The organism is Falsirhodobacter xinxiangensis, from assembly GCF_004959935.1.
GTDB classification, from domain to species: Bacteria; Pseudomonadota; Alphaproteobacteria; order Rhodobacterales; family Rhodobacteraceae; genus Falsirhodobacter; species Falsirhodobacter xinxiangensis.
On the sequence record NZ_SMYN01000002.1, the window covers coordinates 280784 to 336026 of the forward strand.

At 64.0% G+C, this 55243-nt stretch carries 57 protein-coding genes and 1 tRNA gene (2 of these 58 cut by a window edge); 22 read left to right on the top strand and 36 right to left on the bottom strand.

Going from position 1 to position 55243, the window contains the following annotated elements:
* Positions 1 to 2287, bottom strand: the 5' portion of a protein-coding gene (locus E2K76_RS03475) for a bifunctional [glutamine synthetase] adenylyltransferase/[glutamine synthetase]-adenylyl-L-tyrosine phosphorylase (RefSeq protein ID WP_136682870.1). It extends 482 nt beyond the left edge of the window; only the first 2287 of its 2769 coding nucleotides appear in the window; the start codon lies at positions 2285 to 2287; its stop codon lies beyond the left edge, outside the window.
* 142 nt (positions 2288 to 2429) lie between these two features.
* Between E2K76_RS03475 and E2K76_RS03480 the strand changes: the two genes are divergently transcribed.
* From E2K76_RS03480 to E2K76_RS03490, 3 genes are all read left to right on the top strand, one after another.
* Positions 2430 to 2855, top strand: a complete 426-nt coding sequence (locus E2K76_RS03480; protein ID WP_136682871.1) for a DUF2852 domain-containing protein — start codon at positions 2430 to 2432, stop codon at positions 2853 to 2855.
* A gap of 51 nt (positions 2856 to 2906) precedes the next feature.
* Entirely contained in the window at positions 2907 to 3362 is a 456-nt protein-coding gene (locus tag E2K76_RS03485; RefSeq protein ID WP_136683003.1) for an RDD family protein, read from the top strand.
* Between the two features lie 97 nt (positions 3363 to 3459).
* Positions 3460 to 4284: an arginyltransferase gene (locus tag E2K76_RS03490; RefSeq protein ID WP_136682872.1), complete on the top strand. Its 825-nt coding sequence runs from the start codon at positions 3460 to 3462 to the stop codon at positions 4282 to 4284.
* Here the strand turns inward: E2K76_RS03490 and E2K76_RS03495 are convergent.
* Positions 4261 to 4731 (bottom strand): autoinducer binding domain-containing protein, encoded by a 471-nt coding sequence (locus tag E2K76_RS03495; protein WP_136682873.1) that lies wholly within the window; start codon positions 4729 to 4731, stop codon positions 4261 to 4263. The two genes, E2K76_RS03490 and E2K76_RS03495, sit on opposite strands and share 24 nt — an antisense overlap.
* Positions 4732 to 4847: 116 nt before the next feature.
* Here E2K76_RS03495 and E2K76_RS03500 point away from each other — a divergent pair, with 116 nt between their 5' ends.
* Positions 4848 to 5456 (top strand): helix-turn-helix transcriptional regulator, encoded by a 609-nt coding sequence (locus E2K76_RS03500; RefSeq protein WP_136682874.1) that lies wholly within the window; start codon positions 4848 to 4850, stop codon positions 5454 to 5456.
* A gap of 218 nt (positions 5457 to 5674) precedes the next feature.
* Entirely contained in the window at positions 5675 to 6751 is a 1077-nt protein-coding gene (locus E2K76_RS03505) for a DUF475 domain-containing protein (protein WP_136682875.1), read from the top strand.
* Positions 6752 to 6781: 30 nt separating this feature from the next.
* Here the strand turns inward: E2K76_RS03505 and E2K76_RS03510 are convergent, their stop codons facing one another.
* The 3 genes from E2K76_RS03510 to E2K76_RS03520 form a co-directional block, all read right to left on the bottom strand.
* Positions 6782 to 7066: a hypothetical protein gene (locus E2K76_RS03510; RefSeq protein ID WP_136682876.1), complete on the bottom strand. Its 285-nt coding sequence runs from the start codon at positions 7064 to 7066 to the stop codon at positions 6782 to 6784.
* Between the two features lie 114 nt (positions 7067 to 7180).
* Entirely contained in the window at positions 7181 to 7729 is a 549-nt protein-coding gene (locus E2K76_RS03515; protein ID WP_136682877.1) for a peptidylprolyl isomerase, read from the bottom strand.
* Positions 7722 to 8228, bottom strand: coding sequence for a peptidylprolyl isomerase (locus E2K76_RS03520; RefSeq protein WP_136682878.1), 507 nt, complete (start codon positions 8226 to 8228; stop codon positions 7722 to 7724). Before E2K76_RS03520 ends, E2K76_RS03515 begins: the two co-directional genes overlap by 8 nt.
* Before the next feature lie 121 nt (positions 8229 to 8349).
* Here E2K76_RS03520 and E2K76_RS03525 point away from each other — a divergent pair, with 121 nt between their 5' ends.
* The 6 genes from E2K76_RS03525 to E2K76_RS03550 all read left to right on the top strand — a co-directional run bounded on the left by E2K76_RS03525 (position 8350) and on the right by E2K76_RS03550 (position 14765).
* A complete protein-coding gene (locus E2K76_RS03525; RefSeq protein WP_136682879.1) occupies positions 8350 to 9543 on the top strand; it encodes a phosphoglycerate kinase in 1194 nt (397 codons plus the stop codon).
* A gap of 95 nt (positions 9544 to 9638) precedes the next feature.
* Entirely contained in the window at positions 9639 to 10568 is a 930-nt protein-coding gene (locus E2K76_RS03530; protein WP_136682880.1) for a class I fructose-bisphosphate aldolase, read from the top strand.
* 108 nt (positions 10569 to 10676) lie between these two features.
* Entirely contained in the window at positions 10677 to 10973 is a 297-nt protein-coding gene (locus E2K76_RS03535) for an FtsB family cell division protein (RefSeq protein ID WP_246032872.1), read from the top strand.
* 119 nt (positions 10974 to 11092) lie between these two features.
* The gene (gene pdhA, locus E2K76_RS03540) at positions 11093 to 12082 is read left to right on the top strand and encodes a pyruvate dehydrogenase (acetyl-transferring) E1 component subunit alpha (RefSeq protein ID WP_136682881.1); all 990 of its coding nucleotides are present in this window, start codon (positions 11093 to 11095) and stop codon (positions 12080 to 12082) included.
* A gap of 12 nt (positions 12083 to 12094) precedes the next feature.
* The gene (locus E2K76_RS03545; protein ID WP_136682882.1) at positions 12095 to 13468 is read left to right on the top strand and encodes a pyruvate dehydrogenase complex E1 component subunit beta; all 1374 of its coding nucleotides are present in this window, start codon (positions 12095 to 12097) and stop codon (positions 13466 to 13468) included.
* A gap of 10 nt (positions 13469 to 13478) precedes the next feature.
* Entirely contained in the window at positions 13479 to 14765 is a 1287-nt protein-coding gene (locus tag E2K76_RS03550; protein WP_136682883.1) for a pyruvate dehydrogenase complex dihydrolipoamide acetyltransferase, read from the top strand.
* 29 nt (positions 14766 to 14794) lie between these two features.
* On the opposite strand, the gene cysE is transcribed toward E2K76_RS03550, so the two are convergent.
* The 7 genes from cysE to E2K76_RS03585 form a co-directional block, all read right to left on the bottom strand.
* Complete coding sequence (cysE, locus tag E2K76_RS03555) at positions 14795 to 15598, bottom strand: serine O-acetyltransferase (RefSeq protein WP_136682884.1); 804 nt, start codon at positions 15596 to 15598, stop codon at positions 14795 to 14797.
* 70 nt (positions 15599 to 15668) lie between these two features.
* On the bottom strand, positions 15669 to 16361 hold the full coding sequence (phoB, locus tag E2K76_RS03560; protein WP_136682885.1) for a phosphate regulon transcriptional regulator PhoB: 693 nt from the start codon (positions 16359 to 16361) through the stop codon (positions 15669 to 15671).
* Complete coding sequence (phoU, locus tag E2K76_RS03565) at positions 16358 to 17071, bottom strand: phosphate signaling complex protein PhoU (protein ID WP_136682886.1); 714 nt, start codon at positions 17069 to 17071, stop codon at positions 16358 to 16360. The genes phoB and phoU overlap by 4 nt, the downstream gene beginning before the upstream one ends.
* Before the next feature lie 11 nt (positions 17072 to 17082).
* A complete protein-coding gene (pstB, locus tag E2K76_RS03570) occupies positions 17083 to 17880 on the bottom strand; it encodes a phosphate ABC transporter ATP-binding protein PstB (protein WP_136682887.1) in 798 nt (265 codons plus the stop codon).
* Positions 17881 to 17891: 11 nt separating this feature from the next.
* Complete coding sequence (gene pstA / locus E2K76_RS03575; protein WP_136682888.1) at positions 17892 to 19217, bottom strand: phosphate ABC transporter permease PstA; 1326 nt, start codon at positions 19215 to 19217, stop codon at positions 17892 to 17894.
* Positions 19214 to 20674, bottom strand: coding sequence for a phosphate ABC transporter permease subunit PstC (pstC, locus tag E2K76_RS03580; protein WP_136682889.1), 1461 nt, complete (start codon positions 20672 to 20674; stop codon positions 19214 to 19216). The genes pstA and pstC overlap by 4 nt, the downstream gene beginning before the upstream one ends.
* Before the next feature lie 95 nt (positions 20675 to 20769).
* Positions 20770 to 21795 (bottom strand): substrate-binding domain-containing protein, encoded by a 1026-nt coding sequence (locus tag E2K76_RS03585; protein ID WP_136682890.1) that lies wholly within the window; start codon positions 21793 to 21795, stop codon positions 20770 to 20772.
* Positions 21796 to 22143: 348 nt separating this feature from the next.
* Here E2K76_RS03585 and E2K76_RS03590 point away from each other — a divergent pair, with 348 nt between their 5' ends.
* The 3 genes from E2K76_RS03590 to E2K76_RS03600 all read left to right on the top strand — a co-directional run bounded on the left by E2K76_RS03590 (position 22144) and on the right by E2K76_RS03600 (position 26856).
* Positions 22144 to 23763, top strand: a complete 1620-nt coding sequence (locus E2K76_RS03590; protein WP_136683005.1) for a glucan biosynthesis protein — start codon at positions 22144 to 22146, stop codon at positions 23761 to 23763.
* 161 nt (positions 23764 to 23924) lie between these two features.
* Complete coding sequence (gene mdoH / locus E2K76_RS03595; RefSeq protein ID WP_136682891.1) at positions 23925 to 25718, top strand: glucans biosynthesis glucosyltransferase MdoH; 1794 nt, start codon at positions 23925 to 23927, stop codon at positions 25716 to 25718.
* The gene (locus tag E2K76_RS03600; RefSeq protein ID WP_136682892.1) at positions 25711 to 26856 is read left to right on the top strand and encodes an OpgC family protein; all 1146 of its coding nucleotides are present in this window, start codon (positions 25711 to 25713) and stop codon (positions 26854 to 26856) included. The genes mdoH and E2K76_RS03600 overlap by 8 nt, the downstream gene beginning before the upstream one ends.
* On the opposite strand, the gene E2K76_RS03605 is transcribed toward E2K76_RS03600, so the two are convergent.
* The 3 genes from E2K76_RS03605 to E2K76_RS03615 form a co-directional block, all read right to left on the bottom strand.
* Positions 26853 to 27182 carry a DUF779 domain-containing protein gene (locus E2K76_RS03605; RefSeq protein ID WP_136682893.1) on the bottom strand — a complete coding sequence of 110 codons (330 nt, stop codon included), beginning with the start codon at positions 27180 to 27182 and terminating at the stop codon, positions 26853 to 26855. The genes E2K76_RS03600 and E2K76_RS03605 overlap by 4 nt on opposite strands.
* Positions 27182 to 28699, bottom strand: a complete 1518-nt coding sequence (gene adh, locus E2K76_RS03610; RefSeq protein WP_136682894.1) for an aldehyde dehydrogenase — start codon at positions 28697 to 28699, stop codon at positions 27182 to 27184. The genes E2K76_RS03605 and adh overlap by 1 nt, the downstream gene beginning before the upstream one ends.
* A gap of 117 nt (positions 28700 to 28816) precedes the next feature.
* On the bottom strand, positions 28817 to 29752 hold the full coding sequence (locus E2K76_RS03615) for a GAF domain-containing protein (protein ID WP_136682895.1): 936 nt from the start codon (positions 29750 to 29752) through the stop codon (positions 28817 to 28819).
* 164 nt (positions 29753 to 29916) lie between these two features.
* Here E2K76_RS03615 and modA point away from each other — a divergent pair, with 164 nt between their 5' ends.
* From modA to modC, 3 genes are read left to right on the top strand one after another with little or no spacing between them, the layout of a single operon-like run.
* Positions 29917 to 30654, top strand: coding sequence for a molybdate ABC transporter substrate-binding protein (modA, locus tag E2K76_RS03620; protein WP_246032873.1), 738 nt, complete (start codon positions 29917 to 29919; stop codon positions 30652 to 30654).
* Complete coding sequence (gene modB / locus E2K76_RS03625) at positions 30651 to 31331, top strand: molybdate ABC transporter permease subunit (RefSeq protein ID WP_136682896.1); 681 nt, start codon at positions 30651 to 30653, stop codon at positions 31329 to 31331. Before modA ends, modB begins: the two co-directional genes overlap by 4 nt.
* Positions 31328 to 32419 (top strand): molybdenum ABC transporter ATP-binding protein, encoded by a 1092-nt coding sequence (gene modC, locus E2K76_RS03630; protein ID WP_136682897.1) that lies wholly within the window; start codon positions 31328 to 31330, stop codon positions 32417 to 32419. The genes modB and modC overlap by 4 nt, the downstream gene beginning before the upstream one ends.
* Here the strand turns inward: modC and mnhG are convergent.
* The 7 genes from mnhG to E2K76_RS03665 all read right to left on the bottom strand — a co-directional run bounded on the left by mnhG (position 32365) and on the right by E2K76_RS03665 (position 39316).
* Positions 32365 to 32706: a monovalent cation/H(+) antiporter subunit G gene (gene mnhG, locus E2K76_RS03635; protein WP_136682898.1), complete on the bottom strand. Its 342-nt coding sequence runs from the start codon at positions 32704 to 32706 to the stop codon at positions 32365 to 32367. The two genes, modC and mnhG, sit on opposite strands and share 55 nt — an antisense overlap.
* Positions 32703 to 32984: a K+/H+ antiporter subunit F gene (locus E2K76_RS03640; protein WP_136682899.1), complete on the bottom strand. Its 282-nt coding sequence runs from the start codon at positions 32982 to 32984 to the stop codon at positions 32703 to 32705. Before E2K76_RS03640 ends, mnhG begins: the two co-directional genes overlap by 4 nt.
* The gene (locus E2K76_RS03645) at positions 32981 to 33469 is read right to left on the bottom strand and encodes a Na+/H+ antiporter subunit E (protein WP_136682900.1); all 489 of its coding nucleotides are present in this window, start codon (positions 33467 to 33469) and stop codon (positions 32981 to 32983) included. The genes E2K76_RS03640 and E2K76_RS03645 overlap by 4 nt, the downstream gene beginning before the upstream one ends.
* Positions 33466 to 35220, bottom strand: coding sequence for a monovalent cation/H+ antiporter subunit D (locus tag E2K76_RS03650; RefSeq protein WP_246032874.1), 1755 nt, complete (start codon positions 35218 to 35220; stop codon positions 33466 to 33468). The genes E2K76_RS03645 and E2K76_RS03650 overlap by 4 nt, the downstream gene beginning before the upstream one ends.
* The gene (locus tag E2K76_RS03655; protein ID WP_136682901.1) at positions 35217 to 35558 is read right to left on the bottom strand and encodes a Na+/H+ antiporter subunit C; all 342 of its coding nucleotides are present in this window, start codon (positions 35556 to 35558) and stop codon (positions 35217 to 35219) included. The genes E2K76_RS03650 and E2K76_RS03655 overlap by 4 nt, the downstream gene beginning before the upstream one ends.
* Positions 35558 to 38467, bottom strand: coding sequence for a monovalent cation/H+ antiporter subunit A (locus E2K76_RS03660; RefSeq protein WP_136682902.1), 2910 nt, complete (start codon positions 38465 to 38467; stop codon positions 35558 to 35560). Before E2K76_RS03660 ends, E2K76_RS03655 begins: the two co-directional genes overlap by 1 nt.
* A 120-nt stretch (positions 38468 to 38587) precedes the next feature.
* Positions 38588 to 39316 (bottom strand): RNA methyltransferase, encoded by a 729-nt coding sequence (locus E2K76_RS03665; protein ID WP_136682903.1) that lies wholly within the window; start codon positions 39314 to 39316, stop codon positions 38588 to 38590.
* A 105-nt stretch (positions 39317 to 39421) separates the two neighbouring features.
* Between E2K76_RS03665 and E2K76_RS03670 the strand changes: the two genes are divergently transcribed.
* Positions 39422 to 40033, top strand: coding sequence for a thiamine phosphate synthase (locus tag E2K76_RS03670; RefSeq protein WP_136682904.1), 612 nt, complete (start codon positions 39422 to 39424; stop codon positions 40031 to 40033).
* A 55-nt stretch (positions 40034 to 40088) separates the two neighbouring features.
* Here E2K76_RS03670 and E2K76_RS03675 read toward each other — a convergent pair whose 3' ends face one another.
* The 3 genes from E2K76_RS03675 to E2K76_RS03685 all read right to left on the bottom strand — a co-directional run bounded on the left by E2K76_RS03675 (position 40089) and on the right by E2K76_RS03685 (position 41940).
* Entirely contained in the window at positions 40089 to 40907 is an 819-nt protein-coding gene (locus E2K76_RS03675; RefSeq protein ID WP_136682905.1) for a lysophospholipid acyltransferase family protein, read from the bottom strand.
* A 1-nt stretch (position 40908) separates the two neighbouring features.
* Complete coding sequence (locus E2K76_RS03680; protein WP_136682906.1) at positions 40909 to 41688, bottom strand: GNAT family N-acetyltransferase; 780 nt, start codon at positions 41686 to 41688, stop codon at positions 40909 to 40911.
* A gap of 78 nt (positions 41689 to 41766) precedes the next feature.
* A complete protein-coding gene (locus tag E2K76_RS03685; RefSeq protein WP_136682907.1) occupies positions 41767 to 41940 on the bottom strand; it encodes a DUF3553 domain-containing protein in 174 nt (57 codons plus the stop codon).
* Between the two features lie 22 nt (positions 41941 to 41962).
* On the opposite strand from E2K76_RS03685, the gene E2K76_RS03690 reads away from it, so the two are divergent.
* Positions 41963 to 42550, top strand: a complete 588-nt coding sequence (locus E2K76_RS03690; protein ID WP_136682908.1) for a histidine phosphotransferase family protein — start codon at positions 41963 to 41965, stop codon at positions 42548 to 42550.
* Here E2K76_RS03690 and E2K76_RS03695 read toward each other — a convergent pair.
* From E2K76_RS03695 to E2K76_RS03725, 7 genes are all read right to left on the bottom strand, one after another.
* The gene (locus tag E2K76_RS03695) at positions 42547 to 43806 is read right to left on the bottom strand and encodes a glutamate-5-semialdehyde dehydrogenase (RefSeq protein ID WP_136682909.1); all 1260 of its coding nucleotides are present in this window, start codon (positions 43804 to 43806) and stop codon (positions 42547 to 42549) included. The two genes, E2K76_RS03690 and E2K76_RS03695, sit on opposite strands and share 4 nt — an antisense overlap.
* A gap of 13 nt (positions 43807 to 43819) precedes the next feature.
* Positions 43820 to 44935 (bottom strand): glutamate 5-kinase, encoded by a 1116-nt coding sequence (proB, locus tag E2K76_RS03700; protein WP_136682910.1) that lies wholly within the window; start codon positions 44933 to 44935, stop codon positions 43820 to 43822.
* On the bottom strand, positions 44923 to 45948 hold the full coding sequence (gene obgE, locus E2K76_RS03705; protein ID WP_136682911.1) for a GTPase ObgE: 1026 nt from the start codon (positions 45946 to 45948) through the stop codon (positions 44923 to 44925). Before obgE ends, proB begins: the two co-directional genes overlap by 13 nt.
* A 51-nt stretch (positions 45949 to 45999) precedes the next feature.
* A complete protein-coding gene (locus E2K76_RS03710; RefSeq protein WP_136682912.1) occupies positions 46000 to 46545 on the bottom strand; it encodes a GNAT family N-acetyltransferase in 546 nt (181 codons plus the stop codon).
* Positions 46546 to 46662: 117 nt separating this feature from the next.
* The gene (rpmA, locus tag E2K76_RS03715) at positions 46663 to 46932 is read right to left on the bottom strand and encodes a 50S ribosomal protein L27 (RefSeq protein WP_136682913.1); all 270 of its coding nucleotides are present in this window, start codon (positions 46930 to 46932) and stop codon (positions 46663 to 46665) included.
* A gap of 6 nt (positions 46933 to 46938) precedes the next feature.
* Positions 46939 to 47328, bottom strand: a complete 390-nt coding sequence (gene rplU, locus E2K76_RS03720) for a 50S ribosomal protein L21 (protein ID WP_136682914.1) — start codon at positions 47326 to 47328, stop codon at positions 46939 to 46941.
* A 168-nt stretch (positions 47329 to 47496) separates the two neighbouring features.
* Complete coding sequence (locus tag E2K76_RS03725) at positions 47497 to 48315, bottom strand: hypothetical protein (protein ID WP_136682915.1); 819 nt, start codon at positions 48313 to 48315, stop codon at positions 47497 to 47499.
* A gap of 171 nt (positions 48316 to 48486) precedes the next feature.
* Here E2K76_RS03725 and E2K76_RS03730 point away from each other — a divergent pair.
* Positions 48487 to 48576: transfer RNA gene (locus tag E2K76_RS03730), tRNA-Ser, on the top strand.
* Between the two features lie 45 nt (positions 48577 to 48621).
* Here the strand turns inward: E2K76_RS03730 and E2K76_RS03735 are convergent.
* Entirely contained in the window at positions 48622 to 51162 is a 2541-nt protein-coding gene (locus E2K76_RS03735) for a hybrid sensor histidine kinase/response regulator (protein WP_136682916.1), read from the bottom strand.
* A gap of 143 nt (positions 51163 to 51305) precedes the next feature.
* Here E2K76_RS03735 and E2K76_RS03740 point away from each other — a divergent pair, with 143 nt between their 5' ends.
* Positions 51306 to 51818 (top strand): MgtC/SapB family protein, encoded by a 513-nt coding sequence (locus tag E2K76_RS03740; RefSeq protein ID WP_220432166.1) that lies wholly within the window; start codon positions 51306 to 51308, stop codon positions 51816 to 51818.
* Between the two features lie 60 nt (positions 51819 to 51878).
* Complete coding sequence (locus E2K76_RS03745) at positions 51879 to 52226, top strand: RidA family protein (protein ID WP_136682917.1); 348 nt, start codon at positions 51879 to 51881, stop codon at positions 52224 to 52226.
* On the opposite strand, the gene pgi is transcribed toward E2K76_RS03745, so the two are convergent.
* The 3 genes in view from pgi to zwf are tightly spaced (at most 12 nt apart) and all read right to left on the bottom strand, a layout consistent with a single transcriptional unit that may run on beyond the window.
* Positions 52223 to 53806, bottom strand: coding sequence for a glucose-6-phosphate isomerase (gene pgi, locus E2K76_RS03750; protein ID WP_136682918.1), 1584 nt, complete (start codon positions 53804 to 53806; stop codon positions 52223 to 52225). The genes E2K76_RS03745 and pgi overlap by 4 nt on opposite strands.
* A 12-nt stretch (positions 53807 to 53818) precedes the next feature.
* A complete protein-coding gene (gene pgl, locus E2K76_RS03755) occupies positions 53819 to 54490 on the bottom strand; it encodes a 6-phosphogluconolactonase (RefSeq protein ID WP_136682919.1) in 672 nt (223 codons plus the stop codon).
* A protein-coding gene (gene zwf, locus E2K76_RS03760; RefSeq protein WP_136682920.1) for a glucose-6-phosphate dehydrogenase crosses the window boundary here: on the bottom strand, positions 54487 to 55243 show its 3' portion. 698 nt of this gene lie beyond the right edge of the window; only the last 757 of its 1455 coding nucleotides appear in the window; its start codon lies off the right edge, out of view — the gene reads right to left on this strand; it ends in the stop codon at positions 54487 to 54489. The genes pgl and zwf overlap by 4 nt, the downstream gene beginning before the upstream one ends.

A 55243-nucleotide genomic window follows, 5' to 3' on the forward strand; every position in this document is an offset into this window, starting at 1 on the left:
GGCGCAGCGCCTCGACCTCGGCCATCAGCGACGGGTCCCCGGCGATGGGACGTGCGCGGGTCAGGGCCAGATGCTCCCACGTCCACGCCTCCTCCATCTGATAGGTGCGGAAGGCGGCGATTCCCGTCGCAACCGGACCCTGCCGCCCTGATGGGCGCAGCCGCATGTCCACTTCGTAAAGCCGCCCCTCGGACATGGGGGCGGTGACGGCAGTCAGAAATGCCTGCGTCAGCCGCGCGAAATACGTGCGCGTCGCGAGCGGCTTCGGCCCGTTGCTCTCCTCGACCCCATCCGCGTCATAGATCACGATAAGATCGAGGTCCGATGCCGAAGTCAGCCGCGCGGCACCAAGGCTGCCCATCGCCACAAGCGCCGCCCCGCGCCCCGGCTGCGGCCCATGCTTGCGCCCAAACTCCTCCACCGACACGGGCCAGAGCGCACAAAGCGCGGCTTCGGCGAGATCGGCATACTCCTTGCCGGACTCGAATGCGTCGGTCAGCCCGCGCAGATGATGCACCCCAATGCGGAAATGCCATTCCTTCATCCAGCGCCGCGCGGCGTCCAGCTTGCCCTCGTAATCGCCGACCGCGTCCAGTCGCTTTGCCAGTTCCGCCCGCAGCAGCGGCGCGCCGGGCCATGCAGCAAAGAAACTGCCCCCCAGCACCGCATCCAGAACCGACGCGTTGCGCGAAAGATAGACGGACAGGCGCGGCGACACCGCGGCGATGTCCACGATCAGATCCACCAGTTGCGGATTCGAGTCGAACAGCGAGAAGATCTGTACCCCTGCCGGAAGCCCGCGAAGGAAGCCGTCGAAGCTCATCAACGCCTCGTCCATGTGACCCGCCTCCTGCATCCGGCGCAGAAGCTGCGGGCGGATGCGGCGAAAGATCGCCTGCGCCCGGTCCGACCGCAAAGCGGGATAGGCGGCCCAGCCGTCCACGATGGAGGATTGCCGTTCCGTCAACTCCGGCGCCTTCTCGACCTCGGGCGGCGCGAAGAAGCCTTCGGTCAGCTCCGCCGTCCGTTCAAGCCGCGCCAGAAGGTCCACGCGGAACGCCTCCGGATCTTGGCCCGCCAGATGCGCGACGCGGTCGATCGCCTCGGGGGAAACGGGCATCTTGTGCGTCTGCTGGTCGGCGATCATCTGAAGACGGTGTTCCACCTCACGATGCGCGCGATACAGGGCGGTCAGTTCCTCTGCGATGCCAGCGGGAATCCACCCCTGCCGCGCCAGCGCCGCCAGCCCCCCCACGGTGGTGCGATCCCGCAGCGACGGATCGCGCCCACCGGCGATCAACTGGCGCGTCTGGGTGAAAAACTCGATCTCGCGGATGCCGCCCTGACCTAGCTTCATGTCGTGGCCTTCGATCACCAGCGGACCGTGCAGCCCCCGATGTTCGCGGATGCGCAGGCGCATGTCATGCGCGTCCTGTATCGCGGCAAAGTCCAGATGCTTGCGCCAGACGAAGGGCGTCAGCGTGCTCAGGAACCGCTCGCCCGCCGCAATATCGCCGCCACAGGGCCGCGCCTTGATATAGGCGGCGCGTTCCCACGTCCGCCCCACGCTTTCATAGTAACTTTCCGCCGCCGCCATCGAAATGCAGACCGGCGTGACCGAGGCATCGGGACGAAGCCGCAGATCGCTTCGAAAGACATAACCCTCGGCCGTGTTATCCGACAGGATCGCGGTCATCTTGCGGGTGACACGCACGAAGGCCTGCCGGGCCTCCTGCCAGTCGGCGCCGTATCGGGTCTCGTCGAACAGGCAGATCAGGTCGATGTCGGACGAGTAGTTCAGCTCTCGCGCGCCCATCTTCCCCATGGCGATGGCAACCATGCCGCCCGCATTCGTCGCATCGGGCAGCTTGCCGCGCCGCACTTCGTCCTCGACCAGCCGCCGGATCGACAGATCCACCGCACGGTCGGCCAAGGCGGTCAGCGCGCCCGTCACCTCCTCCAGCGACCAGACACCGGCAAGATCGGCCAGCGCAGCCAAAAGCGCGACACGGCGTTTGGCCTGCCGCAGCATCGACGGCAGTTCAGCCAGTGCGGCGTCGCGCGAAAGCTCGGCCGCAAGCGCGGCTTCGGGATCGTCGAAGGCGGTCGCCAGCCAATCCCGCTCCTTCAGCGCAAGATCGCGAAGATAGGGGCTGGAGCCGGAGACAGCCCCCATCAGCCGTGCCGCCTGCGCGCCAAGATCGGAAAACTGCGCCGTGATTTCCGCAGCTTGGGCAGGGTCATGGGCGATGGGCAGGCGCGTGATGCGCGAGGCAAGGTTCGTCATTCGCGCAGTTTGGCGTTGCCTGCGTGGGCGGTCAATCGGGCCCAAATGTAAATAACCTTCACATGCCCCCTTGAAGCGCGGGAGCGGAATAACGATCTGGAGCATGTGAAACCAATTCACATCCAACCGGGAGACCGCCTGAATGAACAGCTATTCACCCGCAGCCGCCCGTTCCGGCGGCATCCTTACCTGGCCACGGCAGATCGAAGCCTGGCTCGATGCGCGGGGCAAACCCGCGTGGATCGCCGCGATGATCCTTGGGTTCATCTTCGTCTGGCCCGTCGGGCTTGCCATCCTCGCCTACATGATCTGGAGCAAACGCATGTTCAACCGGAGCTGTGGCCGCCGCGCCACCACCGTCTTCACCGCCGCGAAATCCAGCGGCAACTCGGCCTTCGACGCCTACAAGGCCGACACGCTGCGCCGTCTGGAAGAAGAGCAGAACGCGTTCGAATCCTTCCTTCAGCGCCTGCGCGAGGCCAAGGACAAGCAGGAGTTCGACGCCTTCATGGAAGATCGCGCGCGCACGAAAACGCCGGTCGCCGTTGAAGACGACGCCCGCAACTGACATCTTCGGGGCGGCGCCCAAGCCGCCCCGTTTCCATACCGAGGGACAATGATGACCTACGCCACGATGATGGACGCCCTGCCCGACCCCGACCGCCACGCCGAATTCTATGACGGCGTCACGACCAAACGCGGGCTGGCTTGGCTGGTCGATCTTCTCCTGATCTTTGCGATCACGGTGATCATCATTCCCTTCACCGCCTTTACGGCGCTGTTCTTTTATCCGCTCCTTTATCTTACGGTCAGCTTCTGCTATCGCTGGGTGGCGTTGACGCGCAAATCCGCAACGCCGGGGATGCGCCTGTTCGGGATCGAGTTCCTGAACGCCCGCGGCGAACGGCTGGGCGGGATCGAGTCGCTGCTGCACGTCATCGGCTATACCTTCTCCATCGGCACATTGCTGGTTCAGGTGCTGTCGGTGTCGCTGATGCTGACGACACGGCGCGGACAGGGTCTGACGGACCTCGTTCTGGGGACGGTCGCGATCAATCGTGCGGCACGGCACTGAATTCAACCTTCGCTTGACAAAAATGCGAAGCGGGCGGAGCTTGGCTGACCTGTAGGCAGTTGCTACATTCACCGGCAGGATCAGAAGCGATCAGGTCATGCGTCATACACTTCCCATTGCGCCCCAGTTCTATGTGACGGCACCGCAGGCCTGCCCCTATCTGGACGGGCGGATGGAGCGTAAGCTATTCACCGCGCTTCAGGGTGAACACGCGCAGACGTTGAACGACGCGCTGTCCAAGCAGGGGTTCCGCCGGTCGCAGAACGTTCTTTATCGCCCCTCCTGCGCCGAATGCTCGGCCTGCCTTTCGGCCCGCATCCGGGTCGCCGATTTCGAGCCGTCGCGCACGCAGCGGCGCATCCTGAAGAAGAACGACGGGCTGAAGCGGAACGCGACCTCGCCTTGGGCGACCGAGGATCAGTATGCGCTGTTCCGCCGCTATCTCGATGCGCGCCACGCGGATGGCGGGATGGCCGACATGGACATCTTCGAATTCGCCGCGATGATCGAAGAAACGCCGATCCGCAGCCGCGTCATCGAATATACCCGCGAGATCGGCGGCGGAGAGCGCGATCTGAGCGCGGTTTGCCTGACCGACATCTTCGACGACGGGCTGAGCATGGTCTACTCGTTCTACGACCCCGCCCTGCGCGATCACAGCCTTGGCGCGTTCCTGATCCTGGACCACGTTCGGATCGCGCGCGAGGCTGGGCTGCCCTATGTCTATCTGGGCTATTGGGTGCCCGGCAGCCGCAAGATGGGCTACAAGGCGAACTACTCGGCGCTGGAAATCTACAAGGGCGGCGCCTGGCAGGAGCTCGGCGATGCCGAGGCCCACAGCTCCGAACTGCATCCCCTGTCCGTCGATCCGATCGCCGAGCAGGTCGCGAAGATCAGCCTACCGGAGGCTCGCCGCGGTTAGGCTGCGAAGGGTCGCAAGATCCTCGCCCGGCTCGCGCGTCAGATCGTGAATCTCGGTCACGAGGCCGATCATCTGGTCGATCTCGTCCCCTGTGAACTCGTCTCCCGACCGCGTCAGCCCGGCAAGCGTCCGCGATGCGGGCGTTCCGAGCGAAAAGGCGACGCCATGCTCGATCCCGTGCTGGCGGGCATGGACCATGACATCCTCATGATCCTCGTCCGGGATGTCGTTCCACCGGATGAACCCGGTTTCCCGCAGCCCCCACCGAACCACCGGGTCGGACAGCATGAAGCCTCGTTCGGTATAGAAGCGAATCCATTCGTCCGGGTAAGTCTGATAGAGTAGGGTTGGACTGGTGAAGCGGATATGGATCGCCAGTGCATAGCCCGTATCACAAATCAGCGACAGTTTTCGCAGCCGGTGTGTAACCTCTTCAACCTTAGACATTTGTCAGCAATACCTATTAACCCAATACGTTCATCATCTGTCTTCCGACACGCTTTGATGAGCTATACGACTCGCAAAGCTAAGCAATAGTGAATAGCAAGCAGGTTGTGAGATCGATGCCCAAATCAGCCAACCAGCTTGACGAAGCCGCCCGACTGTCGCCGGTGGGCTTCTATATTGCACTGCATGTCGGTTTTTCGTTTCCGCAAGAGGAGGTGAATCGCCTGCCTCTGCCATGGGTCGAATACTACACGATTCACGGTCTGGGCGTTCACGATCCGGTCATGCGCTGGTTCTACTCCTCGCCCGGCAGCATCATCCGGTGGTCCGCGATCGACATCGCCGATCCGCGCGGCGTGATGGCCGCCGCGCACGAGCATGGGCTGATCCACGGGGCGGCCGCCACGATCACCGGACTGGCCGGACGGCGCAGCTATGCCAACTTCTTTCGCGACGATCGTCCTTTCACCGATGACGAGCTGGAGCAGCTGTTCACGATCCTGTCCCACCTTCACGACGGCGATCTGGAAGATGTTTCCCTGACCCCCGCAGAAGTAGAGGCTCTGCGAATGCAATCCGAGGGCAAACGCCTGAAGCAGATCGCGTGGGAGCTGGGAATATCCGTCTCTGCCGTGAAGGCGCGGCTGGCAAGCGCGAAGCGCAAGCTTGGCGCGCAGACGGCATCGCAGGCAGCAGTTCTGGCAACGGCGCGGCGCATCTTCTGATCGGCTCGCGGAAAATTGTTGCCGTGTGACAAAACGCGCTATAGATAACGACAGCGCCCGAAAGGGCGATACGGTGACCGGGCCCCTCTGGCGTCAGTAATGCGGCAACTCACGTGATGTCGGCACCGAAGCGTTCGCGCCGCATGGACGTTTATATTAATGACCCAATTTGACGCAAAGCGGGCCTCTGCCCGTCATGCCGCTATCCGGGGGTTCGCATGACCACTGCACCGCAAAAATCGACGCTGTCCTATCTGACCTGGGCCTTCGTCTCCACCGTCATCGGTCTTGGCCTCGGCGCCTGGCTGGGATGGGAGACGACCGGGACGATCGGCGGCACGTTGACCATCTTCTTCATCGTCGCCGTTCTTGCGGTGCTTGAAATCTCGTTGTCCTTCGACAACGCGATCGTCAACGCCAACAAGCTGAAGGACATGACGCCGGTCTGGCAGCGCCGCTTCCTGACCTGGGGTATCCTGATCGCCGTCTTCGGCATGCGGATCGTGTTCCCCGTCCTGATCGTGGTCGTGGCGGCCAATGTCGGCCCTTGGGAAGCCATGGTCATGGCTGCGTCGCAGCCGGACGAATATTCGCGCATCATGCATGACGCCCACCTGCCCATCGCGGCTTTCGGTGGCGCCTTCCTGATGATGGTCGCACTGAAATTCTTCTTCGACCACGAGAAGGATATCCACTGGGTCGCATCCATCGAGAACTGGGCAGCGCGCTATTCTTCGATCCGCGGGATCGAGATTGCGGTCGTCCTCTGCATCATGCTCGCCTTCTCGCGCTTCCTGCCGCCGGAATACGCGCAGACGTTCATGAACTCGGCGATCTGGGGCCTGCTGACCTTCCTTCTGGTCGAAGTGCTGGGCGGTATCCTCGACAAGAACGAGGAAGCCATGTCGGGCGCGGCCAAGGGCGGTCTGGGCGCGTTCCTGTATCTTGAGGTGCTGGACGCATCCTTCTCGTTCGACGGCGTGATCGGGGCCTTCGCGCTGACGCACAACCTGTTCATCATCGCCATCGGTCTGGGCGTCGGCGCGATGTATGTGCGTTCGATGACCATCATGCTGGTCGAACGCGGCACGCTGACGCAATACCGCTATCTGGAGCACGGCGCCTTCTATGCCATCCTGATCCTGTCGGTCATCATGTTCCTGCAATGTCTGCCGGGCGTGGCGATCCCCGAGGTCATCACCGGCCTTGGCGGTGCGACGTTGATCGGGATCGCGCTCTGGTCTTCGATACGTTGGAACAAGGCGAACCCGGGCGTGGACGTCCACTCGCACTAATCAAAAGGCCCGCCTCTCGGCGGGCCTTTTTCATTTCAGGGCAGAGGTCACGATCCCCGCCCTATCCGCGGCACGTTGCCAGCTTCCTCGCAACCAAGCCTCGTGGCAGGCCCAGGCGGTCATCGGATCTGTCGCCATGCCAAGGCGGCGCAGGTGCCCAGCATAATCCTCGGCTGCGCTGGCACCCGCTTCGGCAATGGCACGCGCGATCTGCTGCTGGCGGCGTGCACCGGCAAGCTGCGCCGCACAGACCGTTTCCAGCCAATTTCCCGCAACGCGTGTTGCCGATGTCTTGTCGGGCTTTGACGCAATCATGTGATGCCTCCCCTCCTCACAATCTGCACGGGTTATCTTGTGCCCGAATCGTTCGCCGTCCAAACGAAAGTATGAGGGTGCGGCAAAAAGGGCCGGGTTTCCCCGGCCCTTCGCTTATTTGTCGACCGTGACCCGAACCATCCGGTCCGGGGTCGCGGGCGGCTCGCCCTTGGCGATGGCGTCAACCACCTCCATCCCGGAGACGACCTGCCCGACGACGGTGTATTGCCCGTTCAGGAAATCGCCCGGCGCGAACATGATGAAGAACTGGCTATTGGCCGAATCCGGGCTCTGAGCCCGCGCCATGCCGACGGTCCCACGCTGGAACGGAATGTCCGAGAACTCGGCCGGCAGGTCGGGACGCGACGATCCACCCATGCCCGACTGCGCGGATACGGCACCCTTGCCGAATTCGACATCGCCCGTCTGGGCCATGAACCCATCGATGACGCGGTGGAACACCACGTCGTCATAGGCGCCATCCTCGGCCAGCGCGACGATCTGGGCGACGTGCTGCGGGGCGACGTCGGGCAGCAGGTCGATCACGACCGTGCCTTTCGCCGCGCCGCCGACTTCGATCACCAGATTCGGCCCCGGGCCGTCCTCTTGCGCGAAGACGGGCGCTGCCGCCAGCACCAGGGCTGCCGCAAGCAGCTTACGCATCGGCAGCAACCCGCACCTTGATCATGCGGTCCGGCGTGGTCGGCGGTTCGCCGCGCACGATGGCATCCACGAAATCCATGCCCGAGATGACGCGGCCATAGACCGTGTATTGCCCGTTCAGGAAGTGGTTGTCGCGGAAGTTGATGAAGAACTGGCTGTTGGCCGAGTTCGGGTTGGCCGAACGCGCGGCGCCCAGCGTGCCACGGTCATGCGGCAGTTTCGAAAATTCCGCCGGCAGGTCCGGCAGGTCCGAACCGCCCGTTCCGGCACGGCGGATGTCGAAGTTCTGCTCGGCATTGCCGTTCGCCACGTCGCCGGTCTGGGCCATGAAGCCTTCGATCACGCGGTGGAAGACCACGTTGTCATAGGCACCGGCGCGGGCCAGTTCCTTCATCCGCTCCGAATGTTTCGGCGCGACATCCGGCAGCAGCTGGATGACGACGTCGCCATCCTTCAGCGTGACGATGATCGTGTTTTCGGGATCGGTAATATCGGCCATCGGGGCCTCCTTCGTGCCATTGACGGGCGGGAGCCTAAACGCGCGGGCCGGGAAGGGAAAGCCCGGTTGACGCCGCGCGCCGGATCGGGTGCAAATCGTCCAAACGGTTTCGGAGACGCAGATGGGCTGGAAAACACTCGACGATCTGGATTTGCAAGGCAAGGTTGTATTGCTGCGCGTGGACGTGAACGTCCCGATGGAGGACGGGATCGTCACCGACGCGACCCGCATCGAAAAGATCGTCCCCACGATCGAAGATGTGCTGGAAAAAGGCGGCAAGCCCGTGCTTCTGGCCCATTTCGGCCGCCCCAAGGGCAAGGTCGTGCCGGAGATGAGCCTTGAGCACATCCTGCCCGCGCTGGAAAAGGCCCTGCCGGGCCGCCACGTCCTGTTCGCCGATGACAGCATCGGCGAAGCTGCGAGCCATGTCATCAAGGGCGCCCGTCCAGACAGCGTTGTGCTGTTGGAGAACACCCGTTTCCATGCGGGCGAGGAAAAGAACGACCCCGAACTTGCGAAGGCCTTCGCCGCGCTGGGCGACATCTATGTCAACGACGCGTTCTCGGCGGCCCACCGCGCCCATGCCTCGACCGAAGGGATCGCGCGTCTGCTGCCCTCGGCGGCGGGGCGGCTGATGGAGGCGGAACTTCGCGCATTGGACGCGGCACTTGGCAAGCCGGAGCGTCCAGTGGTCGCGGTCGTCGGCGGGGCCAAGGTTTCGACGAAGCTGGACCTGCTTGGCAACCTCGTGACCAAAGTGGACCATCTGGTGATCGGCGGCGGGATGGCGAATACCTTCCTCGTCGCCCAGGGGATCGAGGTCGGCAAGTCGCTGGCCGAACGCGACATGGCAGATACGGCGCGCGCGATCATCGAGAAAGCCAAAGCCGCCGGCTGCACCATCCACCTGCCCGTCGATGTGGTCGTGGCGCGGGAATTCCGCGCGGGCGCCGCGAACGAGACGGTGGCGGCGGACGCCTGCCCCGCCGATGCGATGATCCTTGATGCCGGGCCGCAGACCGTGGCCGCGCTGGCGAAAGTCTTTGCCGAGGCGAAGACGCTGATCTGGAACGGCCCCCTCGGCGCGTTCGAGATCGAGCCTTTCGACGCCGCGACCAACGCCGCCGCGAAACAGGCCGCCGACCTGACCCGCGAGGGCAAGCTCGTATCGGTTGCGGGTGGCGGCGATACGGTGGCTGCGCTGAACAAGGCCGGGGCCGCGCAGGACTTCACCTATATCTCCACCGCGGGGGGCGCCTTCCTCGAATGGATGGAAGGAAAGGACCTTCCCGGCGTGATCGCGCTCAACAACTAACTTTCTGGGGGGCCGTTAGCGCGAACGTCATTGCGGCGTCACGAACGGCCCTCTAACCCTTTTCACCAGTCACTTTTTTCCCAAAGGAAGCCGATATGCGTGCCAGCAGGACAGTCCAGAAGATCCTCGCCAATTACGAGGGCGAAACCCCCGGCGTGAAGGCGAACCTCGCCCGCATGCTGATGGAAGGGAAGCTGGGCGGCACCGGCAAGATGATCATCCTGCCCGTGGACCAAGGTTTCGAACACGGCCCCGCGCGCAGCTTCGCGCCGAATCCGGCGGGCTACGACCCCCACTACCATTACCAACTGGCGATCGACGCAGGGCTGTCAGCCTATGCCGCGCCGCTTGGCCCGCTGGAGGCTGGCGCCGACACGTTCGCGGGCCAGATCCCGACGATCCTGAAGGTGAACTCGGCCAACAGCCTGATGTCGGACACCGCGGGCAAGAACCAGGCGATCACCGCGTCGGTCGATGATGCGCTGCGTCTGGGCTGCTCGGCGATCGGCTTCACCATCTATCCGGGTTCGGACATGGCGTTGGACATGTTCGAAGAAATCGTCGAGATGCGCAAAGAGGCTGCGGCCAAGGGCGTTGCGACCGTCATCTGGTCCTATCCCCGCGGCGAGGCGATCACCAAGGACGGTGAAACCGGCATCGACGTGGCGGCCTATGCTGCGCATATCGCGGCCCTGCTGGGCGCGCATATCATCAAGATCAAGCTTTCGACCGATCACCTGATGCTGCCCGAGGCCAAGAAGGTCTACGAGAAAGAACAGATCGACATCTCCGATCTGGCCGCGCGGGTTCGCCACTGCGTCCAGTCGTCCTTCAACGGTCGCCGCATCATCGTCTTCTCGGGCGGTGCGGCGAAGGGTGCGGACGCGGTCTATGACGACGCCCGCGCGATTCTGGCAGGCGGCGGCAACGGCTCGATCATCGGTCGGAACTCGTTCCAGCGTTCGCGCGAGGATGCGCTGGCCATGCTGCAAAAGCTGGTCGACATCTATAAAGGCAAGGCCTGACAACACACGGTTTCCCGGCATCCGTGCCGGGAAACCGTTTTGCTTCGGATGCCCCCTGTGGCATGATCCTGTCCGAAGCCCCCGCGATGAGGGGCGATGAGGCAGACAATGAACCACTCCCGTCCCGCGCTTGGCGCGATGATCTACATGTTGCTCCTTGCGGTGCTTGGGCTTTATTTTGCCTTCGCCGCCATTCAGGGCGACTATGGCGTGTTCCGGCAGGTCCAGATCAACGCCGAGGCCGATACGTTGCGGGCCGAGCGTGACCGCCTGACCGCCGAACTCGCCGAGATCGAGAACAAGACCCGTCGCATGTCCGACGACTACCTCGACCTTGATCTTCTGGATCAACAGGCGCGCGAGATCCTCGGTTATATCCGCACAGACGAGATCGTCATCCGCTGAAACCGCGCTAGGTTCCGCCCGGGAACAAGCCCGATCATTTTTGCGCTACACTCGCGCGCCATGATCGGTTATGGATAGTTTAAGGCTAAACTATTTCCGCTTCGACGGGAGGACACGCGATGGCCATCAGAAAACCGGCCGAAAATTCAAACGTCTCGAAGGATGAGCTGCTTGCGTATTATCGCGACATGCTCCTGATCCGCAGATTCGAGGAGAAGGCAGGGCAGCTTTACGGCATGGGCCTGATCGGTGGCTTCTGCCACCTTTACATCGGGCAGGAAGCGGTCGTCGTCGGCCTCGAAGCCGCGGCGAAGGAAGGCGACAAGCGCGTCACCTCCTATCGCGACCACGGTCACATGCTGGCTTGCGGCATGACCGCCAATGGCGTCATGGCAGAGCTTACGGGTCGGACCGGCGGCTATTCCAAAGGCAAAGGCGGCTCCATGCACATGTTCTCGAAAGAGAAACATTTCTATGGTGGCCACGGGATCGTCGGTGCGCAGGTGCCGATCGGTGCGGGTCTCTCCTTCGCTGACAAGTATCTGGGCAATGACAACGTGACCTTCGCCTATTTCGGCGATGGCGCCGCCAACCAAGGCCAGGTCTACGAGACCTATAACATGGCGCAGCTGTGGAACCTGCCGGTGGTTTTCGTGATCGAAAACAACCAGTATGCGATGGGCACCTCGGTGAAACGCTCGACCAAATCGCCCTCCCTTTGGGAACGCGGTGCCGCTTATGGCATCAAGGGCGAGAAGGTGGACGGCATGGACGTGCTGGCCGTCAAGGCCGCAGGCGAAAAGGCCGTCGCGGCCTGCCGTGCGGGCGAAGGCCCCTATATCCTCGAGATGGACACCTATCGCTACCGCGGCCACTCGATGTCCGACCCTGCGAAATACCGCTCGCGCGACGAGGTCGAGAAGATGCGGTCCGAGAAGGATGCCATCGAACATGTCCGCGACCTTCTGCTGACCGGCGGCCACGCCTCCGACGAGGATCTGAAGGCCATCGACAAGGACATCAAGGCGATCGTCAACGAATCCGCCGAATTCGCAAAAGACAGCCCGGAGCCCGATCTTTCGGAACTCTGGACCGATATCTACGCGTAAGGGAGGCGTATCATGGCAACTCAAGTCCTTATGCCGGCCCTGTCGCCGACCATGGAAGAAGGCACCCTTGCCAAATGGCTGGTGAAAGAGGGTGACACCGTCAAATCCGGCCAGATCATGGCCGAGATCGAGACCGACAAGGCCACGATGGAATTCGAGGCTGTGGACGAAGGCATCATCGGCAAACTGCTGATCGCCGAGGGCACCTCGGGAGTGAAGGTCAACACCCCCATCGCCGTTCTGGTCGAAGAAGGCGAAAGCGCCGACGACGTGCAGGCAGAAGCCCCGAAAGCCAAGGAAGAAGCTCCGGCGACGCCGCATATGGACGTCCCCGCCGCGACCGTTCCCGGCGCACCGATGGCTGGCAAGCGCGACACGTCGCCCGACTGGCCCGAAGGCACGGAAATGAAGACCATGACCGTGCGGGAAGCCCTGCGCGAAGCCATGGCCGAGGAAATGCGCGGCAATGACCGTGTGTTTCTGATGGGCGAGGAAGTGGGCGAATACCAAGGCGCCTACAAGATCTCCCAAGGTCTGCTGGACGAATTCGGCCCGAAGCGCGTCGTCGATACCCCGATCACCGAGCATGGTTTCGCCGGTATCGCGGTCGGCGCAGCCTTTGGCGGTCTGAACCCGATCGTGGAGTTCATGACCTTCAACTTCGCCATGCAGGCCATCGACCAGATCATCAACTCGGCAGCCAAGACGCTTTACATGTCCGGCGGCCAGATGGGTTGCCCGATCGTGTTCCGTGGTCCGAACGGTGCCGCTGCCCGCGTGGGCGCGCAGCACTCGCAGGATTACGCCGCTTGGTATGCGCAGATTCCGGGTCTGAAGGTCGTCATGCCTTACTCGGCCGCCGACGCGAAGGGCCTTCTGAAACAAGCGATCCGCGATCCGAACCCGGTCATCTTCCTTGAAAACGAGATCATGTATGGTCGCTCGTTCGAGGTTCCGGTGCTGGACGATTTCACGATCCCCTTCGGCAAGGCCCGCATCTGGCGCGAAGGTAAGGATGTGACGATCGTGTCCTTCGGCATCGGCATGACCTATGCGCTGGAAGCGGCGGACAAACTGGCCGAAGAAGGCATCGAGGCCGAGGTGATCGACCTGCGCACCCTGCGTCCGATCGACTACGAAACCGTTCTGGAATCGGTCAAAAAGACCAACCGCTGCGTCACGGTCGAAGAAGGCTTCCCGGTGGGCTCCATCGGCAACCACATCTCGGCCACGATCATGCAGCAAGCCTTCGACTATCTGGACGCGCCGGTGATCAACCTTGCCGGCAAGGACGTCCCGATGCCCTATGCGGCGAACCTTGAAAAGCTGGCGCTGGTCACCACCGCCGAGGTGATCGAGGCCGTCAAATCCGTCTGCTATCGTTAAGGAGGGAAGAATGGCGATTGAAATCCTGATGCCCGCGCTCTCCCCCACGATGGAGGAAGGCACGCTGGCCAAATGGCTGGTCAAAGAGGGCGACGAGGTCAAATCCGGCCAAGTCATGGCCGAGATCGAAACCGACAAGGCCACGATGGAATTCGAGGCCGTGGATGAAGGCATCATCGGCAAGATCCTGATCGCCGAGGGCACCTCGGGCGTGAAGGTGAACACCGCCATCGCCATCCTTGTCGAAGAAGGCGAGGAAGTCGGAGCCACGCCTTCCCCCGCGCCGCAGAAACAGGACGCGGCCGAAGAAAAAGCCGGCCGCGAAGAAAAGCCAGAGCCGAAGGCCGAAGCTGCGAAACCCGCACCGAAAGCCGATGGCAACCGTGTCTTCGCCTCGCCGCTGGCCCGCCGGATCGCGGCGGACAAGGGGCTGGACCTTTCTGCCGTGAAGGGAACCGGCCCGCATGGCCGCATCGTGAAGGCGGATGTCGAAGCTGCAAAGCCGGGCGCCCCGAAAAGCGAAGCGCCCAAGGCCGAGGCACCGAAAGCTGCCGCGGCGCCGACCGGCGCTTCGTCGGACGCCGTCAAGAAGATGTTCGACGGACGCGAGTTCGAGGAAGTCACCCTCGACGGTATGCGCAAGACGATCGCTGCACGTCTGACCGAGGCCAAGCAGACCATCCCGCATTTCTATCTGCGCCGCGAAGTGCAGTTGGATGCCCTGATGAAGTTCCGCGCCACGCTGAACAAACAGGTCGAGGATCGCGGCATCAAGCTGTCGGTCAACGACTTCATCATCAAGGCTTGCGCGCTGGCCCTGCAACAGGTTCCCGCCGCCAATGCCGTCTGGGCGGGCGACCGTATCCTGAAGCTGAAGCCCTCGGACGTGGCGGTTGCCGTCGCGATCGAAGGTGGTCTGTTCACGCCCGTCCTGAAGGATGCCGACAAGAAGTCGCTGTCCTCTCTTTCGGCCGAGATGAAGGACCTCGCAACCCGTGCCCGCTCGCGCAAACTGGCGCCGCATGAGTATCAGGGTGGCAGCTTCGCGATCTCCAACCTCGGGATGATGGGGGTGGAGAATTTCGACGCGGTCATCAACCCGCCGCATGGTGCGATCCTTGCGGTCGGTGCAGGGATCAAGAAGCCGGTCGTCGGCAAAGACGGCGAGCTGACGGTCGCGACAGTGATGTCGATGACGTTGTCGGTCGATCACCGCGTCATCGACGGTGCGCTCGGGGCGGAACTGCTGGCCGCGATCGTGGCCAATCTGGAAAATCCGCTGGCGATGCTGGCGTAAAAGAAAAGCCGGGCGAAAGCCCGGCTTTTTCATTTGGCGATGATCTGGTCCATGCTGGCCGCAGGTTGCGGGCATCCGGCGGCACCTATGATCTTTGCGGGAACGCCAGCCACGGTCGTGCAAGGCGGCACATCCTGCAAGACAACAGATCCAGCGGCAATCCGGCTGCAATGGCCGATAGTGATCGCACCAAGCACCTTCGCACCCGCCCCGATCAGCACGCCATCCTCGATTTTCGGGTGACGGTCCCCATCCTGCTTGCCCGTTCCGCCAAGCGTCACCGAATGCAGCATCGAGACATTGTCGCCCACGACCGCAGTTTCGCCAATGACAATGGAATGGGCATGGTCGATCATGATGCCGCGCCCGATCCGAGCAGCAGGATGGATGTCGACGCCGAACACTTCGGAAACGCGCATCTGCACAAGATAGGCGAGGTCGCGACGGCTTTCCCGCCACAACCAGTGCCCGATCCGATAGGCCTGAAGTGCTTGATAGCCCTTGAAAAAAAGAACCGGTTGAAGATAGCGGTGGCAGGCCGGATCGCGTTCGAAGACGGCCGTCACGTCGGCACGGGCCGACTGCCCCAACTCCGGGTCCTGCACATAGGCTTCATCGGCAAGCTCTCGCAGGATCTGCTCGCTGATTTCGCGCGAAGCTAGCTTTTGCGAGAAGCGATACGCCAAGGCCCGTTCGAAGCTGCCGTGATGAAGAAGGCTCGCATGAAGAAGCCCGCCGATCAGCGGCTCCTCGCGGCTCGCCTCTTCTGCCTCTTCGCAGATTCGCCGCCAGACAGGATCGACGGTTGAAAGGCGCAGCTTCGTTTCGGGCACGGGCGATCCTCCGGCAAGTGGAAGGATAACCTAACATGTATCCTTCCCGGAGGCGACCCTTCCAAAAGGGTCAGCCCAAAGCGTATCCTGCGCCCCTGACCGTGCGCAGCGGATCGTCCCCGCCGAACTGGCAAAGCGCCTTGCGAAGCCGCCCGATATGGACATCCACGGTCCGCGTATCGACATAGATATCGCGGCCCCAGACCCGATCCAGAAGCTGTTCGCGGCTGAACACCCTGCCCGGTTTTTCCATGAAGGTAGTCAGCAGGCGGAATTCGGTCGGGCCCAGTTTCAGCACCTTGTCCGCGCGATAGACGCGGTGGCTTTCGCTGTCCAGACGGATGTCGTCCCATTCCAGCACCACGCCCACCGTGGCGGGACGCGAGCGGCGAAGCTGCGTACGCACCCGCGCCATCAACTCGACCAGCGAATAGGGCTTCACCACATAATCATCCGCGCCGGTTTCAAGCCCGCGAACCCGATCAACCTCCTCGGACCGGGCCGAGAGCATGATGATGGGCAGCGCCCTCGTGTCCGGGCGCGTCTTCAGCTGACGGCATACCTCGATCCCGGACACGTTCGGCATCATCCAGTCCAGCACGACCACGTCGGGGGAAACCTCGTCCACAAGGACCAGTGCTTCCTCGCCGTTGCCCGCCTGTACGACCCGGAAGCCTTCGGCCTCCAGGTTATAGGACAGGACTTCGCGCTGCGCGGGTTCGTCTTCGACCAGGAGAACGACCGGCTGCTCGGACGATGTCATGAACCCGCCCCGACGAAGGAGGTAGTGTCGCCCTTCGGACGCGCTTCTTCGGGCGCGGCGCCGGTCACGAGGTAGATGACCTGCTCGGCAATCGTGGTGGCGTGATCGCCGATACGCTCGATGTTCTTGGCGATGAAATGCAGATGCATGCAGGCCGTGATGTTGCGCGGGTCTTCCATCATATGGGTCAGGAATTCGCGGAACAGCGCGTTATACATCTGGTCCACCTCGGCATCGCGCTGACGCACTTCGTTGGCCAGACGCTCGTCGCGGTGGATATAGGCGTCCAGCGAGTCCTTCAGCAGCAGTTCGACCGTTTTCGCCATGCGGCGGATCGCGCTGCTTGCCCCCGGAATCGCGGGCATATGCGAAAGAACCGTTGCACGTTTCGCGAGGTTCTTCGCGAAATCGCCGCACCGCTCCAGGCTGGACGCGATCTTCATCACGGTCAGCACGGTGCGAAGGTCGGTCGCGGTCGGCGCGCGCAGGGCGATCAGGCGCGCGCATTCGACGTTCACCTGATCTTCCAGCGCGTCGATGGCCTTGTCGGCGCGGCGAACCGCTTCGGCCAGTTCGTCGTCGCGGGTTTCAAGCGCCTTGGCGGCGTCCAGAATGGCGGCTTCGACCAGCCCCCCCATCTTCATGATCATCGCCTGGATGGCTTCCAGGTCGCGATCGAAGGACGATACGATATGTTGTTCGCTTACCATGATGCCCTCCGTCAGCCGATCCGGCCGCTGATGTAGCTTTCGGTGCGCGGATCGCGCGGATTGGTGAAGATCTGCCCCGTCTCTCCAAACTCGACCAGGTTGCCGAGGTGGAAGAACGCCGTCTTCTGGCTGACACGGGCCGCCTGTTGCATCGAGTGCGTCACGATGACGACCGCGAATTGGCCGCGAAGCTCGTCGATCAGCTCCTCGACCTGTGCGGTCGCGATCGGGTCCAGCGCCGAGCAAGGCTCGTCCATCAGCAGAACCTCGGGCGAGGTCGCCACTGCGCGGGCAATGCAAAGGCGCTGTTGCTGGCCGCCCGAAAGGCCGGTGCCGGGCGCGTGGAGGCGGTCTTTCACCTCGTTCCACAGCGCCGCCTTCTTCAGCGAAGTCTCGACCACGTTGTCGAGTTCCGCTTTCGAGCGGGTCAGGCCGTGGATCTTGGGACCATAGGCTACGTTGTCATAGATCGACTTCGGGAACGGGTTCGGCTTCTGGAACACCATGCCGACCTTGGCGCGCAGTTGCACCGGATCGACCTTGGGATCGTAGATGTCTTCGCCATCAAGCTTGATCGAACCCGAGACTTTCGCCGCGGCGATCGTGTCGTTCATGCGGTTCAAACAGCGCAGGAAGGTGGATTTGCCACAGCCCGACGGGCCGATGAAGGCCGTCACGTTGCCGTTCAGGATATCGACATCGACATCCTTCAGCGCATGGCTGGTGCCGTAATGGACCTGGACGCCGCGCGCTGCGATCTTGGTTTCGCTGGTGGACACGTCTCTCTCCGCGATTCTCATATCGTTCATGTTGTTGCTCCTCACCAGCGGCGTTCAAAGCGGCGACGCAGGATGATTGCGATCGCGTTCATGCAGATAAGGAACACGAGGAGCACGATGATCGCCCCCGATGCGCGTTCCACGAAAGCAGGGTCCGAGCGCTGAGTCCAGTTGTAGACCTGAACCGGAAGTGCCGAGGACGGGTCGAACAGCCCACCCGGATAGTCGCGCACGAATGCAACCATGCCGATCAGCAGCAGCGGTGCCGTCTCGCCCAGCGCCTGAGCAAGGCCGATGATCGTGCCCGTCAGGATGCCCGGCATGGCCAGCGGCAAGACGTGATGGAACACGGTCTGCATCCGGCTGGCGCCGATGCCCAACGCCGCGTCGCGGATCGACGGCGGAACCGCCTTCAATGCCGCGCGGGTCGAGATGATGATCGTCGGGACGGTCATCAGTGTCAGGACCAGACCACCGACGATGGGTGCGGATTGGGGCAGATGGGCAAAGTTGATGAACATCGCAAGGCCGAGGATACCGAATACGATCGACGGCACGGCGGCGAGGTTCGAGATGTTCACCTCGATCACGTCTGTCCAGCGGTTCTTCGGCGCGAATTCCTCAAGGTAGATGGAGGCGGCGACGCCAATCGGAACCGAAAGGCAAAGCACCACGGCCATCATGTACAGCGAACCGAGGATCGCGACGCCCAAACCGGCAGCCTCGGGGCGCTGGTCCGATGCGTCAGGCATCGTCACGAAGCCCCAGTTGAAGCCCGACGACATCATGCCTGCATCGCGCATCGCGGTGGCAAGCTGAAGACGTTCGGGCGTGACGTTGCTGTCGCGCTCGGCGCTCTGCATGGTCACCCGCCCCTTGAAGAAGCCGTCGATCCGACCATGGGCCAGAAGACGCGTCTCCACGGTGGTCCCGATCAGTTCGGGATTGGCCAGCACCATCGAGCGAAGCTGCGCCGGAGCTTCCTGCGACAAGATGCCCGAAATGTCGTTGTCGGCTATGCCCTCGGGGGCAACGCCCGCCTCGCGCACTGCGGCGACGACACCAGCCTTCAGCACGTTGCCATAGCCGATGGTGGTGACCTTGGCCATTTCGGCCGGATCGCGGCTCCCCGACGGGTCGAGCGTTTCGGCCGGCAAAGCGATCGGAACGGTCACGAAGGTCTGCCGAAAGGCAGACGAGCCGTTGCCGAAGATCGAGACCAGCAGCGTGACGAGGGCAGCCATCGCGACGCCGATGGCGATCATGCCATAGGCTCGGAAGCGCGCCTCGGCGGCATTGCGGCGCTTTGTGCGCGCGTCGGCGACCAGAAGCGAGCCGCGTTCGCGATGAGAGCTGATGTCGCTCATTCGTATTGCTCCCGGTATTTGCGCACGATGTAGAGCGCGAAGATGTTGAGGCCGAGCGTGATGACGAACAGCGTCAGGCCAAGCGCGAAGGCGACCAGTGTCTCGGGCGAATTGAAGTCCGTGTCTCCCGTCAGCTGCGAGACGATCTTCACGGTGATCGTCGTCATCGCTTCGAACGGGTTCAGACCCAGCCGGGCCGCAGCCCCTGCCCCAAGCACCACGATCATCGTCTCGCCGATGGCGCGGGATGCGGCAAGCAGAACGGCCCCGACGATGCCCGGAAGCGCGGCGGGCAACACGACCTGCCGGATCGTTTCCGACTTGGTGGCGCCAAGACCCAGCGATCCGTCACGCAGCGATTGGGGAACCGAGTTGATGATGTCGTCCGACAGCGAGGACACGAACGGGATGATCATGATGCCCATGACCAGACCCGCGGTCATGACCGAAGTGCCCGACGATCCCAGCCCCATCGGCTGAGCGAAGTAATCGCGCAGCAGCGGCCCGACGGTGACCAGCGCGAACAGACCATAGACGATGGTCGGAATCCCGGCCAGCACCTCGATCAGCGGTTTTGCGAAGGACCGCACGCGGTTCGACGCATATTCCGACAGGTAGATCGCGGCGAACAGGCCGATGGGAACCGCCACCAACAGCGCAATGAAGCTGATGTAGAGCGTGCCCCACAGCAGCGGGATGATGCCCAGCTGGCTGTTGCCGTGGAAGACCGGCGACCACGTGGTTCCAAAGAAGAACGACTGCCACGGATACTGGCTGAAGAAGTTCATCGTTTCGAACACCATCGAGAAGACGATGCTGATCGTGGTGAAGATGGCGATCGCAGACGCGAAGATCAGAAAGCCCATCACCGTCTTTTCGACCGCGTTGCGGGCCCAGAAATCCGGACGCACCTGCTTCAGCGCGATCGCGGCCCCCGCGAGAGCCACGCCAAGCACCAGCACCGTCATCGTCAGGCTCATGGTCGAGGCCAGCGCACGGAAGTTCTGTGCAGCCTCCAGCGTCTCGGGCGTCACGTTGCCGCCCAGCGCCACGCCCGCCTCGCCCAGACGGGCGCGCAGGGTCGAGGGGTCGTTCGTGAAGGCTTCCATCTCGTCGGGCGTGATCGCACCGGAGGAGATCGCCGCCTGCAACCCGTCGGCAACAGAGCGGACGTCGCGCATCGCAAGCTGTTGCGCAGTCGCGGTCGCGGTCGCCTCGGCGGGCAACTGCGCGGCGATGCGGTTTTCGATGAAAAGTGGCTGGAAGATCAGCCAGACCAGCATCAGCAGCAGCGCCGGAAGCGCGGTCATGATGAAGGCATGCCAACCATAGTAGGAAGGCAGGGAGTGCATACGGCGCACGTCCCCCTGCGCGGAAGCAAGCGCCGAACGGCGGGCAAGCACGTAAGCAATCGCGGCGGCGGCAAGGACGATCAGCGCTATCCAGAGGACGGGCATTTCAACTCTCGTCTGTGAAAGCGCCCTGCCGGTTTATTCCGGCAGGGCGAACAAGACCTTGGCGGGGGTAGTCAGTGCCGCCCCCGCCGGGGCCATTACATGGTTTCTTCAGCAGCGACAGCAGCTTGCGTCGCAGCCAGTTCCGGGTCGGACACGAGGCCGTAAGCAGCCAGCGGGCCGTTCGGGCCGGCCATATCGTCGGACACGAAGAATTCGACGAACTCTTTCAGGCCCGGGATGACGCCGATATGCGCCTTTTTCACATAGAACTGGAGCGGGCGCGAAACCGGGTATTCACCCGAAGCGATCGACTCGGTCGACGGAACGACGCCCGACATGGTCGCGACGCGCAGGGTGTTGGTGTTGTTCTCGTAGAACGACAGGCCGAACACGCCGATACCGTTCTTGTCCGACTGGATGCGGGCCAGCGTCTCGGTGTAGTCGCCGTCGATGTCGACCGACTTGCCGTCGGTGCGGATCGCGCCGCACTGCTCTTCGGCGGTGTCCTCGTCCGACAGCGCGGTCAGAGCTTCCAGAGCACCCGATTCTTCACAGCCAGCAGCCATGACTTTTTCGCCGAAGACTTCGCGGGTGCCGTGCTTGGTGCCCGGGATGAAGGCCAGGATCGGCTGGTTCGGCAGATCCGGGTTCACTTCGTTCCAGGTGGTGTAAGGGTTGGCAACCAGTGCGCCGTCGACGACGACCTGAGCGGCCAGCGCCTTGTACCAATCGGCGGGGGTGAAGGCGAATTCGTTGCCGTTCACGTCCGAAGCGAAGACAATCCCGTCATAGCCGATCTGGACGGCCATGATGTCGGTCACGCCGTTCGCGGCGCAGGTTTCGATCTCGCTGTCGCGGATCAGGCGCGAGGAGTTTGCAATGTCCGGGGTGTTCTCGCCGATGCCCTGGCAGAACTGCTGCAGACCGGCCGAGGAGCCGCCCGACTGGATGACCGGGGTCGGGAAGTCGAAGTTTTCGCCGAAGGCTTCCGCGACGATGGTCGAGTAGGGAAGAACGGTCGACGAACCGGCGACCTGGACTTGGTTGCGGGCTTGTGCGTGTGCGCCGGTGGCAGCAACGGCCAGCGCCAGCACCGATGCGGAAAGTTTCATGACGGACATCTCGATACTCCTGAGTTTTCGAGCCTTGGGGCCACGACGGCCTTGGGCGCCGGATTAGGCGCCTCCTGCAACCATTATGTAAAAACCACATGACAGTTTTATGAAACACGCCGAATTTTCTCGCCTCACGCGTGTCACATACGGGGCGGCAAGACGGATGGCTTCGGGACAAATGCCGGAAAAACAGGCAAATAAGTCACGCCATGACGGCAATTTTACGCGCAAAACCCCGGGCCTCCGCAGCCGACGCTTGCAACCGGCGCCGCCTGAACAATATACCCATTCGACTGCGAATCCCACGCTTCGCAACCCCTGAGAAGAACTTGGAAACCTGACCCGTTGCCCGATATGATTCCGACCGCCACCGGCCCCTTTCACCTGACCCGGCGCAGCCTGATCGCCAGCGGCGTTGCCACGACGGCATTCGCCGCCGCGCCCGGCTTTGCGCAAGAGGATCAGGCCCCGGTCCCGCCGGTGGAGGCGGAGCCAGCCCCTGCCCCGCTCGCGCAGGAATTCAGCTTCGACATCCTGTCGGATGAGATGCGACTTGCCGCGAGCCGTCCGTTCCAGCAGCCCGAGCGGCCGGTGGGCTTGCTGTCGGAACTGCAATACGACGATTACCGCAACATCAATTTCCGCGCCGACCGGTCGCGCTGGACGGAAAACCCCGCCAGCATGTTCCGCGTCGCCGCCTTCCACATGGGCTGGCTGTTCGAGGACCCGGTCCGCATGTTCGAAGTGCAGGGCGGGAACGCGACCGAGATGCAGTTCTCGACCGACGATTTCGAATATTACAACGATCTGGCGCAGCGGATGCCGCAGCACGCGGAACTGCCCGGCGTCGCGGGCTTCCGTCTGGCCACGCCGATCAACCGGCCCGACATCTATGACGAGTTGGTTGCCTTCCTTGGCGCGTCATATTTCCGCGCTCTGGGTCGGGGCAGCGCCTATGGCCTTTCGGCGCGCGGGCTTGCCGTCAATACCGCGACCAACTCGCCCGAGGAGTTTCCCCGTTTCAGCCGCTTCTATATCGAACGCCCGGCCGATGGGTCGATGACGGTCACGATCTTTGCGGCCATGGACAGCCCTTCGGTCACCGGCGCCTACCGTTTCGTCATCACCCCGGGTGCCGAGACGGTGATGAACGTCACCGCGCGCATGTATTGCCGCCAGACCATCGCACAACTTGGCGTTGCACCGCTGACGTCGATGTTCCTGTTCGCGGAAAAGAACCGCGCTGAATTCGACGATTTTCGCCCCAACGTGCATGACAGCGACGGGTTGCGGATCGAGCGCGCGAATGGCGAGATCATCTGGCGTCCGCTCAACAACCCGCCGCAGCTTTCGGGTTCCTATTTCACGGAGGAGTCGCCGCGCTCCTTTGGTCTGTATCAGCGGGACCGCGAATTCGAGAATTATCAGGACACCGAAGCGCGCTACGAGCGTCGCCCCTCGCTGAAGGTCGAGCCGACGGGCACCTGGGGCAAAGGCGCGGTGCGTCTGGTCGAGATTCCGACGGATTCCGAGGTCAACGACAATATTGTCGCGTTCTGGGTGCCGGAGGGAGAGTTCCGGCAGGGCGACGCGCGCGAATACGCCTATTCGCTTCGCTGGGGCGACCTGCCGCAGGACGAAGCGGCCCCGCTTGCATGGGTGTTCGAGACGCGGGCCGGGGTCGGCGGCGTCTCAGGCGTCGATAACGGCGAAAATTTCAGAAAATTCGTCGTGGACTTCAAGGGCGGGGTGATTGCAAACCTGCCTGCGGATGCCCAACTTGAAGCCATCGTGAGCGTGCAGAACGGCGAAGTCGCGCACACCACGCTGGATCGCATCCCCGGAACCGATATGTGGCGGCTTGTCGCCGATGTGACGGCCCCCGAGGGTGCAATCGTGGAACTGGGCGCTCATATTGCCGGTTATGGCCGGAAGCTTTCTGAAACCTGGCTCAACCAATGGATCAACGCATGACAACTGCGCAGTCTAACGACGGTTCGGATAATCAGCAGTCGGAGAAGGGCGCCCTGCCCGACGCACCGATGGCAATGCCTCGCCAAGTGCTGGAGGCACCTCGCGGCATGTCCATGTTCCGCGCGTTCCTTCCGCGGGCAACTCGGGCAGGCAACTGATCCATGACTGCTTCGTCCGGAACCGGGGGCGCGGGGCTCTCCCGGACGATCGCCCTTAGCCTGAGCGTCCTTGCTGCCGCAGGGGCGTTCATGCTTTTTCTGCAATTCGGTATGGCCGATGGGCTGGACGCGATGGATGTCGTGCGTTCGGCGTTCATCCTGCTCTCGACCTTCTGGCTTGCCTGGGGGGCGACACAGGCGCTTCTGGGCCTGACGACCCGCGCGAAGCCGCCGGCGCTGCCCCCGTTCACCGGATTGACAACACGCACGGCGATCCTCGTCCCCGTCTACAACGAAGATCCGGTGACGACCTATTCCCGGATTGCCGCGATGGATGCGTCGTTGAAGGAAACGGGGCTTCAAAACCATTTCCACTTCGCGATCCTGTCCGACACCCGCAAGGACGACATTGCCGCCCAAGAACGGGACTGGTTCGAACGGCTGGTGCGCGAATGCGGCGCAGAAGGACGGATGTTCTATCGCCGCCGCACGAACAACAAGGGCCGCAAGGCCGGCAATATCGAGGATTTCTTCCAGCGGTCCGGCGGCGCCTACGATTTCTCGCTAATCCTGGATGCGGACAGCCTGATGGAAGGCAGCACCATCGTCGAAATGGCGCGCCGGATGGAAGCGGAACCCCGGCTGGGTCTGCTGCAATCGCTGCCCAAGGTCACCCGCGCCCGCGCGCGTTTCGGTCGCGCGATGCAGTTTTCCGCAAGCTTCCATTCGCCCGTCTTCGCGCGGGGCCTTGGCATGATGCAGGGTGAAACCGGGCCGTTCTGGGGCCATAACGCCATGGTCCGCGTTCGCGCTTTCGTCGAAAGCTGCGGCCTGCCGGAGCTTTCCGGCGCGCCGCCGTTCGGTGGCCATATCATGAGCCACGACTATGTCGAGGCTGCCCTGCTCGCCCGTGCCGGATGGATCGTGCGTCTGGATGACGACCTTGAGGGCAGCTATGAAGAGGGCCCCGAGAACATCGTCGATCATGCCAAGCGCGACCGGCGCTGGTGCCAAGGCAACCTTCAGCATTCGCGGCTTTTGATGGCCCCGGGTCTGCTGACATGGAGCCGCTTTGTCTTCCTTCAGGGCATTCTCAGCTATATCTCACCGCTGTTCTGGCTCGGCTTCCTGATCGCATCAATCCTTGCGCCCTGGTTCACCCCTCCGGTCAACTATTTCCCCGTGCCCTACTGGCCCTTCCCGGTTTTCCCGTCGAACGAGGCGTGGAAGGCCATCGGTCTGGCGGTCGGCATTTTCGGCCTCCTGTTCCTGCCGAAGCTTCTGGTCGTGGCAGATGCGGTCGCCACGGGCCGGGCCCGCGGCTTCGGCGGTGCGGCGTTGGCGATCCAGTCCTCGTTGACCGAGCTTCTGTTCTCCTCCGTAACCGCGCCGATCCTGATGATGTTCCAGACGCGGTCGGTGTTTCAGGTCCTGCTGGGCCGCGACGGCGGCTGGCCGACCAACAACCGCGGCGACGGCACGCTCTCCTTGGGCGAGGCTTGGAGCGCGACGCATTGGATCGTGACCACCGGCGTCGTAGGTCTTGGCACCTGCTATCTGCTGGCGCCGGGTCTGGTGCCGTGGCTGCTACCCATCGTCATCCCGATGATCCTTGCCCCTGTCGTGGTGTCGTGGACGTCGAAACGCAGCCGGACGACCTTGTTCACCGCCCCGCTTGAGCTGTCGCCCGCCCCGGTGATGATCCTTCAGGACCGCATCCTTGCCGCGTGGCAGGGTGGCGAGGCAGCCCCGCTTGCGGGTTCCGAGCATCAGGTGGAAGCCCCCGCGCATGCATGAGACGACTGGCGGCCGCGATCCGCGGCTGGATGTTCTGCGCGGGCTCGCGCTAGTGATGATTTACATCAACCATGTTCCCGGCACCTTGTGGGAGGCGTTCACGAGCCGCAACTACGGCTTTTCCGACGCCGCCGAAGGGTTCGTGATGATGGCTGGGGTGGCCGCGGGTCTCGCCTATTCCTCGGGCTTCCTACGCGGCGACGCGGTCCCGACGGCCCGCAGGATCTGGCGGCGCGGCTGGACGCTTTACATGGTCCACATTCTGCTGACGGTCATCGCCGTCGCCGTGGCCGCGGCCTTCTACAAGCTTGGCGCACCACAGCTTTCGAACGAGAACCTGACCCATGTGATCTTCGACGATCCGATGGGCTTCATGCTTGGCGTCGCGCTTCTGACGCACCAGCTCGGTTACGCCAACATATTGCCGATGTATGCCGCGCTGCTGTTCCTCGCGCCCGCGTTTCTGGTGTTGGCAGTGCATCGGCCGAAACTACTGCTGGCCGGATCGATCCTGCTTTGGGCCTTCGCCGGGCAGACTCGGTTCAACCTGCCGAACTATCCCATGCCGGGCGGCTGGTTCTTCAATCCTTTCGCATGGCAGCTCTTGTTCGTGATCGGGCTGCTGACCGGGGTGGCGATGAAACAGGGGCGCAGGCTGGTTCCCGCAACGCCGGCGCTTGTCTGGCTTTCGGGTTCGGTGCTGGTCATCGTTCTGATCTGGGCCAAGTTCGAACCCGTGGCGGATGTCTTGAATGCCGGGCGGCTGGCGCTTGCCAAACTCGGCTTTCCCTATTGGGTGACCGAGTTCGAGAAAAGCATCGTCAGCGTGTTGCGCCTCGTGCATTTCCTTGCGCTGGCCTATTTCCTCAGCGCGCTGCCCATCGTGCGCCGCATCTGTGCGCGGCCGGAACTTGCGCCGCTGGCGGTTATGGGGCGCAACGGGCTGCCGGTCTTCGCGCTTGGCACTGCGCTGTGCTATGCTGCGCAGGGGGTGATGGACATGCGCCCCAATACCCCGGTGCTGGAGGCGACGCTGATCTGGGGCGGCGTTGCGCTGCAATGGCTGTTCGCGGTGCTGCGCGACCGCTGGCGGTTCAGCAAGGCGCGCACGCCCGTCGGCGTCCCCGCAACGCCCTAGACCGAGCAAATGGTGGAGCGGGTGAGGAATCGCCGCTCCCGCCCGTTGTCGAGGCTGAACATCCCGCCCCGTCCCGGCACTGCGTCGATGATCAGGTCCGTGTGTTTCCAGACTTCGAACTGGCTGCCCGAGATGTAGAAGGGCATGCCGCCGATCTCTCCCATCTTCACGTCGTGGTCGCCCAGAAGGAAATCCCCCTGGGCGTAGCACATGGGCGAAGACCCGTCGCAGCACCCGCCCGACTGGTGGAACATCACCGGGCCATGGTCCGCGACGATCTCCGCCAGAAGGGAGAGCGCCTCCGGAGTGGCGCTCACCTTGTCCATCAGAAGAAGCCCAACTTCTTGGCGCTGTAGCTGACCAGCATGTTCTTGGTCTGCTGATAATGATCCAGCATCATCCGATGGTTCTCGCGACCGATGCCCGACTGCTTGTAGCCGCCGAAGGCCGCATGCGCAGGATAGGCGTGATAGCAGTTGGTCCAGACCCGACCCGCCTGAATGGCCCGCCCGAAGCGATAGGCGCGATTGCCGTCCCGCGTCCAGACCCCCGCGCCCAGACCGTAAAGCGTATCGTTGGCGATCGAAAGCGCCTCCTCGTCGTCCTTGAAGGTCGTGACCGACACCACCGGCCCGAAGATTTCCTCCTGGAAGATGCGCATCTTGTTGGTGCCTTTGAAGATGGTCGGCTTGACGTAGAAGCCGCCCTCGAGTTCGCCCTCCAGCACGTTGCGCTCGCCGCCCGTCAGGATCTCGGCGCCCTCCTGCCGCCCGATGTCCATATAGGACAGGATCTTCTCCAACTGCTCGGACGAGGCCTGCGCGCCGATCATCGTCGCGGGGTCCAACGGGTCGCCCTGCACGATGGCCTGCGTCCGGGCCAGCGCCTTTTCCATGAAGCGGTCATAGATCGACTCATGGACCAGCGCGCGCGACGGGCAGGTGCAGACCTCGCCCTGATTCAGCGCGAACATCACGAAACCTTCTATGGCCTTGTCGAGGAAGTCGTCATCCTCGTTCGCGACATCCTTGAAGAAGATGTTCGGCGACTTGCCCCCCAGTTCCAGCGTCACAGGGATCAGGTTCTGGCTGGCATATTGCATGATCAGCCGGCCCGTCGTCGTCTCGCCGGTGAAGGCGATCTTGGCGATGCGGTTCGACGATGCCAGCGGCTTGCCCGCCTCCAGCCCGAAGCCGTTGACGATGTTCAGAACGCCATCGGGCAGCAGATCGGCGATCAATTCGGCCAGCACCATAATGGATGCGGGGGTCTGCTCGGCCGGTTTCAGCACGACGCAGTTGCCCGCAGCCAGCGCCGGCGCCAGCTTCCACACCGCCATCAGAATCGGGAAGTTCCACGGGATGATCTGCCCCACCACGCCCAGCGGCTCGTGGAAGTGATAGGCGACCGTGTCGTCGTCGATCTCCGAGATATGGCCTTCCTGCGCACGCACGACGCCTGCGAAATAGCGGAAATGGTCCACGGCCAGCGGCAGGTCGGCGGCGGTCGTCTCGCGGATCGGTTTGCCGTTGTCCCAAGTCTCGGCGGTGGCCAGCAGCGCGAGGTTCTCCTCGATCCGGTCGGCGATGCGGTTCAGGATCAGCGATCGCTCGGCAACGCTGGTCCGGCCCCATTTGCCCTTGGCGGCATGGGCGGCATCCAAGGCGGCTTCGACATCGCTGGCGTCGGAGCGCGCAATCTGGCAGATGACCTTGCCTGTGACGGGCGAGGTGTTGTCGAAATACCGGCCTGCCTTCGGGGCGACCCATTTGCCGCCGATGAAGTTGTCATAGCGTTCCTTGAACGGCGATTTCGCCGTCCGGAATTGTTCAACCTTGTTCATCAGGTCCTCCCTTACCCGTGTTCATGGTCCAACCGTGATGCCGGGACGCGGCGCTGTCACCTGCCACGCCATCGGCAATACCCCCCGGTGTCGCGGGAATGCGACAGCGGGCGTCGATCATCCTCGCCGCGTCGCGGCGATCTTGCGATGCAGCGTGGCGCGGGAAATCCCCAGCGAGCGCGCCGCCACCGTCACATTCCCCGAGGCGCGCGCCAACGCCCGCGCCAAAGCGGCGCGTTCTGCCGTCTCCAGCGTATCGGGGGTGCCACCGAGCAGGTCGGCAGCAGGTCGGGGCAGATCGTCCAAAGGTCCGAGCGCCTGACGCGCCGACCGTGTCGCGCCCACGACCAGATCGTCCGCGTCCACCGCCAGCACCGCCGAACGATCCGCGCCCGGCACCAGCACCATCCGCGCCTGCGGGAACGCAAGACGCAGCGCCTCCACCTCGATCCGGCGGGCGGTATCGGCAACCGAATGCGCGATCAGACCTGCAAACCCTTCGGTCAGATCATCGCGGCAGGACGACACGTCCAGCGCCCCCGCCAGTGATCCGTCGTGGTTGAAGATCGGCGCCGTCATGCAGGACAGCGCAGTGTTGCGCGCAAGATAATGCTGGTCACGCCGGATCGTCACCGTCCGCCGCTCTGCGATCGCCGTGCCGATTCCGTTCGTTCCCTGCCGTGCCTCGGACCAGACGGTGCCGGTCCATAGGCCCCATTCGCGAAAGGCGTCATCCTCGGCCCCCGCCCCGCGGCGGTCCAGCGGAACCCCATCCGGGTCGGCCAACAGCACGCAGCACCCGACGCTTCCGACCGCTTGGAACAGCCGGTCGAGGCTGGGCGCGGCAGCGGCGATCAGCGGCCCCATCCGGTCCCGCGCGGCGCGGAATTCGGCGTCGGCCAGTCGCCCGGCATCGGCACGGCCCGCCGGGTCCAGCCCGTGCAGCCGGGCGGAACGCGTCCAGCTTGCAACCAGCGGCGAACGGGCGGCATCGCTTCCCAGCAACGCCGCTTCGATGCGGCCCGCATGTTCCGCAACGCGCATGTTGTTCATGGGTCTCCTCCCCCATCGTCCGCGAATCCACGCGGATGAGACAGCATAGGACGAAACCGTGCGAGACGACAGAAAACTGTCGGACCGATATGTCCCACGGAAAATAACGGTTGCCAGCGGCCCGCGCTGCGGGTGTTATGCCCGAAGTCGAACGGAGCCCGCCCATGTTGCGCCTTGCCCTTGCCACCGCCCTTTTCCTGCCGCTTTCCGCCCAGGCCGAGGATGTCACAGTATTCGCCGCCGCCAGCCTGAAGACCGCGCTGGACGAGATCGCGACCGACTGGCAGCAGTCCAGCGGGGATACGGTGACCGTCTCCTATGCCGGGTCGTCGCAGCTGGCCCGCCAGATCCAGCAAGGCGCGCCCGCCGATCTGTTCATTTCGGCCGCCGTGGATTGGATGGACACGGTCGAGGGCGACGGCCTGATCGCCGAGGGCAGCCGCGTCGATCTTCTGGGCAATACGCTCGTGATCGTTGGCGGTGCCGATGCGCCCGATCTGGAAATCGCAAATCTTCCCACCGCGCTGAGCGGAGGCAAGCTGGCGATGGCACTGGTGGATTCGGTGCCTGCCGGGGTCTATGGCAAGCAGGCGCTGACCTCGCTTGGTCTGTGGGATGGCGTGTCGCCATCGGTCGCCCAGGCGGACAACGTGCGCGCGGCGCTGGCGCTGGTGGCGACCGGCGAGGCGCCTTACGGCATCGTCTATGCCTCGGATGCGGTGGCCGAGCCTGCGGTCAGGGTCGTCGCAACCTTCGCCGAAGGCAGCCACGATCCCATCGTCTATCCCGCCGCGGCGCTGAAGGATGCAGGTCCGGCTGCGACCGGGTTCCTCGATCATCTTTCTTCCGAAGCTGCGGCGGCCACCTTCCGCGAACAGGGCTTCGAAGTTCTTCGCCAATGACCCCGGAGGAGTGGCAGGCTGTCCTTCTGTCGCTTCGGGTCGCCTTGGTCGCCACGCTCGTCAGCCTGCCATTCGGCATTCTGGCCGCGATGGCCCTGGCGCGCTGGCGGTTTCCGGGGCGCCAGATCCTGAACGGGTTGGTCCATCTTCCGCTGATCCTCCCGCCGGTGGTGACGGGCTATCTGCTGCTGCTGACCTTCGGGCGGCGCGGCACCGTCGGGCAATGGCTGGCCGAGACCGGGATCGTCTTCGCCTTCAACTGGACCGGCGCGGTGCTTGCGGCGGCGGTCATGGCCTTCCCGCTTCTGGTCCGCGCCATCCGCCTGTCGCTGGAGGCCGTCGATCCAGGGCTCGAAGCCGCGGCGGGCACTCTGGGCGCATCGCCCTTGTGGGTCTTTGCCACGGTGACCCTGCCGATGATCCTGCCGGGTATCATCGCCGGCGCCGTGCTGGCTTTTGCCAAGGCAATGGGCGAGTTCGGGGCCACCATCACATTTGTTGCGAACATTCCCGGCCACACCCAGACGCTGCCATCCGCCATCTATGCCCTGCTTCAGGTTCCGGGCGGCGAAGAGCGGGCCATGCGGCTGGTCGCCATCGCGATCGCGGTTGCGATGTCGGCGTTGCTGCTGTCGGAATGGCTGTCGCGGGCCATCGCCCGAAGGGTCGCATCATGACGCTTTCCGTGTCCATCCGGCATCCTCTGGCACATTTTGCGCTCGACCTGTCCTTCGAGGCGGGACCGGGTGTGACCGCGATCTTCGGACGTTCCGGGGCGGGCAAGACGACGCTGGTCAACGCGGTCGCGGGGATGTTGCGGCCCGCCGAAGGGCGCATCGCGCTTGGCGGCCAGATGCTGAGCGACCGCAGCCATTTCGTGCCGCCACATAAACGCCGCATCGGGTATGTGTTTCAGGACGGGCGGCTGTTCCCGCATCTGACCGTCCGGCAGAACCTGCTTTATGGGCGCTGGTTCTCGGGTGCCGGCGCGGATCTCGGGCGGATCGTCGAGATGCTGGGGCTTGGCATGCTGATGGACCGCCGCCCCGCGCGGCTTTCCGGCGGCGAAAAGCAACGGGTCGCCATCGGACGCGCCCTTCTTTGCGCCCCGCGCCTTTTGCTGCTGGACGAGCCGCTCGCTGCGCTGGACGGCGCGCGCAAGGCCGAGATCCTGCCCTATCTGGAGCGGCTGCGCGAGGAAGGCATGCCCATTCTTTACGTGAGCCATTCCGTGGCCGAGGTCATGCGCCTTGCCGCGCGGGTCATCTTGCTTGATGCGGGTCGGATCACAGGCTCGGGTGCCCCCGCGGATATGTTGTCCGACCCGGCCTCCGGCCTCGCGCAATCCGAGGTGGGGGCCCTTATCCCGGCCCGGGTCGCGGCTCGCGATCCTGATGGGCTTGCGCGACTCGACACCGCTGCGGGGCCGCTTTATCTGCCAACTCAGGACCCTGTCGGAACGGTCCTGAACATCCGCATCCATTCGCAGGATGTCATGATCGCACTGTCACCCCCGGTCGGGATTTCGGCGCTGAACATCCTGCCGGCCGTGGTCGAGCAGGTCATCCCGCGCGGGCACGAGGCACTGATCCGCCTGCGCCTCGGCCCCGAGGCCCTGCTGGCCCGCATCACCGCGCGTTCGGCGACGGCACTGGGCCTCGTGCCGGGAATGCCCTGTCACGCGATCCTGAAGACCGTCGCGATCGCGGATCACTCGGTCTCCGAAGGGGTCACCACCGGGGTATTCTCGGCCCGGTCGCGATAGAGCGCGGCGCGGCCCAGAAGCATCAGCGTGACCGGCGTCGTGCACATGATGAAGAAGCCGATGACCAGATCATGCAGCACCAGCCGCCCTTCGGAGAGCGAAAAGAAGATGACCGAGGCAAGGATTGTCGCCAGCGCCCCCCAGCTTGTCCCCAGCGTAGGCGCATGCAGCCGGTCATAGAAGCTGCGCAGCCGCAGCAGCCCGATCGACCCGATCAGCGTCAGCCCGGCACCGAGGACAAGAAAGAACGCCACGACGATCGCGGCCCAAAGCGGCAGTTCCGTCATTCGATGACCTCCCCCCTCATCAGGAATTTCGCCAGCGCCAGCGTCGATACGAAGCCAAGGACGCCGATGACCAGCGATGCCTCAAAAAAGAAGATGCTGCCCGTTCGGATGCCCATCGTGATCAGGAGCAGCATCGCGTTGACGTAAAGCGTATCGAGCCCCAGCACCCGGTCCTGCGCCCGTGGGCCACGCAGGATGCGCAGCACCGCCAGCAGCATCGCGATCACCAGCATCCCCTGCGCCAGCAGCGTCGCGACAAGAAGGATCGTTCCGCTCATTCCAGAATCTCCCTCAATGCCTTTTCGTATCGGTTCTTGATCAGGTCCTTCCAATCCGCCTCATCGACCAGGTCGAAGACATGCAGGAGAAGAACGCCCCGGCGCGGATTCCAGCCAAGCCAGGCCGTTCCCGGCGTGGCCGTGACGATGATCGCCAGCAAGGCCAGCGCGGTCCGGTTGCGGGTTTCCAGTTCGATCTCGATCATGCCGGAGCGGCGCTTGCCGTGCCGCCCGCCATTCAGGATCAGCCGCGCGACGTCGAAGTTAGAGCGCGCGATGTCCACGATCAGAACGCCCAGCAGCACGGGGATGCGATGAACCTTGCGCAGGGTGATCGGCGTCGGCTCCAGCGCGGACATGCTGCGGCTGGCCACCAGCGCCACTGCCGATCCAAGGATGAACTGCCCAGGTGTGAAGCCGGTCAGCACCAGCCAGACGATCAGCAGAAGCAGCGCAAGGAACGGGTGCGGAAGGATGCGCTTCATTGCTGCACCTCGCCCGCGGGCGCGCCCATCGGCGGTGCGGGCGGTCCAAGCCGCTCGCGTTCCGGTTCAGGCGCGGGGGTGGGTGCGGTCTCGGCCTGTTCCTGCCGTTCGACGGTGCGTTCGGCCATGATGACGCCGTTGATATAGACCGTCGGCTCGTGCAATGCCGCAGCCGTCGCTTCCATGTAGCGCATCGCCGGGCGGGCCTGCCATGTCAGCAACACCGTGGCGAGAATCAGCGCGGCGATGGGCGCGATTTCGGACGCCTTGACCTTGGGTGCGACATCGTCGGCCGCGGCCCAGAAGGTCTGGATGCCAACGCGCACCAGCGCGATCAGCGTCGCGAGGCCCGAAAGGATCAGCAGCGCCATGAACGCCCATTCGACCGGCCCCGACCCGGTGCCCTGAAGCATCCCCGACAGGATCATCACCTTGCCAAGAAAGCCCGACAGCGGCGGCATTCCGGCCAGCAGCACGGCCAGCGCGGCAAAGCAGACGCCAAGAATGGTCATCACGCCGGGAATGACGAAACCGGAACCCTCCGGCTCCTCGGGGTCATCATCGGGGCCGCCATAAAGGTCCGAGGTCAGCGCCAGCATCGCCGCGACCGATCCCTGCCCGCGTTCGACCAGCTCCACCAGCAGGAACAGCCCCGCGATCGCAATGGTCGATCCGATCATGTAATAGAGCGCACCGGCTAGCATCGCGACGCCGCCCCCGCCCATCGCAAGGCCCACCACCGTCAGCAGCGTGCCCGAGGAGATCAGGACCGAGAACCCGGCCATGCGCGACATCGCCTGCGAGCCGAGGATGCCCACCGTGCCATAGGCCAGCGTCGCCATCCCGCCCGCGATCAGAACCCCCGCGCCGAAACCCGCCGACGGCCCGGTGCCGGGCGCAAAGGTCAGGAACGTCAGCCGCAGGATGATGTAGACCCCGACCTTGGTCAGGATCGCGAACATCGCCGCCACCGGGGCCGAAGCCGCCTGATATGTCGGCGGCAGCCAGAAGCACAGCGGCCACATGCCGGCCTTGACCAGAAACGCCAGACCAAGGATCGCCAGCCCCGCATGGACCAGCGGACGATCGCTGGCCGCGATATAGGGCATCCGCTGCGCCAGATCGGCCATGTTCAACGTGCCGACCACGCCATAGATCGTCGCGACCCCGATCAGGAAGAACAACGACGCCACGAGGTTGATCGCGATGTAGTGCATCCCCGACCGAACCCGCGCCGCGCCCGACCCGTGCAGCATCAGACCATATGACGCCGCCAGCATGATCTCGAAAAAGACGAACAGGTTGAACAGATCGCCCGTCAGGAAGGCGCCGTTGACCCCCATCATCATAAACATGAACAGCGAATGGAAATGCTGCCCGCGCCCCTGCCACGTCGCCGATGCGAATATCAGCGACGGGATCGACAGGATCGAGGCCAGCACCAGCATGAGTGCCGAAAGACGGTCCAGGACCAGGTTGATCCCGAACGGCGTCGGCCAGTCGCCCAGCAGATAAAGCCCGATCTCGTTCCCGCCGGAGGGACCCGCCCCTTTGGAGCGGTTCAGCAGATCGAACGCGACCAGCAGCATCATCACCGACGCGATAAGGCTGATCGCCATCTTCGCCTTCCGCTGGCGATCCTCGTAGAACAGCATGATCGCGGCGGCGATCAGCGGGATGAGGATCGGCGCAATCATCATGTGTTGCGGCGTCAGCGCGCCGCCCGGCATCAGAGCTTCGATCCCGTTCACTGGCGTTCCTTCCCGTCGACATGGTCGGTCCCGGTGAACCCGCGCGAGGCAAGCAGCACGACGAGGAACAGCGCGGTGGTGGCGAAGCTGATGACGATGGCCGTCAGCACGAGCGCCTGCGGAATCGGGTCGGTGAAGGCGGTAGGATCGATTTCTCCGGATTTGGGCAGGATGGGCGCGGCTGCGGTGCGCAGGCGGCCCATCGAAAAGATGAACAGGTTGACGCCATAGGACAGAAGGCACAGGCCCACGATCACCTGAAAGCTGCGCGGGCGCATCACCAGCCACGTGCCGGAGGCGACGAGAATACCGATACCCATCGAAAGGATCAGTTCCATCACTCCTCCTCCTTCTCTTCTGCGGCGCTGCGGGCGCGGCTCCACCGCAGCGATTGGTGGGCGATCGCGATCAGCATCAGCACCACGGCGCCAACGACGGTCGCAAAGACGCCAAGGTCGAAGATCAGCGCCGAGGCCGCCGGAACGTCGCCGATAAGCGGCACCCTTATGTATTGCGAATATGTGGTCATGAACGGATAGCCGAACATCCACGACCCCATTCCCGTGCCGACCGCAACCAGAAGGCCGAAGCCGATCCAGCGCACCGGCAGGATGCGCAGGCGATCCTCGATCCACGTCACGTCGGCGGCAAGGTATTGGAGCAGGAAGGCGATGGCCAGCGCCACACCGGCGGCAAAGCCCCCGCCCGGCAGGTCGTGCCCGCGGAAGAACAACTGCGCCGCCAGCACCATGATGACCGGGAACATCCACTGCATGATGACGCCCGGCACCAGAAGATAGTCGCGGACGGTGTCGCCCCGCTCGCGCCCGTCCTGCGCATCGTCATAGGCGTTCTGCCAACGCTGCTGCTCGGTCATCTCGTTGCTTTCCATCGCGGGACGGAACCGGCGCAGCAGCGCGAAGACCGTCAGACCGACGATGGCCAGCACCGCAATCTCTCCGAACGTGTCGAAGCCGCGGAAATCGACAAGGATCACGTTGACCACGTTCGTCCCGCCACCTTCGGCATAGGCGTGTTCGAGGAACCAGTCCGACGCGAGGTTCCCCGGTGCCATCGTCATCACGATATAGGAGATCAGTGCGATCCCGCCCCCGCAGCACAGCGCGATGACCAGATCGACCCGGCGGCGGATACGCGACCGCAGAAGGGCGTCGCTCGAAATCTCCTCGCGCCGTTTCGGCAGCCAGCGCAGGCCCAGCAAGAGCAGAACCGTGGTCACGATCTCCACCAGAAGCTGCGTCACAGCAAGGTCAGGGGCCGAGAACCACACGAAGGTCACGACCGTCACTAGCCCTGCGCCGCCCAGCAGGATCAGCGCGGCGAAACGGTGATACTTCGCCTGCCACGCCGCACCGACGGCGCAAGCGGCGCCGACGACCCAGATCAGCGCGAAGATCACGCTGGCATTGTCCAGCACGAGCGCCGGCGTCAGGCGCGCTGCGCCCCATAACGAATAGGTGGCGCAGAACAGGCCGATCAGCACCAGAAGCCGAAGCTGCGGTTGCAGCCGGTCGGTGCCGAAGAAGCGGGCCGTGCTGCGCGGCCATTTCCACGTTAGCTTGACCAGCCCCCAGTCGAACATCCGCGCCCCGCGGATGCGATGGATCAGCGGCGGCCCCTCGGGCCCCGACGCGATGCGGCTGGCGGTGACGCAATACACGAGCACGCCCGCCGCGACTGCGATACAGCTCATGATCAGCGGGGCGTTGATGCCATGCCACAGCGCCAGCGAATAATAGGGCATCGCGTCACCCAGCACCGATCTTGCGGCGGCATCCAGCCACGGCCCCACCGTCTGCGCCGGGACGATCCCGACGACGAGGCAGAGCAATACCAGAAGCTCCACCGGTCGGCGCATCCAGTGGACGGGTTCGTGCGGCACTTTGGGCAGGTCCACCGGGGCTGGCCCGAAGAAGACGGTATGGATCAGCCTGAGCGAATAGGCGACCGAGAAGGTCGAGGCCAGCACCGCGATATAAGGCATGGAATCGTCGAAGGGCGATCCGCTGTGCCAGGCATAGGCTTCGGCAAAGAACATCTCTTTCGACAGGAACCCGTTCAGCAGCGGCACCCCCGCCATCGCCGCCGCGGCAACCGTCGCCAGCGTCGCCGTCATCGGCATGTATCGTGCAAGACCCGACAGGCGGCGCATGTCGCGCGTTCCCGTTTCGTGATCCACGATCCCCGCCGCCATGAACAGCGACGCCTTGAAGACCGCATGGTTCATGATGTGGAAGATCGCCGCCACGATCGCCTCGGGGCTGCCGATGCCGCACAGCGCGGTAATGAGGCCGAGGTGGCTGATGGTGGAATAGGCCAGGAGCCCCTTCAGGTCATGCCGGAACAGCGCGATCACCGCGCCGATCGTCAGCGTGATCATCCCGACACCGCCGACGATGTTGAACCACTCCGGCGTCCCCCCCAGGACGGGCGAGAAGCGGACCAGCAGGAACACCCCCATCTTCACCATCGTCGCCGAATGCAGGTAGGCGGAGACCGGCGTCGGCGCAGCCATCGCGTTCGGCAGCCAGAAATGGAACGGGAACTGCGCCGATTTCGTGAAAGCACCCAGAAGGAACAGGATCAGCGCCGGAAGATACAAGGGATGCGCACGGATCACGTCAGCCGCCGCAAGAACGCGGTCCAGATCGTAGCTGCCCGCCATGTATCCGATCAGCAGCATCCCCGCCAACAGGCACAGACCGCCCGTTCCGGTGATGACCAGCGCCATCCGTGCCCCGTCCCGCGCATTCGGCGTATGATGCCAGAAACCGATCAAGAGGAACGAGAACAGGCTTGTCATCTCCCAGAACACGATCAGGACGATGATGTTGCCCGAAAGGATCATCCCGTTCATCGACCCGGCAAAGGCCAGCAGCAGCGCGAAGAAGCGCGGCGCGGAATCGCGCGACGACAGGTAATAGCGGGCATATATGACCACCATCAGCCCGATCCCCAGCACCATCAGCGCAAAGATCCAGGCCAGCCCGTCCATCCGCAGCGTCAGGTTGATCCCCTGCCGCGGCAACCAAGCGTTATAGTCGCGCACCACCTGCCCGGCAGAAATCATCGGCCACAGCGCCGCAAGGATTCCCAGACCTACCGCCATCGTTCCGCCCGACAGCCATGCCACTGCGTTCTTTGCCTTCGCCTGCATTGTTGCGGCGAAGATGCTTCCCACGAAAGGCAGAACAAGAAGAAGAAGAAGCAGGGACTGTTGGACCATTCGCTCGGATATCGCTCTCGGGTTCGGGGTTTGACCCGTTATTCCCCGATCGCCCTCCGGCTTCAACCGCACGGGGCAAAGATTTCAGTCTGCTACAGCGATTTGATCGGCGTTTTGCCGTTACTTATCCAGATGACGGGCGATTTGCCGCAGCATTCCGTGAAAGGTCTGCACATCGGCACGGGTCAGGTTCAGGCGCGACCACATGTTCCGCAGGGACAGTTTCATTCCCGGCACCTTGGTCTCGGGGAAGAAGAAGCCCGCCGCATCCAGACGCTGCTCGAAATGATCGCCCAGCTTTTCGACCTCGATCTGCGTGGCGAAATCGGTGCGGGCAAGTTCCATCACCTCGGGCGGCACGTCGGTCGTCTGGCGACGCCACTCATAGGCCGTAAGCAGCACGCATTGCGCCAGATTCAGCGATGCGAAATCCGGGTTCACCGGCACGGTGATCAGCGCGTTGGCTCGAACGACGTCGTCATTCTCCAGCCCTGCCCGCTCCGGCCCAAACAGAACGCCGACGCGCTTGCCCTCGGCCGCCATTGCGCGGGCGTGTTCCATCGCGCGCTCCGGCGTCATCACGGGCCGCGTCAGCTCCCGCCCCCGCGCGGTCGTTGCGAAGACGTAATCGCAATCGGCGACCGAGGCCGCCACATCCGGGAATATCCCCGCCCCATCCAGCACCCTACCCGCACCGCTGGCCATCGCATTCGCCTTGGGGTTCGGCCAGCCGTCGCGCGGGTCCACGATCCGCATCCGGTCCAGGCCGAAATTCAGCATCGCGCGGGCGGCGGCGCCGATATTCTCGCCCATCTGCGGGCGGACGAGGATGAATGCAGGCTGGATCATGGGAAAACCTTTCGGAACGCGCGCCTGATACGCCCGCCCATGCCCAATGGTCAAGACGCGCCGGATACGCTAAAGCAGCCCGATCCGCCGACAGGAGAGCCTGAGATGACCGAGACCGAGCGCCCGCAGATCTATCTTTCGACCCCCGCAGAGTTCGATCCCGACATCTTTGCCGGGCGCCTCACCGCGGTTCTGGATGGGGCGGATGTCGCTTGCGTCCGGCTCGCGCTGGCCACCAAGGACGAGGATCGCGTCTCACGCGCCGCCGATGCGCTGCGCGAAATCTGCCATGCGCGCGACGTCGCCATCGTGATCGAGAACCACGTCCTGCTGGTCGAGCGTCTGGGTCTGGACGGCGTCCATCTGACCGACGGCGCCCGTTCGGTCCGCAAGGTTCGCAAGGACCTTGGCGCCGATGCCATCGTGGGCGCGTTCTGCGGCAACAGCCGGCACGAAGGAATAAACGCAGGCGAAGGCGGTGCGGACTACGTCGTCTTCGGCCCCGCGGGTGCGACCCCCCTCGGCGATGGCAGCCATGCCGAACAGGAGCTGTTCGCCTGGTGGTCCGAGATGATCGAGGTTCCGGTCGTCGCCGAAGGCGCGCTTACGACGGAACTGATCGCAAAGCTGGGTCCGGTCACCGATTTCTTCGGCATCGGCGACGAGATCTGGCGCGAGGATGATGCGCTGGCTGCGCTGCAAAAGCTGATCGCCTGAGCACGTAGCGCCGAAGGCGCGCAGGCGAGGCAAAAGGCTCGGCGCGCCAGCGCCTCTATCGGATTGCGGCGGGATGAGCGGAACGAACTGCTTCTTCCGCCGCCAACGCCAACTTCTTGCGATCCCCGGCATCGGCCACCGCGATGGGTTTGTGGAACACCACATCGACCCTGCCGCCAAAGGGCCCGGCCAGTATCTTCTTCAGGTGCGGCCCGAAATCCATCCCGCCCCACCAACCATAGAAACGCACATCCTTGCCCCGCGGCGCCACATAGACGACCGTGACGGGCTGGATCGACATGCGCTCCTTCAGGTCGGGCGTGAAGAAGGCCGCGAACAGGGTGGATTTGAACGGCAGCACATGGCGCGTGTCGGTGCTGGTGCCCTCGGGGAAGAACAGCAGGTGATGCCCCGCCCGCAGGCGCGTTTCGAACAAGGTCTGCTGGACCTTCGCCTCGCCGCCGCGCCGATTGATGAACACGGTTCCCGTGGCCCGTGCCAGCCAGCCGATGCCGGGCCAGCCCGCCACCTCGGCCTTGGACACGAAATACACCCGCTGGACCGAGTTGAGGACGAAGATGTCCAGCCAGCTTCCATGGTTCGCGACAACCGCGCCCTGACGCCGCATAGGATCGCCCGTGCGGCGCACGCGAATACCAAGGATCGCCAGCGCCGCCTTGCAGACGCCTTGCGTCACGAAAGGCGTGATGGGCCGCGCAAAACCGAACAGCGGCTTTTCCACCAGCCGCAGCAGCAGCAACAGCAGCAGCCCGCCATAGACGACCGCCCCAAGAACCGGAATCCGCAGCACCAGACGCAGCCAACCGGCAGCGCCGATCGTATCGGGCGCCGCTTCCTCTCCCTGCCACGTCATGCTACTGCCCCTGCTTTCGCGCGTAGAAGTCGCGGTGCTTGGACGACATCTGCGCCGTGTCCATCACCAGGCAGACGTCTATCGTGTTGAACGCGTGGTCGATCCACGCTCCCTCACCCACGAACCCACCGACGCGCAGATAGGCTTTGATCAGGGCCGGCGTCGCCAGCATCGCAGCTTTGCGGTCGATCTGGTCGGTGGGGACAAGATTCATCTTCTGATACTGCTCGGGCCGCGCCCGCACCCGCAACGCCGGCGGCGCAAGGTGGTTCTGGTGAAGATAGGACAGCGGTTGCGCCAATGCCTCGGCGTCGGTGCCGTGGAAGCTCGCCGTTCCGAACAGCACCTCGATCTCCCGCTCGGCCACGTAATCGGCCAGGCCGTTCCAGAGGTGCAGCATCGCCGTGCCGCCCCGAAACTCCGGCAGCACGCAAGAGCGGCCCAGTTCCAGCAGACGGCGCCCCGAAGACTTCAGCGCCGACACGTCATACTCGCCCTCGGAGTAGAAGCCCCCCGCCGCCTCGGCCCGGTCGCCCGGCAGCAGGCGATAGACGCCGACCACATCCTCCAGCGCCTCGGCATCGCGGCGGCGGTCGATCAGCAGCAGATGGTCGAAATGCGGATCGAAGGCATCACGCTCCAGCTTGCGGTCGTGGTCGACCATCTCGCCATCGCCGCCAAGCTCCTCGACGAAGACGTGATAGCGCAGGCGCTGCGCCGCCATCAGGTCGCGTTCGTCACGGGCAAGCCGAAGTGAGAAATATGGTTCCGTCGGGATCATGGCCGAAAGCCCTAGCGACTGGCGAGGCGAATTGCAATCGGACGGTTGATCTGCACGGCGCGGCGCATTACCCAAGTCTCAGGCATCGAAAACCGGCGACAGATCCACATACCGTCCGTCGATCACGACCTTGCCTGCATGTTCGAAGTTGACGGTGATCCTGTTCTTGATGTTGGACTGAACCTGCCCCAGCCCCCATTCCGGCTGGTCAGGGTGGCGCACATACATGCCCGGCTCCAGTATCGCGTTCATCAACCCTCCTGCGGAGCCACGCATGACCCCGAAACACGACTTTGCGGAGCTGATCGGCTCCCGCATCTGCCACGACCTTATCAGCCCGATCGGCGCGATCGGCAATGGGGTGGAACTGATGCAGATGGAGCTGCCCGGCGCTGGCCCTGAAATGGCGCTGATTTCGGAAAGCGTGGCGAATGCCAATGCCCGCATCCGCTTCTTCCGCGTGGCGTTCGGCGCAGCAAGCGAGGAGCAACGCATCGGGCGCGGCGAGGTCACGTCGATCCTTGCCGACCTGATGCGCGGTGTGCGGCTTTCGGTCGATTGGCAGGGGCCGGTGGATATGGCCCGAGCCGAGGTGAAGATCGTCTTCCTGTTGATCCAGTGCCTTGAGACGGCGATGCCCTATGGCGGGCGGATCACCGTCGCGCAGGGCACCGAATGGACCGTGACGGGTCAGGCCCCACGTTTCCGCGACATCGCCCAGTTCTGGTCGATCCTGTCGGGCGCGGGTGGCGATGTCGCCCCCGCGCAGGTCCAGTTCGCGCTGGCCCCCGCCGAGGCGGCGCGTCTGGGCCGGGCGATCACGCTCAGCCAGGCCCCGGACGCGATCACCCTGTCGTTTTAGGGCCGGATCGTTCCGTTCCCCGTCACCAGATATTTGAAGCTGGTCAGTTGCTCGGCCCCCACCGGGCCGCGCGCATGCATCTTGCCCGTGGCAATGCCGATTTCCGCGCCCATCCCGAATTCGCCCCCATCTGCGAACTGCGTCGAGGCGTTCTGGAGCAGGATGGCGGAATCGAGCCGTGTGAAGAATTCCTGCGCCGTCGCCGCGTTTTCGGTCAGGATCGCCTCGGTATGGCCCGAGCCATGGGCGCGGATGTGATCGATGGCCGCATCCACCCCGTCGACGATCTTGGCCGCGATGATACTGTCAAGGAACTCCTGCCCAAAATCGTCCGGCTGCGCTTGAACGGTGCCGGGGATCAGCAGATCGCCCTCTGTCCGCACTTCGACGCCGGCTTTCAGCAGATCCTCGATCAGCACCGCGCCATGTTTGGCAAAGAAGCCCCGGTCGATCAGCAGGCATTCCGCAGCCCCGCAGACCCCCGTGCGCCGCGTCTTCGAGTTCATCACCACCGCCCGCGCCTTTTCCAGATCGGCGTCGCGGTCGGCATAGACGTGGTTGATCCCCTCCAGATGGGCGAAGACCGGCACCCGCGCCTCGCGCTGGACAAGGCCGACGAGGCCCTTGCCGCCGCGCGGGACGATCACGTCGATATGTTCCACCATCCGCAGCATCTCGGTCACCGCATCGCGGTCCTGCGTCGGAACCAGCTGGATCGCGTCTTCGGGCAGCCCCGCCTGACGCAGACCTTCCACCAGACAGGCATGGATCGCTGCCGAGGATTGCGCGCTTTCCGACCCGCCGCGCAGGATCACTGCATTGCCCGATTTCAGGCACAGCGCCCCGGCATCCGCCGTCACGTTCGGCCGGCTTTCATAGATCACCCCGATGACGCCCAAGGGCGTGCGAACGCGGCGGATATGCAGCCCGTTCGGACGATCCCATTCGGCGATGACCTCGCCCACGGGGTCCTTCTGTTCCGCAATGGCGCGCAGGCTGTCCACGATCCCGCGCAGGCGGTCTTCGTTCAGCACAAGGCGGTCCAGCATCGCACCCGACAGCCCTCGGGATCGGGCTGCGTCAAGATCACGGGCGTTGGCGGCAAGGATTCCGGCGGCGCTCGTCTGCACGGCATTGGCTGCGCCGATCAGCGCGGCATGCTTGCGCTCGGCTGGGGCGAAGGCCAGCACCGCCGCTGCCGCGCGCGCCTTCGCGCCGATCTGCTGCATCAGGCCACTCACCGATCCGCCGTCCATCTTCCCGTCTCCTTCAAAGCACCATGTCGTCGCGGTGCACCAATGCGGCGCGGCCGGGATAGCCCAGCAGCGCCTCGATCTCGTTCGAGCGGTGGCCCGCGATGGCCCTCGCCTCGGCCGAGGTATAGCGGGTCAGGCCTTTGCCCAGCACCTCACCCTCGGCATTGACGATCTCCACCGGATCGCCGCGTCCGAAAGCCCCCGCAACCTGCGTGACACCCGCCGGAAGAAGCGACTTGCCCCCGGCCAGCGCCATCACCGCACCTGCATCCACGCGGATCTGCCCGCGCGGTTTCATCGCGTTGATCCAGCGTTTGCGCGCGGCCTGCGGATCGCCCTGCGGCACGAACCACGTGCGTGAAGCGCCGTCCGCCAGCGCCTTCAGCGGACGCTCGACCGAGCCTTCCATGATCGCCATCGCACAGCCACCGGCAAGCGCCGTCTTGGCCGCCATCAGCTTCGTCTTCATCCCGCCCTTGGACAGGCCAGAAATGGGATCGCCCGCCATAGCTTCGATCCCCGGCGTGATCTGGTCGATCACGTCGAACTTCACCGCGGACGGGTCTTCCTTGGGATTGGCAGAATAGAAGCCATCGACGTCCGACAGCAGGATGAGTTGATCCGCCCCGACCGTAACCGCAATCTGCGCCGCAAGCCGGTCGTTGTCGCCGAACCGTATCTCATCCGTCGCCACGGTATCGTTCTCGTTCACGATGGGCACGACGCCAAGGCCAAGCAGCGTCTCCAGCGTGGCGCGGCTGTTCAGATACCGACGCCGATCCGCTGTATCCTCAAGCGTGACAAGCACTTGCGCGGTGATGATGCCATGGGGTGCGAGCACCTCCTCATAGGCGCGGGCCAAGCGGATCTGACCGACAGCCGCCGCCGCCTGCGATTGCTCCAGCGCCAAGGAGCCGTAGCCGAGCCCCAGCACCCGCCGCCCAAGCGCGATGGAACCGGACGACACCAGGATCACATCCGTCCCGCGCGCCTTCGCGGCGGCGACATCCTCGGCCAAAGCTTCCAGCCAGCCCAGCTTCAGCCCGGCATCGCGATCCACCAACAGCGCCGAGCCGATCTTGACGACCAGCCGCCGCGCCTGAGCCACATCGGGTATCAGGGTTGCCAAGGCGCGGGGTCCTCATCAACCACATTGGCGGCATCGATCTCCGAAAGTATCGCGCGAAGAACGTCCTGCAAGCCCTTGTTTGCAGCGCCGGAAATCACGAAAACCTTCCCGTCCGACACTTCCTCCAGCGCCGCACGGCGTTCCGCGATCGTTTCGTCATCCAGCGCGTCGATCTTGTTCAGCGCGACGATGCGGGGCTTGTTGCCAAGCTCCTCGGCATAGGCATCCAACTCGGTCACGATGGTCTCGTAATCGGTAACCACATCTTCCGAGGTGCCATCGACCAGGTGCAGCAGGACCGAGCAGCGTTCGACATGGGCAAGAAACTGGGTGCCGAGACCCCGCCCCTCGGACGCGCCTTCGATCAGACCCGGAATATCGGCCATCACGAACTCACGCCCATCCACCCCGACGACGCCAAGGTTCGGGACCAAGGTGGTGAAAGGATAATCCGCGATCTTCGGGCGCGCATTCGACACGGCGGCAAGGAAGGTGGATTTCCCCGCATTCGGCAGGCCGACCAGCCCTGAATCCGCGATCAGCTTCAAGCGCAGCCAAAGCGTCCGCTCCACCCCTTCCTGACCGGGGTTCGCGCGCGAAGGCGAGCGGTTGGTCGAGGATTTGAAATGCAGGTTGCCCCAGCCACCATTGCCACCCTTGGCAAGCAGGATACGCTGACCCACCTCGGTCAGATCGGCGATGACGGACTCCTCATCCTCGTCGATGATTTCGGTGCCGACCGGAACGCGCAGCACGATGTCGTCGCCGGTCTTGCCGGTGCGTTGGCTGCCCATGCCCTGCTGGCCGGACTTGGCGAAGAAATGCTGTTGATAGCGAAAATCGATGAGCGTGTTCAGCCCCTCCACCGCCTCGGCCCAGACGGAGCCGCCATTGCCGCCGTCACCGCCATCGGGGCCGCCGAACTCGATGAACTTCTCGCGCCGGAAGCTGACGCAGCCCGACCCGCCCCCGCCCGAACGAATATAGACTTTGCACAGGTCGAGGAACTTCATCGGTCGGGCTTTCTGTTGTGTCCGTTCAGTTAGAACCTTTCGGCAAGGTTCTCAATCGAGTTTGCGGATATAGGTCCATGTTGGCACGCGCGAGTTGCGCGCAACCGAGAAGCTTTCGGCGTCGCCCAGATACTGGAACCCGCAGTTGGTCAGCACGCGCGCAGAGCCGGGATTGTCCTGAAACACCTCGGCAAAGATCGTGCGGTTCTTTTGCGGATTGGCCTCGATCAGCGCGCGCACAGCCTCAGAGGCGAAACCTGCGTTCCAGAAGGCCGGTCCGACCCAGTATCCGATCTCGGACTGGTCGCGATCCATCTTCTTGAGGCTGATGACGCCCAGAACCTCGCCCAGCCCGCTGGCGGAGCCATCCATGACCCAGACGTCTTCCTCGGTATTCGCGGCCATCACACGGGCAACGAACGCCTCGGTCGCACCGGGCGGCAGCGGATGCGGAATGGACCGCGTTCCTTCGGCCACGCGGCGGTCGCCCGAATACATGGCGAACAGCCCGGCATCGGATTTGCGCACCGGGCGCAACACGATACGACCCGCCGGGATGGTGGGACGGGGGTCAACGGCAACCAAGTCGAGCGTCATGCTGATCCTCCTGGAATCTTGCCTGCTCATGTCGCGCCTTCACATGGCGCTTGAAAACAAAAAGGGACCGGCCCTGCAGCCGATCCCCCTGTTACATTCGAACTGTAAAGGTTCGGCTTACTCGGCGGCCTCCGCCACCGGGAGGACCGAAATGAATGTACGGCCCTTGAGGCCTTTTTTGAAGGTCACGCGGCCTTCGCGCACGGCGAAGATCGTGTGGTCGCGGCCCATGCCGACACCTTCACCCGGGAACCAGGTGGTGCCGCGCTGGCGCACGATGATGTTGCCCGACTCGACAGCCTGACCGCCATACAGCTTCACGCCAAGGCGACGACCGGCCGAGTCGCGACCGTTGCGGGAAGAACCGCCTGCTTTCTTGTGTGCCATGGGGGATTACTCCTTCGATTCGTGGGCTGCGCGGCGCGCATCGGCGGTGCCGGTTGCCGATTTCACGTCGGATTTGTCGCCGCCCGAGGCCAGCACGTCGGTGACGCGCAGCAGGGTCAGGTGTTGACGGTGACCCTTCGTGCGCTGCGACGAATGCTTCCGGCGGCGCTTGACGTAGTGGATCACTTTTTCGCCCTTGATCTGGGCGATGACTTCGGCCTGAACCGCAGCACCGGCCACGAAGGGCACGCCGACGGTGACGTTGTCGCCGCCGACCATCAGGATTTCGTTGAACTGGACTTTGTCGCCAGCTTCGGCTGCAAGCTTCTCGACGCGCAGGATGTCGCCTGCGCGGACGGTGTATTGCTTGCCGCCCGTCTTGAGGACCGCGAACATGGGTCTTTCCTTTTTCTCTCCGCGCCCTGCGGCCCCGGTTTGACCCGGCGTTTGGTGCCTTCGGACTGCGCGCCCTTGCGGACGTAATTGCAAATGGTCCGATCGCCCCGTGGGGCGCCAGACCGGGCGCTTATGAGGGATCGCCCAGCTTCTGTCAACGCAAATGCGTCAGATATCTTCGCCCTGCATGAACATTCCCGCAGCCTCTCCGACATCGCGGGAGATGCGGACGAAAACCTTGTCGAATGCCGCGAACACCGCACCGTTCAGCCGCTGCCCCGCATCAGACGCGGAAAAGTCGAGATAGCTTTGCAGATCCGCATCCGAAAGCGGCCCATAGGCCAAAGCAAGATAGGGGTAAAGCCAGTCCTCCGTCTCGGCCCGGATGGTCGGCTCTTGAGCGCGGACGTCGTCCAGCATCTGATCTTGCGTCAACCCCGGCAGCGCGCCCGATTTCGTCAGCCCCTCATAGAAGGCGAGGTTGGTGTTGAGCGCCCCTGCCACATTCATCTCGACCAGCTGGTTGACCTCGGAAAATTCGCGCAGCACCTCCAGCCGCGGGTCCGATCGCTCGGTCATTTCCTGCACCCGCAGCTTCGCGGCATCTTCGGCAGCATCGTCGATCAGGGCGCGGCGCGCTTCGATCTCCAGCTTGACGATATCGCTGCCGGGTTTGGTGGTCATGAAGGTCAGCATTTCGGAGGCGAGCACGTCCTGCCCCTCCAACTCGGCTGCAAATGCCTCGCCGAACTCCTGCCGCGCGCGATCCACGTCATAGATTCGCTCCAGCATCTGCGTCCAGCGCTCGCCGCCGCGCCCACCCATCAGCTCGTCCTGAATGAGTGCGCCGCTTTCCAGCCCCTCCTCGCGCATGACAGCGACAATGTCCGGAATCATCATCGCATCGGACAGCGCCCGCGCCGTCTCCTGCGCCGCGACCGGGATCGGAGCAGCAAGGAGAATGGCTGTGAAGAATGCGCGCAGCATGTCGGAACCTTTCGGGAAACACGTCTGCGGGACAGGTAGTGCCTGCACCGCCCGATGCCAAGCGCACCTCCGCCCCAAGCCTTGGCGAAATTCTTTCGCCGCGCAGAAAAAAGCCGCTTGCAGTCGGCAGAGCCGCCCGCTAAACGACGCGCCAAGGACGATCCCTGACGCGGAGAGGTGGCAGAGTGGTCGAATGCGGCGGTCTCGAAAACCGTTGTCGGTGTGAGCCGACCCAGGGTTCGAATCCCTGTCTCTCCGCCACTTATCCCCCATAAGTGCAGCATACCATAGACGCCGCCGGCGGCATCAACCTGGTTGATGCGCGCCTTCGAGGCTTTTGGCGATCGCTGCGGTCATCTCCTCCAGCCCATAGGGCTTGGGCAGCACGACCGCGCGCGGGAAGCTGATCATGCTGTCGCCGGTCGCAAGGATGACCGGCAGGCCGGGACGCTGCTCCAGCAGGCGTTCGGCCAGTTCCAGCCCCGACATTCGCGGCAGCTTCATGTCGGTCACCAGAATGTCGATCTCGTGACCTTCCAGCAGCACGAGCGCTTCTTCGGCGCTGGCGGCGGGAACGACCTTGTGGCCGAGTTCTTCCAGCAGGTCGGTCGTGCCCATGCGGATCAGGGCGTCATCCTCGACCAGCAGGATCGTGCGAGACCGAGCCGCCGGGGCCTCCACCGGCTGCTGAACGCGCATGCGCTGGGCTTGGTTTGCCAGAACGTGGCGGATCTTCCGCGCCAGTGCCTCGCGCGTGTAGGGTTTCGAGATCAGATCCACCCCGGCATCCAGCCGCCCGCCATGGACGATGGAATTCTCGGTATAGCCGGAGGTGAACAGCACGGCGAGGTTCGGCAGCCGCTCCTTTGCCTTGCGGGCCAGTTCGGGGCTTTTCAGCGTGCCGGGCATGACGACATCGGTGAAAAGCAGGTCGATCTTCACACCGCTTTCGATCACCGTCAGCCCCGATTGGGCATCGACCGCGCGCAGGACAGTATATCCAAGGTCCGCCAACAGTTCGACGACCGTGTTGCGCACGTCATCGTCATCCTCGACCACCAGAACCGTCTCGGTCCCGCCAGTTACCGATACATCGACCGGTGTGACCTCGACATCCTCGCTCTGCATCGCGCGCGGAAGATAGAGGCGGATGGTCGTGCCATGCCCCGGTTCGGAATAGATCTTGATGTGACCGCCCGACTGTTTGACGAAGCCGTAGACCATGGAAAGCCCGAGGCCGGAGCCCTTGCCCTCGCCCTTGGTCGAAAAGAACGGCTCGAACACGCGGGCGATGATGGCCGGGGTCATGCCGCAGCCGGTATCGGTGACGGCCAGCATCACGTATTGACCCGGATCGACCTCGTCATGGCTGCGGGCATAGGCGTCGTCCAGATGCACGTTGCCAAGCTCGATGGTCAGCCGCCCCTGCCCGTCCATTGCATCGCGGGCGTTGATCGCAAGGTTGAGCAGCGCGTTCTCGATCTGCGTCGGGTCGATGAAGGTGTTCCACAGGCCGCCAGCCTCGACGGTTTCGATCTCGATCCCCTCGCCCAGCGCGCGGCGCAGCATGTCGTCCATGTTGCGCACGAAGCGCGTGACGTTGACGACCCGCGGCTCCAGCGCCTGCCGACGCCCGAAAGCCAGAAGCTGCGAGGCCAGCTTCGATCCGCGCGCGACGCCCGCCATGGCATTCGCCACTCGGCGTTCGGCGCGTTCGTTGTTCATCACATCGGTCGCAAGCAGTTGCAGGTTGCCCGACACGACCTGAAGCAGGTTGTTGAAATCATGCGCGACGCCGCCCGTCAGCTTGCCGATCGTCTCCATCTTCTGGGCCTGGGCAAGCGCGGCCTCGGCGGCGCGGCGTTCTTCGATCGCGTCGATGACGCGCGATTCCAGCGTTTCGTTCAGCGCGCGAAGCTGCTCCTCGGCCCGTTCCCGGTGGCGGACCTGACGTTCAAGATCGCCCGCATGGCGCAGCAAGTCCAGCTCGGCAAGGCGCTGCGCGGTGATGTCGGTATGGATGCCGACCCATTCGCGGATGGTGCCGCCTTCGTCCTTGATCGGAACGCCCCGGATGGCGAAATGCCGCCATGTTCCGTCGGCCCGCCGGACGCGGTGTTCGTGCACGAAGGTCGTCCGTTGCGCGACCGATGCCTGCCATGCCGCAAGCGTGGCGTCGCGCTCGTCGGGATGGACCGCGGCCGTCCAGCCGTAACCCTCGTATTCCTCGCGGGTCTGTCCGGTCAGGCGCGACCAGCCCGGCTGCTCGCCCGCCATGCGCCCGTCGGGGGTGTTGGTCCAGAGATGCCCATGCACGGCATCGACGGCGGCGGCGAACCGTTCGTTGCTGATACGGGCATCGCGTTCGGCAAGGACCAGCGCGGTCATGTCCAGCACCGTGCAGATCACGCCGCCCACCGTGCCGTCGCAGGTTCGGACCGGGGTATAGAACAGATCGAAGACGAATTCCTCGCGCACACCGTCCCGCAGCAGCACCATCGGCTGACGACGATAGGCCTGCGCCTCGCCGCGCATCCCGGTCTCCAACACGCGGCGGTTGAAATCCCAGACCTCGGGCAGAACCTGATCGACGCGGCCACCCATGGCGCCGGGGTGATAGCCGCCGATGATCTCGCGATAGGCGTCGTTATAGATCATCCGATGATCCGGCCCCCACATCATCACCTTGGGGATGGGAGAGTTGAGGATCGTATCCACCGTGGAGCCGAGTGCAGCCGACCATCCGCTCCGCGGCCCAAGCGACGTCGAGGACCAGTCGAAGGCCGCGATCAGGCTGCCGGTTTCGCTGTGCCCGGTCTGCCAGGCCTCGGTGTGGAGTTCGTTCACGGGGGATATTCCAGGGCGTTCGGAAAGCTGAACCGCTGATGTAGCGCGAGGCCCCGGCAAAAGTAAGCCTCCCCGTCATAAAGTTCGACTGGTCGGACTGCGCCGCCGCTCCATCTTTCGATACAGTCATTTGGACCGAAGATATGGGCATCTCGATCGCTGATCTTTTTGCGGCACTGGGCGCGGATTTTCATGCGCCGATGGAGGGCGTGCCCACGGCCACGGTGATCGTCAGGATGCTGATGGCCTGCTGTCTGGGTGGCGTCATCGGGATCGAGCGGGAAATCCATGCGCGCACCGCCGGTCTGCGGACGCATATCCTCGTCTCTCTCGCCTCTTGCCTGTTCACCCTGATCGCGTGGGAGTTGATCGCGACCGAGCTTCCCGAAGGCGTGCGGCACAACACCGACCCGCTGCGCCTGATCGAAGCCGTGACCGCCGGGGTCGCCTTTCTTGCCGCGGGTTCGATCATCACCTCGCGCGGCAGGGTGCAGGGGCTGACGACCGGCGCGGGAATGTGGATGGCGGGGGCGATCGGTCTGGCCTGCGGAACAGGTCGGCTGACGCTGGCGATCCTTGCGACGCTGATCGCCGTTTCCGTGCTGTTTTTGCTACGCCGCATCTCGCATTCCATCGGCCCCAAGGGAGACAGATGAAACTATCAATCGAGTTCGGAGATATGTATCACTGATCCACAACCACTGCGGGAGTCTTACATGAGCGATATCAACCGTATCGAATGCGGCAAACGCATGAGCGAGGCAGTGATCCATAACGGCGTGATCTGGCTTGCCGGGCAGGTCGGACGTCCGGGGCGTTCGGTTTCCGACCAGACCCGCGATTGCCTGGCCGAGATCGACCGCATCCTAGCGCTGGCCGGTTCGAACAAGACGCGCATCCTGTCGGCGCAGGTCTGGCTGGCCGATATCGCGTCCTTCGACGAGATGAACGCCGTCTGGGACGAGTGGGTGCCGCAGGGGCATACCCCTGCGCGGGCAACGGGCGAGGCACGGCTCGCCACGCCCGATTACCTTGTCGAGATCATCGTGACCGCAGCGGCCTAGGCCAGATAGCCGATCAGCGCGCGGGTCGATCCGTCCTTGCCGTCGGCTGGCGCGCCGTCCAGCATCGGCGCCAGCGCCAGCGCCAGCTCCTTGCCAAGCTCCACCCCCCATTGGTCATAGGAGTTGATGCCGAGAACGACGCCTTCGACGAAGACGCGATGTTCATACAGCGCGACGATCTGGCCCAGCACGAAGGGCGTCAGCTTGGGATAGCACAGCGTGGTCGAGGGACGGTTGCCCGGAAAGACGCGGTGGCGCGCCTGACGTTCCAGTTCGTGCCCCTCCAGCCCCTTCTTCTGCATGATCGCCGTCGCCTGCGCCAGCGAGCGGCCGCGCAGCAGCGCCTCGGACTGGGCAAGGCAGTTGGCCACCAGCAGGCGGTGCTGGTGGGCCAGATCCGGCTCGTGCCCTTCCTTGCCGACAAGGAATTCACAAGGGATCACCCGCGTGCCCTGATGGATCAACTGATAGAAGGCGTGCTGGCCGTTGGTCCCCGGCTCGCCCCAGACCACGGGGCCGGAATCGATGGCAAGGTCGGTGCCGTCCATCGCGACGCGCTTGCCGTTCGACTCCATCTCCAACTGCTGCAGATAGGCCGGAAGGCGCGCCAGCCGTTGTTCGTAAGGCAGGACGGCGCGGGTGGCATAGCCGCAAATCTGGTTGTGCCAGATGCCCACCAGCGCCAGCATCACTGGAAGGTTGTCCTCGGGTGCCGCGTGGCGGAAATGGGCGTCCATCGCGGCGGCGCCGGCAAGGAACTGGTCGAAATCCTCGGGGCCGATGGCCAGCATCAGCGACAGGCCGATCGGACCCCACATGGAATAGCGGCCGCCGACCCAATCCTCGAACCCGAACACGCGCGAGGCGTCGATGCCGAAGGCGGCCGTCTTGTCCGCCGCGGTCGAAACGGCAGCGAACTGCGCCGCCGGGTCCTTCACCGTTTTCGCCATCCACGCCTTGGCGGTTTCGGCATTGGTCATCGTCTCGATGGTGGTGAAGGTCTTGGAGGCGACGATCACCAGCGCGGTTTCCGGGTTCAGGCCCGACAGCACATCATGGATATGCGCGCCGTCCACGTTCGACACAAAATGGCAGCGCGGCCCGTCGGCATAGGGCGCAAGCGCGATGGTCGCCATCGCCGGGCCAAGGTCCGATCCGCCGATGCCGATGTTCACCACATCGGTGATCGCGCCGCCCTGCCCCTTGAACGCACCGCCACGCACGTCGCGGGCGAAGGCCTGCATCGCGGCATGGGTCTCGCGCAGCGCCACGGTCGCGTCGGCACCATCCACGGTCACGTCACTGTCCATGTTGCGCAAAAGCGTATGCAGAACCGCGCGGCCCTCGGTCTCGTTGATCTTCGCGCCCGAGAACATCGCGTCGCGTTTCACCGGCAGATCGCGCAGCAACCCGATCAGAAGTTCGCGCGCCTTGGCGTCGATATTGGTCTTGGAATAATCCAGCAGCAGCCCGTCGGCAGAAACCGAGAAGTCCGCAGCGCGATCGTCGTCGAACAGGGTCAGGATCGGACGGTCCGCGACCATCTCGTGATATTCGCGCAGGGCCTGCCAGTCAGTCATGTCATCCTCGTTTCATTCGGCCCAGTGGACCGTGGCGTTGGGAAGAAGTGCGCGGATCGGCGCCTCGGTCAAGGGCAGCTTTTCGGCGCGGACCAGCGCCTCGCGCTTTTCCTGCCCGGTGATCAGCAGGTGGGTCGAAATCGCGCCCTTCAATGGCTTGGCTGTCAGGGTGATGCGCGGCTCCTCCGCACCCGGTGCGCGCATGGGCAGCAATAGCGGCGCGGAATCCGACAGCCCCTCCTCCAGCCGGTCCGCGCCGGGGAACAGCGAGGCGGTGTGCATGTCGCTGCCCATCCCCAAAAGCAGCACCGAGATCGGCAGATGCGGTTTCAACCCCTCGGCCAGAGCATCAAGCGATTCCTCGGGCGTTTCGGTATCGGCATGGATCGGGATGTATCTCGCCGCCGCCGCGCGCCCGACCAGCAGCCGTTCGCGCAGCAACCGAGTGTTGGAACGCGGACTGTCCTCGGACACCCAGCGTTCGTCGTTCAGGAACACGGTGACGTTGGACCAGTCCAGATCGACGCCGGAAAGCGTGTCGAAGATCGGACCCGGCGTGGTGCCACCCGGAACGCAGAGGCTCGCCCGCCCCTCGCGCCGCAGGAAATCGGCCAGCTCGCCCGCGATGGTGTTCGCAAGCGACAGCATCAGAAATTCGCGGTCGGGGTATTCTTCGATCTTCATTCTCGTATATCCCTCCAGCGGCGACCGTCCCGATGCAGCAGCATCAGCGCATCCTCGGGGCCGGACGTGCCGGGTTCATAGCTGTGGGGCCGGTCGCCCCGCGCCTCCCACCCTTGGATGATCGGATCGGCCCAGGCCCATGCCGCCTCCACCTCGTCGCCGCGCATGAACAGGGTCTGGTTGCCCCGGATCACGTCCATGATCAGCCGTTCGTAAGCGTCGGGAATGTCGGCGCCCCCCTCGCCCAGCGCCTCGGCAAAGGACATGTCCAGCGGCACCTGTGCAAGACGCATCCCGCCCGGCCCCGGTTCCTTGATCATGACCATCATGTTCATCCCCTCATTCGGTTGCAGCCGTATGACAAGGACGTTCTCGCGCCATCCTTCGGGGTGATCGAAGATGGAATGCGGCGGCTGACGGAAGGTGATCGCGATTTCCGAGGTCCGCGCCTTCAGACGCTTGCCCGTCCGCAGATAGAAGGGCGTGCCCTTCCAGCGCCAGTTCGCGATGCCGACCTTCAGCGCGATATAGCTTTCGGTCCGGCTTTCAGGGTTTTCGGCATCCTCCAGATAGCCCGGACGCCCACCCCCTGCGCGATACTGGCCGCGCACGATGTCCTCGGGGGCCACCGGCTCCAGCGCGCGGATGACCTTCAGCTTTTCGTCCCGCACCGCGTCGGGGTCGAAGTGATAGGGCGGCTCCATGGCGATCAGGCACAGAAGCTGCATCAGGTGGTTCTGCACCATGTCCCGC

What these genes read in the sequence shown, in the direction of transcription:
- E2K76_RS03480 (WP_136682871.1), top strand. Translation starts at nt 2,430, where the DNA reads ATGAACAGCTATTCACCCGCAGCCGCCCGTTCCGGCGGCATCCTTACC.
- E2K76_RS03485 (WP_136683003.1), top strand. Translation starts at nt 2,907, where the DNA reads ATGACCTACGCCACGATGATGGACGCCCTGCCCGACCCCGACCGCCAC.
- E2K76_RS03490 (WP_136682872.1), top strand. Translation starts at nt 3,460, where the DNA reads ATGCGTCATACACTTCCCATTGCGCCCCAGTTCTATGTGACGGCACCG.
- E2K76_RS03495 (WP_136682873.1), bottom strand. Translation starts at nt 4,731, where the DNA reads ATGTCTAAGGTTGAAGAGGTTACACACCGGCTGCGAAAACTGTCGCTG.
- E2K76_RS03500 (WP_136682874.1), top strand. Translation starts at nt 4,848, where the DNA reads ATGCCCAAATCAGCCAACCAGCTTGACGAAGCCGCCCGACTGTCGCCG.
- E2K76_RS03505 (WP_136682875.1), top strand. Translation starts at nt 5,675, where the DNA reads ATGACCACTGCACCGCAAAAATCGACGCTGTCCTATCTGACCTGGGCC.
- E2K76_RS03510 (WP_136682876.1), bottom strand. Translation starts at nt 7,066, where the DNA reads ATGATTGCGTCAAAGCCCGACAAGACATCGGCAACACGCGTTGCGGGA.
- E2K76_RS03515 (WP_136682877.1), bottom strand. Translation starts at nt 7,729, where the DNA reads ATGCGTAAGCTGCTTGCGGCAGCCCTGGTGCTGGCGGCAGCGCCCGTC.
- E2K76_RS03520 (WP_136682878.1), bottom strand. Translation starts at nt 8,228, where the DNA reads ATGGCCGATATTACCGATCCCGAAAACACGATCATCGTCACGCTGAAG.
- E2K76_RS03525 (WP_136682879.1), top strand. Translation starts at nt 8,350, where the DNA reads ATGGGCTGGAAAACACTCGACGATCTGGATTTGCAAGGCAAGGTTGTA.
- E2K76_RS03530 (WP_136682880.1), top strand. Translation starts at nt 9,639, where the DNA reads ATGCGTGCCAGCAGGACAGTCCAGAAGATCCTCGCCAATTACGAGGGC.
- E2K76_RS03535 (WP_246032872.1), top strand. Translation starts at nt 10,677, where the DNA reads ATGAACCACTCCCGTCCCGCGCTTGGCGCGATGATCTACATGTTGCTC.
- pdhA (WP_136682881.1), top strand. Translation starts at nt 11,093, where the DNA reads ATGGCCATCAGAAAACCGGCCGAAAATTCAAACGTCTCGAAGGATGAG.
- E2K76_RS03545 (WP_136682882.1), top strand. Translation starts at nt 12,095, where the DNA reads ATGGCAACTCAAGTCCTTATGCCGGCCCTGTCGCCGACCATGGAAGAA.
- E2K76_RS03550 (WP_136682883.1), top strand. Translation starts at nt 13,479, where the DNA reads ATGGCGATTGAAATCCTGATGCCCGCGCTCTCCCCCACGATGGAGGAA.
- phoB (WP_136682885.1), bottom strand. Translation starts at nt 16,361, where the DNA reads ATGACATCGTCCGAGCAGCCGGTCGTTCTCCTGGTCGAAGACGAACCC.
- phoU (WP_136682886.1), bottom strand. Translation starts at nt 17,071, where the DNA reads ATGGTAAGCGAACAACATATCGTATCGTCCTTCGATCGCGACCTGGAA.
- pstB (WP_136682887.1), bottom strand. Translation starts at nt 17,880, where the DNA reads ATGAACGATATGAGAATCGCGGAGAGAGACGTGTCCACCAGCGAAACC.
- pstA (WP_136682888.1), bottom strand. Translation starts at nt 19,217, where the DNA reads ATGAGCGACATCAGCTCTCATCGCGAACGCGGCTCGCTTCTGGTCGCC.
- pstC (WP_136682889.1), bottom strand. Translation starts at nt 20,674, where the DNA reads ATGCCCGTCCTCTGGATAGCGCTGATCGTCCTTGCCGCCGCCGCGATT.
- E2K76_RS03585 (WP_136682890.1), bottom strand. Translation starts at nt 21,795, where the DNA reads ATGTCCGTCATGAAACTTTCCGCATCGGTGCTGGCGCTGGCCGTTGCT.
- E2K76_RS03590 (WP_136683005.1), top strand. Translation starts at nt 22,144, where the DNA reads ATGATTCCGACCGCCACCGGCCCCTTTCACCTGACCCGGCGCAGCCTG.
- mdoH (WP_136682891.1), top strand. Translation starts at nt 23,925, where the DNA reads ATGACTGCTTCGTCCGGAACCGGGGGCGCGGGGCTCTCCCGGACGATC.
- E2K76_RS03600 (WP_136682892.1), top strand. Translation starts at nt 25,711, where the DNA reads ATGCATGAGACGACTGGCGGCCGCGATCCGCGGCTGGATGTTCTGCGC.
- E2K76_RS03605 (WP_136682893.1), bottom strand. Translation starts at nt 27,182, where the DNA reads ATGGACAAGGTGAGCGCCACTCCGGAGGCGCTCTCCCTTCTGGCGGAG.
- adh (WP_136682894.1), bottom strand. Translation starts at nt 28,699, where the DNA reads ATGAACAAGGTTGAACAATTCCGGACGGCGAAATCGCCGTTCAAGGAA.
- E2K76_RS03615 (WP_136682895.1), bottom strand. Translation starts at nt 29,752, where the DNA reads ATGAACAACATGCGCGTTGCGGAACATGCGGGCCGCATCGAAGCGGCG.
- modA (WP_246032873.1), top strand. Translation starts at nt 29,917, where the DNA reads ATGTTGCGCCTTGCCCTTGCCACCGCCCTTTTCCTGCCGCTTTCCGCC.
- modB (WP_136682896.1), top strand. Translation starts at nt 30,651, where the DNA reads ATGACCCCGGAGGAGTGGCAGGCTGTCCTTCTGTCGCTTCGGGTCGCC.
- modC (WP_136682897.1), top strand. Translation starts at nt 31,328, where the DNA reads ATGACGCTTTCCGTGTCCATCCGGCATCCTCTGGCACATTTTGCGCTC.
- mnhG (WP_136682898.1), bottom strand. Translation starts at nt 32,706, where the DNA reads ATGACGGAACTGCCGCTTTGGGCCGCGATCGTCGTGGCGTTCTTTCTT.
- E2K76_RS03640 (WP_136682899.1), bottom strand. Translation starts at nt 32,984, where the DNA reads ATGAGCGGAACGATCCTTCTTGTCGCGACGCTGCTGGCGCAGGGGATG.
- E2K76_RS03645 (WP_136682900.1), bottom strand. Translation starts at nt 33,469, where the DNA reads ATGAAGCGCATCCTTCCGCACCCGTTCCTTGCGCTGCTTCTGCTGATC.
- E2K76_RS03655 (WP_136682901.1), bottom strand. Translation starts at nt 35,558, where the DNA reads ATGGAACTGATCCTTTCGATGGGTATCGGTATTCTCGTCGCCTCCGGC.
- E2K76_RS03660 (WP_136682902.1), bottom strand. Translation starts at nt 38,467, where the DNA reads ATGGTCCAACAGTCCCTGCTTCTTCTTCTTCTTGTTCTGCCTTTCGTG.
- E2K76_RS03665 (WP_136682903.1), bottom strand. Translation starts at nt 39,316, where the DNA reads ATGATCCAGCCTGCATTCATCCTCGTCCGCCCGCAGATGGGCGAGAAT.
- E2K76_RS03670 (WP_136682904.1), top strand. Translation starts at nt 39,422, where the DNA reads ATGACCGAGACCGAGCGCCCGCAGATCTATCTTTCGACCCCCGCAGAG.
- E2K76_RS03675 (WP_136682905.1), bottom strand. Translation starts at nt 40,907, where the DNA reads ATGACGTGGCAGGGAGAGGAAGCGGCGCCCGATACGATCGGCGCTGCC.
- E2K76_RS03680 (WP_136682906.1), bottom strand. Translation starts at nt 41,688, where the DNA reads ATGATCCCGACGGAACCATATTTCTCACTTCGGCTTGCCCGTGACGAA.
- E2K76_RS03685 (WP_136682907.1), bottom strand. Translation starts at nt 41,940, where the DNA reads ATGAACGCGATACTGGAGCCGGGCATGTATGTGCGCCACCCTGACCAG.
- E2K76_RS03690 (WP_136682908.1), top strand. Translation starts at nt 41,963, where the DNA reads ATGACCCCGAAACACGACTTTGCGGAGCTGATCGGCTCCCGCATCTGC.
- E2K76_RS03695 (WP_136682909.1), bottom strand. Translation starts at nt 43,806, where the DNA reads ATGGACGGCGGATCGGTGAGTGGCCTGATGCAGCAGATCGGCGCGAAG.
- obgE (WP_136682911.1), bottom strand. Translation starts at nt 45,948, where the DNA reads ATGAAGTTCCTCGACCTGTGCAAAGTCTATATTCGTTCGGGCGGGGGC.
- E2K76_RS03710 (WP_136682912.1), bottom strand. Translation starts at nt 46,545, where the DNA reads ATGACGCTCGACTTGGTTGCCGTTGACCCCCGTCCCACCATCCCGGCG.
- rpmA (WP_136682913.1), bottom strand. Translation starts at nt 46,932, where the DNA reads ATGGCACACAAGAAAGCAGGCGGTTCTTCCCGCAACGGTCGCGACTCG.
- rplU (WP_136682914.1), bottom strand. Translation starts at nt 47,328, where the DNA reads ATGTTCGCGGTCCTCAAGACGGGCGGCAAGCAATACACCGTCCGCGCA.
- E2K76_RS03725 (WP_136682915.1), bottom strand. Translation starts at nt 48,315, where the DNA reads ATGCTGCGCGCATTCTTCACAGCCATTCTCCTTGCTGCTCCGATCCCG.
- E2K76_RS03740 (WP_220432166.1), top strand. Translation starts at nt 51,306, where the DNA reads ATGGGCATCTCGATCGCTGATCTTTTTGCGGCACTGGGCGCGGATTTT.
- E2K76_RS03745 (WP_136682917.1), top strand. Translation starts at nt 51,879, where the DNA reads ATGAGCGATATCAACCGTATCGAATGCGGCAAACGCATGAGCGAGGCA.
- pgi (WP_136682918.1), bottom strand. Translation starts at nt 53,806, where the DNA reads ATGACTGACTGGCAGGCCCTGCGCGAATATCACGAGATGGTCGCGGAC.
- pgl (WP_136682919.1), bottom strand. Translation starts at nt 54,490, where the DNA reads ATGAAGATCGAAGAATACCCCGACCGCGAATTTCTGATGCTGTCGCTT.